Consider the following 56,969-nt stretch of genomic DNA (forward strand, 5'->3'; position numbering starts at 1 on the left):
CTCCGGTTTAAAACGTAAAGGATGTCCCCGGTTTCTACCCGAGCAAGCCCGCTCCCACAGGGGGAACGCATTCCCAATGTGGGAGCGGGCTTGCTCGCGAAGGACGCGACGCGGTTTAGCGTCGAACCTGCTTCAATGTTTCGGCAATGAGAAACGCCAATTCCAGCGACTGATCCGCATTCATCCGTGGATCGCAATGGGTGTGATACCGATCCGACAATCCGTCTTCAGTAATCGGCCGCGCCCCACCAATGCACTCGGTGACGTTCTGCCCGGTCATTTCGATGTGGATACCGCCGGCATAGGTGCCTTCCGCTTCGTGGACCTGGAAGAACTGCTTCACTTCGCCGAGGATCTGCGCAAAGTCGCGGGTCTTGTAGCCACTACTGGCCTTGATCGTGTTGCCGTGCATCGGGTCGGAACTCCACAGCACTTTCTTGCCTTCACGCTCCACGGCGCGAATCAGTTGCGGCAAGTGATCGCCGACCTTGTTCGCACCCATCCGCGCAATCAGGTTCAAGCGACCCGGATCGTTGTCCGGGTTGAGCACGTCGATCAGGCGAATCAAATCCTCAGGATTCATGCTCGGGCCGACTTTGACGCCGATCGGGTTGTTCACCCCGCGCAGGAACTCGACATGCGCGCCATCGAGCTGACGGGTGCGGTCGCCGATCCACAGCATGTGGGCCGAGCAGTCGTAGTAGTCGTTGGTCAGGCTGTCGCGACGCACGAAGGCTTCTTCGTAATTCAGCAGCAGCGCTTCGTGGGCGGTGAAGAAACTGGTTTCGCGCAGTTGCGGCGAGCTGTCCATGCCGCAGGCGCGCATAAAGGCCAAAGTTTCATCGATGCGATCGGCCAGGTGGCTGTACTTCTCGGCCAGGGCCGAGTTGGCGATGAAGTCCAGGTTCCACTTATGCACTTGATGCAGGTCGGCAAAACCGCCCTGGGCGAAGGCGCGCAACAGGTTCAGGGTGGCGGTGGACTGGTGATAGGACTGCAGCAGGCGTTCCGGGTCCGGCACGCGGCTTTTTTCGTCGAAACCGATGCCGTTGACGATATCGCCACGGTAGGCGGGCAAGGTCACGCCGTCGATGGTTTCGTCGTTGGCCGAGCGGGGTTTGGCAAATTGCCCGGCCATGCGCCCGACCTTGACCACCGGGCAACCGGCAGCGAAGGTCATGACGATGGCCATTTGCAGCAGCACTTTAAAGGTGTCGCGGATTTTCGCGGCGGAGAACTCGGCGAAGCTTTCGGCGCAGTCGCCGCCCTGCAACAGAAACGCGCGGCCCTGGGTCACTTCGGCAAACTGACGGCGCAATTCCCGGGCCTCACCGGCAAACACCAGCGGCGGATAGCTGGCCAGGGTTTGCTCGACATGCGCCAGATGCGCGGCGTCGGGGTAGCGGGGTTGTTGCTGGATCGGCAAGGCACGCCAGCTGTCAGGGCTCCAGGGTTGGCTCATCACGGTCTCTAGTGTTTACGCACGGGCGCTCATGTTATCAGCAATTAGTGCGTGACCTGTTCCCGTCGCTTCGCGGACAATCGCGCCTTTGCCGCTTTATGTTGCGGCGTGTCGCGTTGCTGGTTGCCCAAGAAGGCCCGGCAACAATCAGGAGACGAAATGACTGAGGAGCGCGTCGAGCATCTGCTCGCCGAGGTACAGGATGAATTCGGCGTGATTCGCGTGCTGGAAGTGGCCGATTACCGTTTTCTCGAATTCGGCGATGCCATCGAGCAAAGCTGCGTGTTCACTGCCGACCCGAGCTGGCTGGAGTACGACTACACCCGGGCCATGCTGATCGGCGCGTTGTGCCATGAACAGCCGGACAGCGCGCTGTTCCTAGGCCTCGGCGCCGGTACGCTGACCCAGGCCTGCCTCAAATTCCTGCCGTTGGAAGACGTCGAAGCCATCGAGCTGCGTCCCGACGTTCCGCGCCTGGCCATCGAATACCTGGGGCTGGATGACGATCCCCGGCTGTATATCCGCGTCGGCGATGCCCTGGAATTGCTGGAAACGACTGAACCGGCGGACCTGATTTTCGTCGACCTCTATACCGATGTCGGGCCGGGTGTCGGGCATCTGGCGTGGGGGTTTCTGGAAAACTGTCAGAAGCGCTTGAATCCGGGAGGCTGGCTGGTGATTAACCAGTGGGCCACCGATGATGGCAAACCGTTGGGGGCGGCGCTGTTTCGCGGGCTCTATCACCGGCATTACTGGGAACTGCCGGTGAAGGAGGGCAACGTGATCATGATCGTGCCGTCGGAGCTGGATCAGGAGCTGGACATGGACGGCTTGATCGCCCGGGCCGAAGGGCTGGCGCCGCGGTTGGGGTATTCGTTGTTGTCGTTGATCAAGGCGATTCGGCCGGCGACTTGATGCGGTGTCTGTGATGGCCCCTTCGCGAGCAAGCCCGCTCCCACATTGGACCTGTGGCAATCACAATATTGTGATTCAACCCGTTCAACCTGTGGGAGCGGGCTTGCTCGCGAAGAGGCCCTGTCTGCCAATACATCCCTTAAAGCCCTTTGAATACACCGGGTCGTTTCTCGATCATCGACCGCACACCTTCCTTGGCATCCTCGCTGTTTAGCAATTTCTTCACCATCGCCGGCAACCCCTGCGCCGCCGCGGTTTCTCCTTCATAGCGTGCCTGCCTGGCCGACATCAATGTAGCCTGCACCCCCAGCGGTGCCTGCCGGGCAATGCGTTCCGCCAGTTCAATCGCCCGGGGCAGCAAATCTTCACTGGCCATGACTTCCTGCACCAATCCCAGGTGCAACGCGTCATGGGCATCGAATTCATCGCCGGTCAGCAGCCAGCGCATGGCGTTGCCCCAGCCGGCCACTTGATGCAGGCGCAGGGTGGCGCCGCCGAACGGGAAGATTCCGCGCTGCACCTCCATCTGGGCAAATCGGGTGTTGCTGGCGCACAGGTTGATGTCTGCGGCGAGCATCAGCTCGATGCCAATGGTCAGGCAATAACCTTGCGCGGCGACGATCACTGGTTTGCTGACCCTTGGCCCGGCGAACACGCCCCACGGATCACAGCCGCCGGGCGGTGCTTGCCAGCCTTCGGCGAGGGCAGCGCTGGCGTTGACCAGGTCGAGGCCGGCGGTGAAATGCTCGCCATGGCCAAACACCACCGCCACCCGCGCCTCGCTGTCGGCTTCGAATTCGCCGTAGGCCAGGCTCAGCTCATTGAGCAGATCGAGGTCAAAGGCGTTGCGTTTGGCGACCCGGTCCAGGCCGAGTAGCAACACATGACCACGCCGCTCACGGCTGACACGACTGGAAACGGTCTGATTCATGGGCATTTCCTCGGGCGGGAAGAGGGTGCCAGACCGAAGGTCCGCGTCACCAGGGTGAACCGTTTTAGCGCCATCGCCAGCAGGGCCGGGCCTTTGAAAAATAGACCGTTGCACGATTATCCGCAAAGCCTGTGACACAACGGTATATACGTCAGTTTTCCGACAAATAATGCTCCCTTTTTGGGCGAATTCCGGTATAGTGCGCGCCGGCCTTTAACCGGGCCGCGTTTAGGTAGCGCAATTCCCCGAAGTCAGCTTCGGCTGCACGTCCGCACAGCGGACTCTTCCTTGACGAATCTTTTTCATTCATTCGTTTTCGCAAATCCCCGCCGACAAAGCAGCCAGGGCGACTCTTGAGTCTTACACGGCATGCGCAGCTTTGGAGCATGGGTCTTTGCGGATGCACTTAGAGGCAGACCCATGACCCAGGAAACCGGCGGCTTCGCCGCTTTTAATCTTAATCCGAATATTCTTGCAGCCGTCATCGCGACCGGCTACGAAGAACCTTCGGCTATTCAGCAGCAATCGATCCCGATCATCATGGCCGGCCACGACATGATTGGCCAGGCGCAAACCGGTACGGGTAAAACCGCCGCGTTCGCTCTGCCAATCCTGCATCGCATCGATCCTGCTAAGCGCGAGCCGCAAGCCCTGATCCTGGCGCCAACCCGTGAGTTGGCGCTGCAAGTAGCAACCGCTTTCGAAACCTACGCCAAGCAAATGCCGGGCGTTACCGTTGTGGCCGTTTACGGCGGCGCCCCGATGGGCCCACAACTGAAAGCAATCCGTAATGGCGCACAGATTGTTGTCGCCACTCCGGGCCGTCTGTGCGACCACCTGCGTCGTGACGAAAAAGTCCTGTCGACCGTGAACCACCTGGTTCTGGACGAAGCGGACGAAATGCTCAAACTGGGTTTCATGGACGACCTCGAAGTTATCTTCAAGGCCTTGCCTCCGACCCGTCAGACCGTATTGTTCTCGGCGACCCTGCCGCAGTCGATCCGCGCTATCGCCGAGCGTCACCTGCGTGATCCGCAGCACGTGAAGATCCAGACCAAGACTCAGACCGTTACCGCGATCGAACAGGCTCACCTGTTGGTTCACGCTGACCAGAAGACCTCGGCTGTATTGAGCTTGCTGGAAGTCGAAGACTTCGACGCCCTGATCATGTTCGTGCGCACCAAGCAAGCGACCCTGGACCTGGCCAGTGCCCTGGAAGCCAAAGGCTACAAAGCCGCTGCGCTGAACGGTGACATTGCTCAGAACCAACGTGAGCGCGTGATCGAATCCCTCAAGGATGGCCGTCTGGACATCGTTGTGGCGACCGACGTTGCCGCCCGTGGCCTGGACGTTCCGCGCATCACTCACGTGTTCAACGTTGACATGCCGTACGACCCGGAATCCTACGTTCACCGTATCGGCCGTACTGGCCGTGCCGGTCGCGAAGGTCGTGCACTGTTGCTGGTGACTCCACGTGAGCGCCGCATGCTGCAAGTGATCGAGCGTGTAACCGGTCAAAAGGTTGCCGAAGTTCGCCTGCCGGACGCCCAAGCTGTTCTTGATGCCCGCATCAAGAAACTGACCAACAGCCTGTCGCCACTGGTTGCTGATGCCGAATCGACTCACGGTGATCTGCTCGATCGCCTGACCGCTGACATCGGTTGCACCCCGCGTGCCCTGGCCGCTGCGCTGCTGCGCAAGGCCACTAACGCTCAGGCGCTGACCCTGGCTGCGATCGAGAAAGAACGTCCATTGGTGCCGAACAACGCACCGCGTGGCGATCGTCCAGAGCGTACCGGTGATCGTCCGGACCGTGGTGATCGTGAGCGTCGTGCTCCGGTTCCATTGGCCGAAGGCCGTGCTCGCTGCCGTACCGCGCTGGGTGCGCGTGATGGCATCGCTGCCAAGAACCTGCTGGGCGCCATCCTCAACGAAGGTGGCCTGGCTCGCGAAGCAATCGGTCGCATCCAGGTGCGTGACAGCTTCAGCCTCGTCGAGCTGCCGGAAGATGGTCTGGAAAAACTCCTGACCAAACTGAAGGACACTCGCGTTGCTGGCAAGCAGTTGAAGCTGCGTCGCTACCGCGAAGATTAATCCGCTCCCGGGCTGATTGATCGAACATAAAAAATCCCCGACTGGTTCGGGGATTTTTTTTGCCTGCTGTTTGGGCCTGGTCTGAAGACCGCGTCGCCTTCATTCGCGAGCAAGCCCGCTCCCACAGGGGAACGCATTCCAATGTGGGAGCGGGCTTGCTCGCGAAGGGCGCGACTCGGTCTATCTGTCAGCCGAAACGGTAAATATCCATGCCCAGCGCCCCCATGGTGAATCCCTGGTGCGCAATCCCGAACTCACCCCCAGCCCCGCGAGCAAAGAACAACGGCAGCAAATGCTCATCGCTCGGATGGTTGCGCACTGCGTTCGGTGCCTGCTGGCGATAATCATGCAGTGCGGCTTCATCGTTGGCCGCAAGTTTTTCAATCATCCAGTCGCGGAACGCCTTGGCCCATGGTTCGACGCTCTCCGGGCCGGCATGCCAGTCAAGTTCGCGCAGGTTGTGGGTAATGCTGCCGGAGCCGATCAGCAACACGCCATGCTCGCGCAGGCTGGCCAGGGCATGGCCGACACGGGTTTGCAGGGCCGGGCCGCCACGGGTTGGCAGTGAGACTTGCACCACTGGAATATCCGCCTGTGGGTACATTAATGACAACGGCACCCAAACCCCGTGGTCGAACGGACGCTTTGCATCGATGCGCGCCGGCAGTTCACTGGCTTTCAACAACTCGACAACCTCTGCCGCCAGTTGCGGATCGCCCGGCGCCGGGTACTGCACTTCGAACAGCGCCTTCGGGAAGCCGCCGAAGTCATGCCAGGTTTCAGGCTGCGGGTTACCGCTGACCAGCAGCTCATTGCTTTCCCAGTGCGCAGATACAATCACGATGGCTTTGGGCTTCGGCATTTCGGCGGCCAGGCGCGCCAGGGCGGGACCGCTGGCACCCGGTTCCAGTGCCAACATCGGCGAACCATGGGATATGTACAGGCTGGGGAACATGAAAGAGCTCCTGAGGGGTAAGATGGCGTCATCTTCAGTCAGATCATTGATCTAAATCTAATATAAGTTTTAGGGTCTTTTGATCGAATTTTCGGGATTAATTATGCAGCCGGAGTTTTGGCACAAGCGGTGGACGTCGAATCAGATCGGCTTTCACCTGCCGGAAGTGAATCCATATCTGCAACGGTACTGGCCGCAACTGGGCCTGGAAGAGGGGGCGCGTGTACTGGTGCCGCTCTGTGGGAAAAGCCTGGACCTGCTGTGGCTGGCCAAATGCGGCCACGAGGTATTGGGCGTCGAGCTGTCGGAAAAAGCCGTGGAGGACTTTTTCCACGAGCACCAGTTTGACCCGGACGTCAGCGATCAAGGGCCTTTCACCGTCTATCGGGCCGGTTCAATCGAGATCTGGTGCGGTGATTTCTTCGCCCTGACCGCCGGCGACGTCGCCGATTGCAGCGCGCTGTACGACCGCGCGGCATTGATCGCCTTGCCACCTAAGATGCGCGAGCAATACGCCGAGCATCTGAAGCGGATCTTGCCAAAGGATTCTCTGGGTGTGTTGATTACCCTGGATTACGACCAGGCGCAGATGGAAGGGCCACCGTTTGCCGTGTTGGATGACGAAGTGCAGCGGCTTTTCGGAGCTACCTGGGAATTGAAAATTCTGGAAGACCAGGATGTTCTGGGTGAGAGCTGGAAGTTTGTCGAGAGCGGCGTGACACGGCTTGAAGAGCGGGTGTATCGGGTTTTCAGCTGATAGATCTGCGGTGGTTGTGCCGGCCTCTTCGCGAGCAAGCCCGCTCCCACATTGGATCTGTGTCGATCACAAAATTGTGAATCAACTCGATCACCTGTGGGAGCGGGCTTGCTCGCGAAGAGGCCCTGAAGAACACAGCATCAATCAGAAGACAAAAAAAAGGCCCGCATTCTCTGCGGGCCTTTTCATTTGGTGCGGTTAATACGAAGCCAATCAGCCCCGACGACGCAACGCGTCAATACGTTCTTCCAGCGGCGGGTGGCTCATGAACATGCGGGCGAACCCCTGTTTGATGCCACCGTTGATGCCAAAGGCGTTCAACGTGTCCGGCATGTGCACCGGCAGCCCCTGTTCAGCCCGCAGGCGTTGCAGGGCGCCGATCATCGCGCCCGTACCGGCCAGGCGGGCACCGGCTTCGTCAGCGCGGAACTCGCGTTTACGCGAGAACCACATCACGATCGAGCTGGCGAGAATGCCCAGTACCAGTTCGGCGAAGATGGTCGCCACGTAGTAGGCGATGCCCTGGCCTTCTTCGTTCTTGAAGATCACCTTGTCGACAAAGTTGCCGATGATCCGTGCGAAGAACATGACAAAGGTGTTCACCACGCCCTGGATCAGCGCCAGCGTAACCATGTCGCCATTGGCCACGTGGCCGATCTCGTGGGCCAGCACGGCTTTGACTTCATCCGGCGAGAACCGCTCGAGCAAACCCTGGCTGACCGCGACCAGTGCGTCGTTCTTGTTCCAGCCCGTCGCAAAGGCATTGGCCTCGTAGGCCGGGAAAATCCCGACTTCGGGCATCTTGATCCCGGCTTCCCGGGACAGTTGCTCGACGGTTTGCAGCAGCCATTGCTCGTGACGGGTGCGCGGCTGGCTGATGATTTGGGTGCTGGTGCTCATCTTCGCCATCCACTTGGAGATGAACAGCGAGAACAGCGAGCCGGCGAAACCAAAGACCGCACAGAAAATCAGCAGCTGATTGAGGTTGAGATCAACCCCGTTGGCCGCCATGAACCCGTTGAAGCCGAAAAGGCTCAGGGTGATGCTGGCAATCAGCACGACCGCCAGGTTAGTGGCCAAAAACAGCAGGATGCGCATCATGGTTGTAGAAATCTCCTCATGCTAAAGATGTAGCGTACTGCGGGGTATATAAGGTGCTGCACCGTGCTATTCAACCGGGTGACTATTTCAAACTGTGTCCTACGGCAACAGTTTAGCTGCGTGCAGGGCATTTCCTACGGTGAGGCAGGAAGGGTTTGTCAGTCGAAGGCCTGCGCAGCCCCCGTCTTTATTAGGCGCGAGCTCAAAACCGCGCATCAGGCGGCGATGGCGGCAAGGGCAATGGGCAAGGTGCAGAGATGTGTTGCTGAATCAATCAGCGTGCGACCCGGATTGGCGTCGCACGCTGACCCCAGGCTTACTGGCGGTAAGTCTTGAGGAAGTTGCCGATCCGGCCGATGGCCTGATCCAGCTCATCGACCCGGGGCAGGGTGACGACGCGGAAGTGGTCAGGCCACGGCCAGTTGAACGCCGTGCCTTGCACCACCAGCAGCTTTTCGGACAGCAGCAGGTCGAGCACGAACTTCTCGTCGTTGTGGATCGGGCAGACCTTCGGGTCGATGCGCGGGAACGCATACAGCGCGCCCATCGGCTTGACGCAACTCACGCCCGGGATGTCGTTGAGCAATTCCCAGGTGCGGTTGCGTTGTTCCAGCAAACGACCTTGCGGCAGCACCAGGTCATTGATGCTCTGATAGCCGCCGAGGGCGGTCTGGATCGCATGCTGGCTCGGGACGTTGGCACACAGGCGCATGTTGGCCAGCATGTCGATGCCTTCGATGTAGCTCTGGGCATGGTGTTTCGGCCCGGATATGGCGATCCAGCCGGAACGGAAACCGGCCACGCGGTAGGACTTGGACAGACCGTTGAAGGTCAGGCACAGCAAGTCCGGCGCCAGGGAGGCGGTGCAGATGTGTACGGCGTCGTCGTAGAGAATCTTGTCGTAGATTTCGTCGGAGAACACCACCAGGTTGTGCGAGCGGGCCAGTTCGAGCATGCCCAGCAACACTTCCCTGGAATACACCGCACCGGTCGGGTTATTCGGGTTGATGATCACCAGGGCCTTGGTGTTCGGGGTGATTTTGGCCTTGATGTCGGCCAGGTCCGGGAACCAGTCGGCGCCTTCATCGCACAGGTAATGCACCGGGTTGCCGCCGGCCAGGCTGACCGCGGCGGTCCACAGCGGATAGTCGGGCGCCGGCACCAGCACTTCGTCGCCGTTGTTGAGCAGGGCCTGCATCGACATCACGATCAGCTCGGAAACGCCGTTGCCCAGATAGATGTCCTCGATGCCGACGCCTTCGACCTGCTTCTGCTGGTAATACTGCATCACCGCTTTGCGGGCGCTGAACAGGCCCTTGGAATCGCTGTAGCCCTGGGCGGTCGGCAGGTTGCGGATCACGTCCTGGAGGATTTCATCCGGCGCTTCGAAACCAAAGGGCGCCGGGTTGCCGATGTTCAGCTTGAGGATGCGATGGCCTTCCTCTTCCAGGCGTTTGGCGTGCTTGAGCACTGGGCCGCGAATGTCGTAGCAGACGTTGGCGAGCTTGTTCGATTTGCTGACCTGCATGGCGATGTGTTCCCGAAAATGAACGATCCAGGCGGCGTGTGAACTACCGTACTGGGAATCCTGCGTATTCACCCAGGCCCGGAGCCTGGGATGGCGACACTCATAATCCGTTTGAATGCGCGGGGTCTGGCTGCCAGACTGGCGTTTGACGAGGCGCAATCATACGTGCCGCCCGATCCGTGGAAAAGGTACAGATCGGGCTTTTTCAGCTGCTGAGGTGTGACGATGGAAAAGTTGGATAAAACCCTGGAAGAATGGCGGGCGATGCTCGATCCAGAGCAGTACAACGTTTGCCGCCTCAAGGGCACCGAACGCCCATTCTCCGGCAAGTACAACGACACCAAGACTGACGGCGTTTACCACTGCGTCTGCTGCAACGAGCCGTTGTTCGATTCCAAGACCAAGTTTGATTCCGGCTGTGGCTGGCCGAGCTTCTATGCGCCGATCGGCGAGAGTGCGATGGTCGAGATCCGTGACGTCAGCCACGGCATGATCCGCACCGAAGTGGTCTGCGCCAAGTGCGACGCGCACCTTGGCCATGTATTCCCGGACGGCCCGCAACCGACCGGTTTGCGTTATTGCATCAACTCGGTGTGCCTGGACCTGGTTCCCCGCACATAACGCGCCCCCCTGTAGGAGCGAAGCTTGCTCGCGAAGGCGTCTTAACGTTCAACAACGATGTTGACTGACCCGACGCTTTCGCGAGCAAGCTTCGCTCCTACAGGGATTGGCGGGTGTTTTATTGATTTATTAAATTGCACACAATTCAATTGCTCGCTATGTTCAGTGCTCGTTCCTTCATTCCGAGCCCGCAACCATGAGCGACAACCTGCTGAGCATCCCGGTCACCACCATCAAAGGTGAACAGAAAACCCTGTCCGACTTCGCCGGCAAGGCCGTGCTGGTGGTCAACACCGCGAGCAAATGCGGTTTCACCCCTCAGTACAAAGGCCTCGAAGAACTGTGGCAGACCTACAAGGATCAAGGCCTGGTGGTGCTTGGCTTTCCCTGCAACCAGTTCGGCAAGCAAGAGCCGGGCAATGAAGGGGCGATTTCCGAGTTCTGCGAGTTGAACTACGGTGTCAGCTTCCCGCTGTTCAAGAAGATCGACGTCAACGGTTCCGACGCTCATCCGCTGTTCGTGCAATTGAAACAACGCGCACCGGGCCTGCTCGGCTCCCAAGGCATCAAGTGGAACTTCACCAAGTTCCTGATCGGCAAGGACGGCCAGTTGGTCAAGCGCTTCGCCCCGGCCACCAAGCCGCAGGACCTGAGCGCCGAGATCGAAGCCCTGCTGAAATGAACAGCCTGTCCGCCGATTCCCTGAAGCTCGACAGCCAGTTGTGTTTCAAGCTGTATGCCGCTTCCCGGGCGGTGATTCGTGGCTACAAGCCGATGCTCGATCAGCTCGGCCTGACGTACCCGCAATACCTGGCGATGCTGGTGTTGTGGGAATGGCAGGAAGCGGCGCCGGAGCAACCGACGGTCAAGGCCCTGGGCGAACGGTTGGCGCTGGATTCCGGCACGCTGACGCCGTTGCTCAAGCGCCTTGAGCAGTTGCAATTGGTCCAGCGCCAGCGTTCGGCCCGGGATGAGCGTGAGGTGCACTTGAGCCTGACGCCAGCCGGCAAAGAACTGCGCGAGCAGGTCGGGCCACTCAAGGCGCGCCTGCTCTGCGACAGTGGCGTTGACCTCAATCGCCTGAATCAACTGCGCGAGGGTCTCGATCAGTTGTTGGGGCAGATCAAAGCACTGTCGTAGTCGGTATCCACAAGTCGAGCAGGGCGGCCAATTCTTCCCGGCGGAAGGGTTTGGCCAGGTAGTCGCTCATGCCTGCCGCACGGCAACGTTCCCGTTCTTCGGACATGGCGTTGGCGGTCAGGGCGACAATCGGCAACTGCGGCCAGCGTCCGCTGCGGCGGATGTGCCGACTGGCCTCGTAGCCGTCCATCACTGGCATGTTGCAGTCCATCAGTACCAGATCGAACTCACTCAGCTCCAGTTGATCCAGGGCTTCCGCGCCGTGGGCGGCGACGATCACCTCGCAGCCGAGTTTGCCGAGCATGCCCTTGGCCACCAATTGGTTGACCGGATTGTCCTCCACCAGCAACACCCGGCCACGACGCTGAGGGGTGAGGGCGTCGAGGCGGGCGTCGTTGATCGTGGTGGTTTCCGGCTGCAACACCCGACGCAGGGTCTGGTACAACGCATTGCGGGCCAGTGGCCGCGCCTGTTGCTGTAAGGGCGCCAGGGCCGCGGCTTCTTCGCTGGGCATGAAACTGCCATAAGCCGTCACCAACAGAATCGGCGCTGTCAGCGTAGGACGCAGGCCGAACAGACATTCCGGGCAGTCGGTGATCAACACATCCGGTTCCAGGCCTAGCAAAGAGTCCTCGATGGAACGCTGCTGATAGTCGAGCCCCCATAACGGCAGCAGACCTTTCAATAGCTCCGCCAGACCGCTGCTGGCCGCCGTGATCGCGATGACCTTGCCTTGCAACGGCGCGGGCGCAATAGCGCGGGTGTGGCACGGCAGCGGCAGGTCAGCGCAAAACTGGCTGCCGAACCCGGCTTCAGAACTGATCGTCAGCCGTCCTTGCATGGCCTCGCACAAGTTATAGGTCAGGGCCAGGCCCAGCCCGGTGCCGCCGAATTGCCGGGTGATGCCGGCACCGGCCTGGGTGAAGGGCTGGAAGATCTTGACCTGGGCGTCCTGGGCAATGCCGATACCGGTATCGCAGACCTCGATGCGCACGCCATCCTCAAACGTGGACAGCCGCACATCGACCCGCCCGAAACGGGTGAATTTGAGCGCGTTGGACAGCAAGTTGCTGACAATCTGCCGGACCCGGGTCGGGTCGCCCAGCACCAGGGCCGGAAATTGCGGATCGATCAGGCAGGCCAGTTCAACGCTGGGGGCGGCGTTCTGTGACAGCAGGTTGGCGGTGTCCTCGATCAGCGAGCCCAGGTCGAATGGAATGTGTTCGAGTTCCAGTTGCCCGGCATCGAATTTCGACAGGTCGAGAATATCGTTGAGCAGTTCCACCAGCACTTTGCCCGAGTCATGGGCAATGGACAGTTGTTGCTGTTGTTCGGCATTCAGTGGGCCGTCGAGGGACAGCGCGATCATCCCCAGCAAACCGTTGAGCGGTGTGCGGATTTCATGGCTCATGTTGGCCAGGAACGCCGAGCGCGCTTCGGCCATGTCCAGTGCAGTCCGGCGGGCAACTTCCAGTTCCTCGTTGGATTGGCTGAGCCGGGTGTTGATCGCCTTGAGTTCGGCGGTGCGGGCCGAGACGATGTTTTCCAGTTGCCCGAGGTAGTCAGTCAGGCGATTTTCCGCGTTGCGCCGTTGCTGGATTTCGGTGGCGATGTTTTCGAACTGTTGATTGGCGACTTTGACCAGCACGCCGATTTCATCGTGTTCATGCCCCGCCGGGTATTCCAGCCACGTCGGTTCCGCGCTGCGCGGATCACGGCCGCTGAGTTCGCGGATGACCCGCACCAACGGCTTGGTCAGCATCACGTAAAACAGCGCCAGGAGGATGCCAGTGAGGATCAGGCTGCGGGCGAAACCGTTGAGCAGCGTCACCTCGGCCCGGCGCAGGAAACGGCTGCCGAAGGCATAGGTGTCGACTTCCAGTTGCAAGGTGCCCAGGGATTCGTCGGGCAAGTGGTCAAGGAACAGGCGATCTTCGAACTGCCGGTTGGCGCCGAACAGGAAGTCGCTGATCACCCGATAGCCGTCTTGCTGGCCCTTGCGTTTGACGCTGGCTAGCACCGTATTGTTGTTGTCGGTCAGTCGTGCGCTGATGATCGCCGGCGAACGCAACAGGCCCATGGTCAGTTCCTGGGCGAGCTCGGCGTCGATGTTGTAGGCAATGCGGGAGGCCGGGTTATGGCTGATTTCCAGCAAAGACAGTATTTCGCGGTTGATGGAGGCGTCTTCGCTGGCATAATCGATGCCTATTTGCACCAGACTGAGCAAGGTGCCCAGTATGAAACCGACCAGCACAGTGAGCCGGGCCTGCTTGTATGACAGCCGGTGGGTGAACTTGATATCCATGGGGTGTTGAACCACTTCCGTTTCCCTTCGCTGCTCAAGCATAGTCGATCATGCATGGATACCGATGTTCCCGCATCCAGCATTTGCAAGGGCTGGCGGGTGGTTGAATGCTGTGTTTAGTTGCTGTATCGCCATCATTACTGTGAAACGTGCCCGAGGAGAAGACGTGGATTCCCGATTGAATGCTTTTCTTGAACGCGCCGATGCCGTTCTGGCCCGTATCGAACCCCTGCTGCCGGCCCCTCGGCAAACGATCGACTGGACCCATTGCCTGGCCGCGCGCTGGCAGCGCGAGGGCCGCAGCGGTTTTCTGTTGCCGCTGCAAGTCAGCCTTGAGACGCGCCTGACCGACCTGATCGGTGTCGACCGCCAGGTTGAGCAACTGGGGCGCAATACCCAGCAATTCATCGACGGTATGCCGGCCAACCACGCGCTGCTCTGGGGTTCCCGTGGCACCGGTAAATCGTCTCTGGTGCGCGCATTGCTGGCCGAACATCACGAGGCTGGCTTGCGCTTGATCGAGATCGAACGCGATCACCTGGCGGACTTGCCGCGGATCGTCGAACAGATCGCCAGGTTGTCCCAACGCTTTGTGCTGTTCTGCGATGACCTGTCGTTCGAGTCGGGCGAAGGTGATTACCGCGTGTTGAAAAGCGTGCTCGACGGCTCCCTGGAACAGGCGCCGGACAACGTTCTGCTGTACGCCACCTCCAACCGCCGTCACTTGGTGCCGGAGAAGGAAAGCGATAACGAAAACTGGAAGCGGGTCGATGGCGAGCTGCATCCGAGCGAAGCGGTGGAAGACAAGATCGCGTTGTCGGATCGATTCGGTTTGTGGCTGTCGTTTTATCCGTTTACTCAAGAACACTTCCTTAATGTCGTCGAACACTGGATCGGGCAACTGGCGGACAAGGCCGGCCTGGCCTGGCAGCGCGACGAAGAACTGGACATCCTGGCAGTCCGTTGGGCCACTGGCCGGGGTAATCGCAATGGTCGTTGTGCCTATCAATTTGCACGGTATTGGGTAGGTCTCAAGTTGTTGGAGCATAAGGCATGATCGATTTACAAAAGAGCGGCCAGGGCCTCGAAGGCTACGGCATGTTGTGGGCACAGCTGGAATCCTTGCTGGCGGACGAGCGGGATTTCATCGCCAACGCCGCGCAGTTTTCCGCGTTTCTGTTCAACCAGCTCGATGACCTGAACTGGGCTGGTTTCTACCTCAATCGCAACGAAGAACTGGTGCTTGGCCCGTTCCAGGGCCAGATCGCCTGTGTACGGATTCCATTCGGTCGCGGCGTGTGCGGCGCGGCGGCGGCCACCTTGCAGACTCAGTTGGTCGAGGATGTGCATGCATTCCCCGGACACATTGCCTGCGACAGCGCGTCGAACAGCGAGCTGGTGGTGCCGCTGGTCAAGGATGGCCGACTGATCGGCGTGCTGGACCTGGACAGCCCGAAACTGGCGCGCTTCACCGTTGAAGACCAGGCGGGCATCGAGCAACTGGCGGCGATTTTCCTGCGTCTGACGGATTGCTGATCATCCTTTCAAAGCTTCCTGTCAGGTGAAATGCATTCCTGTGGGAGCGGGCTTGCTCGCGAAGGCGGTGTGTCAGTCGCCATGTGTGTTAACTGATACACCGCCTTCGCGAGCAAGCCCGCTCCCACAAGGGATTTTCGGCGTTAGCGTAAGCCTGCCTTGGCCAGCAAACTCGCCGGGTCCACGGCATCGATCTGTTTCGGGTCGAGGAACTGCTCGGCGTACTGCCGGTAAACCTGTTCGTTGATAAACAGTCCGAACAACTCAGGGTCGATGTGGGCGTCGCGGCACATCGTCGCCATGATGCCCAGCGCTTCGCTCAAGGACTTGGCTTTCTTGTACGGGCGATCAGCCGCGGTCAGCGCTTCGAAAATGTCGGCAATCGCCATCATCCGCGCCGGCAGGCTCATGTCTTCGCGCTTCAACTGTTTGGGATAACCGGTGCCGTCCATTTTTTCGTGGTGGCCGCCGGCGATTTCCGCGACGTTGTTGAGGTGGCCGGGGAAGGGCAGGTGGCTGAGCATCAGGATCGTCTGCACCATGTGGTGGTTGATGATGTAGCGCTCTTCGCGGGTCAGGGTGCCTCGGGCAATGCTCAGGTTGTAGAGCTCGCCGCGATTGTATTTGTAGTGCGGCACATCGAGCTTGAAGCCCCAGGGATTGTCCGCCGGGATCAGTTCGCCTTCGGCGCGTTCCAGCAGGTGCTCGGTTTTGTCCGCCAGCAGCGGTTCACTGACCGGCAGCGTCGGCGCCGGGGTACGGGCCTGGCGACGGTTTTCTTCCCAGGACACCCCCAGTCGGTCATCCAGGGTTCGGGTCCAGGTGCGTTGGGCGATCAGGTTCAGACGCTTGAGATCGGCCTCGGCCATCGCCTCGCCGCCCAGGTTGCAGCGGGCAATGAAGGTGAAGTCATCGTCCAGGCCGGCGAGGGTGGCGTTGCGCAATTCGGCCAGGTGTTGCTCGTCACCACCCAGGGCGATGGCCTGCCAGTAATTGATCCAGGCATCGCGTTTGAGCACTTCGAAACGGGTGCGGATTTCGTGTATGCGGTCGTTCAGGGTTTCCAGTTTGGTGGCTTTATCCACCACATATTCGGGGGTCGTGACCTTGCCGCAATCGTGCAGCCAGGCCGCAATGTGCAAGGCTTCCCACTCATCTTCGGTGGGGTGGTAACCGCTGAACGCCGGGGCTTGGCTGGCAGCCGCCGCCTGGGCCAGCATCAGGGTCAGGGCCGGTACACGTTGGCAATGGCCGCCGGTGTAGGGGCTTTTGGCGTCGATGGCGCCGGCCAGCAGTTGAATGAACGAGTCCAGCAGTTGTTTTTGCTTGGCTTGCAGACGCTGGCTTTCGATACTCACCGCTGCCGCGCCAGACACCGCTTGCAAGAACGCGATGCGATCCGGCCGCAGTTTTTCCAGATCACTTTGACTGCCACTGTCGGTCAGCAGCAGGATCAGCAGGCCCACGGTTTCGTTGTGCCGATTGCGCAGGCGAATGCCGATCAGATGCACCCTCGGGCTTTCCATCGCGAGCAAGACTTTCTGCAAATCCCCCGCCTGTTCGTAGCCCAGATTGGCCACCACATTGTCGGCATTCGCCAATTGTTGCAGCCATGACGGGTTGTGTGGGTGTTGCAGTTCGTGGCCTCGAACGTCGAACGAAGAAAATGGCTGGGACGTGCCGTTGATGACCAGCCCTTGGGGCTCGATGCGATCACCGTCACTCTCGCGCAGGTAGATCAGGCCGGCCTGGGCCTGGGCGATTTTCACGGTTTCGAACAGTACCCGTTGCAGCAAGGGCGCGAAGCGGGTTTCGGCGCACAGGCTGTCGGTGATTTGGAAAAAGCTGCCGAGGGTGTCCTTCATCCGCGCCATCGACACGCTCAACTGATCGACTTCCAAAACGGGCGAGCGGCGGCTGACGGGGAAGTTGAAATCGAAACTGCGAATCGCGTCGGCCTCATTCACCAGGGCGCGCAAGGGTTTGACCAGGATGCGCGACGTCAACCAACCCATCGGCAGGCACAGCAGCAACGTGGCCAGGGTAATCAACGCTCCTTGCCAGCGCATGCGATAGGCATCGACCAGCAATTCGTCTTCGGGCACCAGCAGTGCCATTTGCAATCCCTCGGGGCCACCCTCCTGCATATGGCTGCGGGCGACGATCCATTGGCGGCCGGCGACGTCCAGGCGATTGCCCGTGGGTGCATGGTTGAGCAGGACGCCGAGGGCTGGACTGAGGTCGGCGACTTTGCTCAAACGGGCGGTCTGGTCGTCGATGATCAGCTTGCTGCTGTCCGGATAGGCCACGGCATTGCCTTGGGCATCGAACAGGACGATCTCGGTACTCGGGGTGACGACATGTTTGGCCAGGGTCGCCGACAGTTCGGCCAGGGTCAGGTCGGCGCCCATCACTGCGCCGTCGCCGCTGCGCCGGGCCAGGGTGGTGCCGACGTTATGGGTGGAGAAGAAAATGTAGGGTTCGGTGGTGATCTGGTCCACATCCGCCCGGGCACTGGTAAACCAGGCGCGGGTCCGTGGGTCGTAGGTTTCGTCGGTCATGGCCTGGCGGCTGATGAGGTTCAGGGCCTGGTCGTAGAACAAGGATTGGGAAACGAGCTGATCGCCGCTGCCATGGCGTTCAATGCTCCAGACCTGATAGGCCGCCGCGTCCGGGGCCTTGAGCAATGTCTTGAGGGCGTTATCGCGCAGCGGGCGAACCATGAAGAAATCGCCATTGCCGTAGCCCAGGTACAGCGAGGCCAGATTGGGGTTGTCCTTGAGTGACTGGCTGAACGGTTTGAGCAACGCCAGGCGCTGCTCAAGTGCCGGGGCCTGGGTAGCCGGGCTGTCGGCGAGCAGGCTCAACAGATGGCGAATCGGTTCATAGGTGGACTGCAGGTCCAGGCGTACATCCTGCTCGATGCGATTGAACAGCTTTTCACTGCTCGAAAGGATGATCTGCGTGGTTTGGTGGTAGTTGAAAATGCCCAGCACCACGCCGGTCAGCAACAGCAGGAAGGTGAACATGACGCTGATATGGACGTGCAGGGGAAACCGGCGTTGATCCTGGCGCAGTGGGCTGGGCATTACGTGTCTCTCCATAGTGGTAAACGCACTGCTCAGCGTCCAAGCATAGTTAAGGCTCCGCCGTTTTGCTGTTGGCATTGAGGTCTATCTGATGCGCGAATGCGCGCTCCAGTTCGAGCATGGCCTGGTCCATGGCGTGGATGCATCTGGCGACTTCATCGGCGCACGCCGCGTCGTGGCAGGCGAGTTCCAGACTCTCGCAGCATTCGATCAATCGGGAGGCCTGGGCGATGCGGGCCGCGCCTTTGATTTTGTGTGCAACATCGAGCAGCGCCTGGCGAGTTTCGAACCCGGACTCTTGTTCGAAGAGTGCCAGCAATTCCCGACGATCCAGTCGGTTGCTGCTCAGCAGTTCGGCCAACAGTCGCTGGGCCATCGCCGGATTGCCCCCCGTCAGCAGGTCGAGGCCTTGCAGGTTGAACGGCTGTTCACGGACCGTCGGCTGGATGCCTTCGACCCACTGACTCAACGCCGTCAGGCTGAGGGGTTTGAACAGGCAGTCGTTCATCCCGGCCTGCTTGCAGCGTTGCACTTCTTCCGGCTGCGCGTTGGCGGTAAAGCCCAGGACGGTACAGGGCGGGCGCTGCTCCTGCTGCTCCTGCTGGCGGATGGCGCGGGCCAGGTCGTAGCCATTCATGATCGGCATGTTGCAATCGACCACCACCAGATCAAATGGCTCATGCTTCCAGATGGCCAGCCCCGCCTGGCCATCGTCGGCCCCGGTAAACCGGTGCCCGAGGTATTCCAGTTGCTGGCACATGAGCAAGCGGTTGGCGGGATGATCGTCGACCACCAGGACGTTCAAGGGCGCGCGGGCGATCTTGAGGCACGGCTCGACCGGGTCCTGCAACTGCTCCGGCGGCAGGGTCGGCAGGTCCAGCGAAACGCTGACCTGGGTGCCAACCCCCGGCTGACTGCTCAGTTGCAGGCTGCCGCCCATGGTTTCGCACAAATGGCGACTGATCACCAGGCCAAGCCCGGCACCGCCCCTGGCCAACTGCCCGGTGTTGTCGGCCTGGGCGAAGGGTTCGAACAAGCGTCGCTGATCCTGTTCGCTGATACCGACCCCGCTGTCCCGGACCTGCACATGCATTCGCGTATGGCCTGCTTCGTCGCCCGGCAGCAGATCGACGATGATTCGCACCTCGCCCTCTTGCGTAAACTTGATGGCGTTGCTGACCAGATTGGACAGCACTTGCTTGAAACGCAGGGGGTCGAGGATGACATCGACGGGCGGCCGGGGAGGGTTGAACGCCAGCAGCAGGCGCAGGTTTTTCTGCCGGGCCAGGCCATCGAAAATCCGCACCACCGAGGCGACGATTTCACCGGGGTTGACCCGCTCCGGGCTCAGGCTCAGGCGCCCGGATTCGATGCGGGCGATGTCGAGGATGTCGCCGATCAGCTCCAGCAAATCCTTGGCCGAGCGGTACGCGGTTTCAATGGACGAGCGATGTTGATGATCCTGGTCCATGCGTCTGAGGGTCAGCTCCAGCATGCCGATCACCGCGTTCATCGGCGTGCGGATTTCGTGGCTCATGGTCGCCAGGAACGTACTTTTGGCCCGGTTGGCTTCATCGGCCTGTTCTTTGGCGGCCCGCAGCTTGTCGAACAGTTGCCGCCGTTCACTGATGTCGATCCAGCCGCCGATGATGCCCTGCACTTCACCGCTCGAATCCCGGTAGGGCAGGATCCAGTGATAGATCGTCAGTCGGCGGCCGCCGATGTGCAGTGGCCGGTCAAGGATCAGCGGTGTGCCCTCGGCCACCACCCGTTGATAGTCCGCCTGGTATTCCCGGGCTTCGAAGGCATTGTTCATCTTGCCGTGCATGACGCTTTTGCCGATGACCTCTTCGCGTTTGGCCTGAAATGCTTCCAGATAACTGTCGTTGCAGCTTTGCAGCAGTCCCTCGCGGTCTCGGACATAGATCGGATGCGGCGTGCCATTGACCAGTGAACGCATGAATTCGAACTGGTCGTTCAGGGCGCGCTCGGCGGCCTTGCGCTGGTTGATCTGGCGTCGCATCCAGGCATTCCAGGCCATGGAAATCAGCAGCAACACGCTGGCACCGGCGACGATCTGATAGAACACGCGATGAAAGTTGTTCCAGGTTTTTTCCGAAGCCGCCGAGTAGCCGCGCCAGCGGCTGTTGATCACGCCCAGTTCTTCCGGGGCAATGCTCAGCAGCGCCTTGTCGAGGATCGAACTCAGCTCCGTGGCACCCCGCGCCGTGGCCAGGGAGAACAATGCCTGCTGGGTGCCGATGGTGGTGCTGATTTGCAGTTTGTGTTCGAAGATCCGCGAGGAAATAAAGTAGTTGGCGATCACCAGTGAGTTGACCGCGCCCTCCACCTGACCTTCGGCGAGCAATTCCACGGCGTGAAAGGTGTCTGGCGTTTCAATCAGGTGGATGCGGGGAAACGTGCTGCGCAGGTAGTCCACCAGTGGATTGCCCTGGGCGATGGCCAGGCGTTTGCCTTCCAGTTGCGGAAGGTTGGTCGCACTGTCGGCGGATTTTCGCGTCAGCAAAACAAAGGAGTTTTCCAGGTAGGGCCGGCTGAAATTCAGTTGGGCCTCGCGCTGGGGGCTGGGGAGCAGGGCCGCGATCAGGTCGGCCTGATTGGCTTTGACCTGGGCGATCATCTGGTCATCGCCACGGCTGCGCTGAATGTCGAAGCGCAGGCCGGTGCGCAGACGGATCAGCTCAAGGAGGTCGGCGGTGACGCCGCGAAAATTGCCGTCGCTGTCGAAAAACGTCAGCGGCGCAAACGCCTCGTTGACCACCACCCGTACCACCGGGTGTTGCGCCAGCCAACGCTGCTCGCGGTCGGTCAGTTGCAGCTTGTGATCGGTGAGGAGAATGTCGCTGCCGGCACTCCAGCGCTTGGCGATGTTTTCCCGCTCGCTGGTGGGGATGCTGTTGAGTATCGCGTTGACGATCTGCAGCAACTGCGGGTTGTCCTTGTGTACCGCGAAACTGAAACCATGGGCTTCATGTTTACCGAAATTGGCCATGCGGATGTTGTTCAGGTAACCCTTGTTGATCATGTAGTGAGTGGAAATGGTGTCGCCGAGAAACACGTCAGCCTGGTCGAAGGCCACGGCGTTGATTGCATTTTGATAGGAGGGGTAATCAACGATGAGCGCTTTGGGGTACAGCGCCTTCACCTCGTCCAGTGGCAGATAGTGATAGACCATGCTCAGGCGCAGGCCAGCGAGGCCATCGCTCAGTGAGCGGGTTTCTCCCTCCCGCGTCACCAGCACCGGTTGATCCACGGCATAGGGCGCTGAAAGGACGATGCCGGTGTTCTGTGCTTCGAAGCTGTTGGACGTACCAAGCAGGTCGATAGCACCGGTTTCCAGCGCTTCGATGGCGCCCTGGCGGGTGGCGAAACGCTTGACCCTGACCGGCAGGCCCATGGCCTGGCCGAGGATCCCGGCATAGTCGGCGGTGAAGCCTTCATAGTCATGGCCACTGACGGTCATGTCAAAAGGCGGGTAGTCCGGGGCGGAAGTACCGAGTATCAATTCGCGTTTGTTGTAGGCCCATTGCCGTTGTGATTTATCCAGTTGGACTTCCAGGTGTCCGACTGTTGCGCGACTGAGCAGGGAATAGTTCTCGACGGCGGTATGTGCCGCAGACGCTGAAGTGCTCAGGCATAAACCTGCGGCCAATAGTATTAGATAGTCCTTTATGCGACTGCGCATCCTGTGCCTCACACTAATGCGTTACGTTTTGCCATCTCGATGAGTGCTACCAGGGATTTGGCCTTGAGCTTCTGCATGAGTCGCTTCTTGTAAGTGCTGACAGTCTTGTTGCTCAGGAACATGCCTTTGGCAATTTCCTTGTTGGTACGTCCCTGGGCGAAAAGTTGCAGCACCATCAGTTCCCGGTCGTTGACGGTCTTGAACAGTTCAAGTTCTGCATAACGCTCGTCATCCGGGCGCACGGGGTTGAGGGCCTGGCTGGGAAAGTAGTTGTAGCCCGACAATACAGCCTTGATGGCGCTGACCAGTTCACTGAGGTCTTCCTGTTTGCACACATACCCCGAGGCGCCGGATTGCATGCAGCGGATGCCGAACAGGGTCGGGCATTGAGCCGTCAGCACCAGGGTTTTCAGCGGTGTGCTCATGGCATTGAAACGAGCGAGAACTTCCAGACCATCGAGTTTGGGAATACTGATGTCGAGAATGATCAGGTCGGGCATGCATTCACGGACCATCTGCATGGCATCAACCCCATTATCGGTTTCGCCTACGACCTTATAACCCTCATGCTCCAGCAGCATCCGCACAGCGAGGCGGATGACAGGGTGATCGTCGACAATAAAAACGGAGTTCATAATCAAGTCCCATACGTACGCGAATAAAGCGCGCACCTTAGCTCAGTTAATTGAGAGGGCGCATGGACGGACGGGGCTGTAGCAGCGATATAGGACTATTCCTACAAATGAAAAAGAATGGGGCTACGTATCAACTGGGTTTTGAATAAGGAAAGGTGAAAGTTCTGATCAGGTAATCAGAAAGTTATGATGTTCGTGGTAAAAATTACACACTGTACTGGGTGGTGCTTCGCCAATGTCGAAAGAGGGTGATTTCCGGGGCATTGCGAAGACCAGCCAGTAACTGATGTCTGACTGTTTCAGTGGTTTTATGCAGTCGCTTCTTCTTTGTAGAACGCGTAGTCGGTGTAACCCACTTCGGTGCCGCCGAAGAAGGTCGGACGGTCGTAAGCGTTCAGCGCAAGGTTGTGGCGCAGGCGTTCCGGCAAGTCCGGGTTGGCGATGAAGTGGCGACCGAAGGCGACCAGATCCGCATCACCCGCTTGAAGAATGGCTTCTGCGTTTTCACCGTTGAAGCCACCGGCAGCGATGATCACGCCTTTGTAGTGCTTGCGAATCAACTGGGCTGCTACGGGGGCAGGGTTGGCATTTTCGTCCTCGATGTTGCCCAGGATGCGCGGCTCGATCAGGTGCAGATAAGCCAGGTTCAGCGGTGCCAGTTGCTGCGCTACATAGCTGAACAGGCCTTCCGGATCGCTGTCGCCCATGTCACCCCATGTGCCGCTTGGGCCGATGCGTACGGCAACGCGTTCATTACCCCAGACCGAAATCAGCGCGTTGGTTACTTCCAGCAGGAAGCGTGCGCGGTTTTCGAACGAGCCGCCGTAGATATCGGTGCGCTTGTTGCTGTTGTCCTGCAGGAACTGGTCGACCAGATAACCATTGGCGCCATGCAGTTCCACGCCATCAAATCCGGCTTTCACGCCGCGTTCGGCAGCGGTGCGGAAGTTTTCGACCTGCGCTGCGATCTCTTCGAGGGTCAGGGCGCGGTTCGGGGTATTGGGGACCCAGCCTTCGGTGGTGTAAGCGACGCCGCCGTGCAGGATTTCCGAGGGGCCGACCGGGATGCTGTTTTCAGGCTGCACGTCGACATTGGATTGGCGACCCGCATGGTAAAGCTGCAGGAAGATCTTGCCGCCTTTGGCGTGCACGGCATCGGTGACGTGTTTCCAGCCAGCGATCTGGCTGTCGTCGAACAGGCCCGGAGCACCGAGATAGCCATTGCCGTTGGGGGCGGCGATGGTGGCTTCACCGATCAGAAAACCACCTTCGGAGGTGCGTTGGGCGTAGTACTCGGCCATCAAGGTGCCAGGACGAGCGCCTTGTTCGGCACGCATGCGAGTCAGGGGTGCCAATACAACGCGGTGGGCGAAGGTGAATGGGCCGACTTTAACGGGGGAGTGAAGTTTGGACATGGTTGCCTCGGTCTGAAATGAACAGGGAAGAGCCTTTGAATATCTGCCCGGGTCGAAAGCCGTGTGGACTGTCGGGTTGGGGGGGTGGAGCCAGTAAATGCGATTTCACCGGGGGGATAAATGGGCCGTGTTTCCCAACACTTCGGACGTTTTGGCTGTAATGCCGGTGTCCAGGTGTAGCGCGTGCTCGATGCGGTCAAGCCGAAGTGCGGCTGAATTGACCCGCTGTGATGGGTCCATGTAAAGCAGTCGGCACGACGCCTGTCGGTCGTCAAACCCACATTCCTGTCACATGTCTGATTGATGCAATTTCAAGGGCTACCGCTCGGTGCCTGAAATGCTGGATGTCCAAAATGGCGCTGAAATGCGCGCCGATGTTTCCATTGACGGTGCCACCTGAAGCAGTAGCCGGGGCACGACGAGCCAATTGAATCAGCCGGTCAGAAGCATCCGACACGGCTGATCCAGGTTTTTACCCGTGGACCGAGCGCCCGGTCATTTCCTGGGCCATCTCACTGGCGTAGCTGTCGGTCATGCCGGCGATGAAATCGATCATGCGCAGGAACGAGGTGTGCAGCGGGCCATTGGGGTCGGGTGCGTTGTTGCCCAGCAGGTCGAGTACTCGACGGCTCTTGAAGCTCGGCGTACGGCCGTTATGCTGTTCCAGCGCTGCGCCGCAGAAGGCGTTGAGCAGGATTTCCAACGTGGTGTAGGCGCCGATTTCATGCAGCGTCTTGCGCTTGTCCTGGAAGATTTTTTTGCGCGCCATGTCCTTGGCATTCAGCACGCAGCGCTTGGCCGGGCCGTGCATGTGTTCCACCAGATCGCCGGGCAGCGTGCCGGCGAGCAATGCGTCCTGCTGCTCGACAAAGGCGCGGGCGGCGGCGTTGGTCAGGTGTTCGATGGCCTTGCCGCGCAGGATCGCCAGTTTGCGTCGGCGCGAATCCTGGGGGCCGAGCAGGCGATAGGTTTCCGGAATATCGTCGCCCACCAGGTCCAGCAGCAGGGACTCGACTTCGGCGTATTCCAGCAGATCCATCTCCAGGCCATCTTCGAGATCGATCAGCGCGTAGCAGATGTCGTCGGCGGCTTCCATCAGGTACACCAGCGGATGGCGCGCCCAGCGCTGCTCTTCCAGTTGCGGCAGGCCGAGTTTGTGCGCGATCTGCTCCAGCAGTGGCAGTTCGCTCTGGTAGCAGCCGAACTTGTGCTTTTTGTAGCCCAGGGAATCGGCGTGCTTGGCGGTCCAGGGATATTTAAGGTACGTGCCGAGTGTGGCGTAGGTCAGCCGCGTGCCGCCGTCGAACTGGTGGTATTCCAGCTGTGTGAGCACGCGAAAACCCTGGGCGTTGCCTTCGAAGTTGAGGAAATCATTGCGTTCGACCTCGCTCATCGCATCCAGCCAGCCACGTCCGGCGGCTTGCTGGAACCAGTGGCGGATCGCGTCTTCGCCGGAATGACCGAACGGTGGATTGCCAATGTCATGGGCCAGGCAAGCCGATTGCACCACCATCCCCAGATCGCTCGGTTCGCACCAGTCGGGCAGGGCGCTGCGGATGGTTTCACCGACGCGCATGCCCAGGGAGCGGCCCACGCAACTGACTTCCAGCGAGTGGGTCAGGCGCGTGTGGATGTGATCGTTGCTGGACACCGGATGCACCTGGGTCTTGCGCCCCAGGCGGCGGAACGCTCCGGAGAAAATAATGCGGTCGTGATCTTTGTGGAAAGGGCTGCGGCCGAGTTCTTCCGGGCTGTGCACAGGCTTTCCAAGGCGTTCGCGGGTAAGCAGGGTTTGCCAATCCAAGGCTGGTTCTCTCCGTCAAGTGACTGATGGGCCCAGTGTCCTGTCTCGCCTCAGTGCCTGCAAGCAGAACTACAATCCGGCGGCGTCGATATCAATGAGCAGCAGGCGTTCACCGTTGTCGAAAAACTGTCCCGCCGTCAGGCAATACTGGTTGCTGGTGGCGTCGCGGTAGGTGTTGGAGAGGGTCAGCCGACGCTCATCCCAGCCCTCGGCCAGCAGGTGATAGAAATAAGGGCGCCATGACCAGTTGTGGCCCAGGTAGCGGTTGTCCGCCTCCCAGCCGTTATTGCGCCACTCCAGGTTGGGAGTCAGTTGCGTGCCGTGGCGGTCGCATTGGTAGAAACGCAACAGCCAGGGAAACGCATCCAGTTGCGGCAACGCGCTGATCGGCGCACGGGCCTGGGCCCAGTGTTGCAGGATCGCCATCAGTTCGGTGAGTTGGCGGCGCATGACCATCAGTTGCCCGCGTTCAATCAGCTTGCGCTGGACGTAGCGTTGGCGCAGTTGCGCGAACTGTTCGACAAAGGCATCGGTGGCGAAGAAATCGGTTTGCGCCCGGGCGAACAGAAACCCTTGTACGTAGCGGGAACCGCACTCCAGGGCGAAATTCAGCTGGGCTTCGGTTTCCACCCCTTCGGCGATGATCCAGCACCCGGTTTTCTCGGCCATCAGCGCCAGGGCCTTGACCACCTCACTGCTCGGCCCACCCAGGGCGGCGGCCTGAAACAGGCGCATGTCGAGCTTGAGAATGTCCGGTTGCAGGGCCAGCACACGATCAAGTTGCGAGTAACCGGCACCGAAGTCATCGATGGCGATCCGTGCGCCGGCCTGGCGATAGCGCGCTACCACTTCGGCCAGGCGTTGGCTGTCGCCGCCCAGTTCGGTGATCTCGAAGACGATGCGTTGCGGATCGACACCATGCCGGGCCAGTTGCTTGAGGCTCGGCAGGGCTTGATCCGGGCGCAAGCGGCTGATCCAGCGCGGCGACATGTTCAGGCTCAGAAACCAATCCGCGGGGGCTTCGTGCAGACGGCTCAGGGCGTTGTCGCGAATCTGGCGGTCGAGGCGGCGCAGGGCGATGGCGGGGGTGCGCAGGTCGGCGAACAGCGGCCCCACGGAGGTCAATTGACCGTCGGCCTGACGCAGGCGACCCAAGGCTTCAACGCCCGCGATACGCCCGGTGGCGGTATCGATGAACGGCTGAAAGCAGGCGAGCGGTTGCCCGTCGATCACGAGGCCTCCTTAGTAAGGTCTTGTTTTTGGATAGACCTGGCGCGGGGTAGGCACGCAGGATGGAACCTCTCGATAAAGAGGTTCATCCCGGCGGTGTTGCAAGAATGCAGCCAGATAATGACTGTCGAATATTTACGGTTTGCGCCCGGAGCCTTGCATCACCAGTTTGATCAGCGGCCCCAGACTGGTGCCGAGCTGAACCAGGCGGGTGACACTGCTGACCCCACCGCTTTTCGCACCTTTGCCGGTGAGGAAACCGAGCAGGGTGACGACCGCCACGCCCCAGAGCGGGGCGTGTTTGATGCCGAAACCGTCTTGCAGGTTTTGCGTCATCCCGCGCACCCGTTGCAGGGGTTGCAGCAGTTGCCGGGACTCCTGGCGGATTTCCTGGCGGTGCATTTCCATGCGCAGGCGGATCAACGCTTTACGCATTTCCGTGCGCGAACTGTTGTGAGGCAGTTGTGGCAGGCTCATGGCAGCAGGCGCTCCCGGTCGTTGGCCAATTCTTCCAAAGTACCGTGGAAGGGCGAGGACTCATCGAACACGGCCGCTTTGAGCCGCATCCCGCAAAAAATCGCGGCCAGGGTGTAGAACACGCACAGCCCGATGATCGCGGCCAGGCGATAGGTGTCCCAGAACAGGATCATCACCAGCGTCGACAACCCCACCAGCAGCAGCAAGGCAAACACCAGCGCCAGGCCTGCGAACAGCAACAGGCTGACGGTGCGGGCTTTCTGTTCCTGCAATTCGATGCCGAACAACTCGACATGGCTGTGCAGCAACCCTAGAAATGCCGCACCCAGCCGCCGCGAGGAAGCGCTTGTGCCCGTCGCGGACGGGCCGGATTCGCCGATAGACATATCAGCGCCGCGTGGCCAGCAGGCCAATCAGGAAGCCCACGCCGGCGGCGATCCCGACCGATTGCCATGGGTTGGCCTGGACGTAGTCTTCGGTGGCGGTGACGGCTGCCTGGCCGCGCTGGCGCAGGGAGTCTTCAGTCAGTTTCAAGGTTTCCCGGGCACGCAGCAGGCTGTCGTGGATCTGGTCACGCAATTCATCAGCCTGATCGCCGGCGATGGATTTGGTGTGTTCCAGCAACCGTTCGGTGTCGCTGACCAGGGTTTGAAAATCGGTCATCAGGATTTCTTGAGCAGTCTTTGCCTTGATGCTGGCCATGGGTAAATCTCCGTAAGTGGCTTCTGATGCGTTCGAGTATGAGCCTTGGGCGAAGGTTCAGTACAAATGACTGGTACAACTTTTGCTATGTCGTGGTGCGTCAGCCTGCGCCGTTGCGCTGTTGCTGGGCATGATTTGAGCAAAACCATAACTCAAATAATCGAAACCCGCGCAAAGGTCACGACCTTGTGCGCCAAAGCGGTTCATTGGAATCAATGCGTTGATCCCTACAGGCCGCAACTTGGTGCATGGTTTGACTGCGCGAACTGCTTTGGTGCTTTTTTAGCCTTCAGGTCTGCCAACCCCATGGAAAATCTGCAAAGCGCTGTGGACAGTCTGGTCCACAGCTCCAATACGTTGTTCATTTTGATCGGTGCCGTCATGGTGTTGGCCATGCACGCCGGTTTTGCGTTTCTGGAAGTCGGCACGGTCCGGCAAAAGAACCAAGTCAATGCCTTGTCGAAGATCCTCAGCGACTTCGCCATTTCGACTCTGGCCTATTTCTTTATAGGCTACTGGATTTCCTACGGCGTCACTTTCATGCAACCGGCGGCGGTGATTAACGCCGATCACGGTTACGCGCTGGTGAAGTTCTTCTTTCTGCTGACCTTCGCGGCGGCGATCCCGGCGATCATTTCCGGCGGCATAGCCGAACGTGCACGCTTCGTTCCGCAGTTGTGCGCGACCGCATTGATCGTGGCGTTCATCTACCCGTTTTTTGAGGGCATGATCTGGAACGGCAACTTCGGTGTGCAGGCCTGGTTGCTGGAGCGTTTTGGCGCCAGTTTCCATGACTTCGCCGGCTCCGTGGTAGTCCACGCCATGGGCGGCTGGCTGGCGTTGGCGGCGGTGCTGTTGCTGGGGCCCCGGAACGGACGTTATCGCGATGGTCGGCTGGTGGCGTTCGCGCCGTCGAGCATTCCGTTCCTGGCCCTGGGGTCGTGGATTCTGATTGTCGGTTGGTTCGGCTTCAACGTCATGAGCGCGCAGACGTTGCAGGGCGTCAGCGGTTTGGTGGCGGTGAATTCGCTGATGGCCATGGTCGGTGGCACCGTTGCGGCGTTGATCGTCGGGCGCAACGACCCCGGCTTCCTGCATAACGGCCCGCTGGCCGGACTGGTGGCGATCTGCGCCGGTTCCGACCTGATGCACCCGGTGGGCGCGTTGGTGACCGGTGCGATCGCCGGGGCATTGTTCGTCTGGTGCTTTACCGCCGCTCAAGGCAAATGGCGCATCGATGATGTACTGGGTGTCTGGCCACTGCATGGTTTGTGCGGTGCCTGGGGCGGGATCGCCTGCGGCATTTTCGGCCAGACGGCCCTCGGTGGACTGGGTGGCGTAAGCCTGATCAGCCAGTTGATCGGCACCTCGCTGGGCGTGGTCGTGGCGCTGGCCGGCGGTTTTGCCGTGTACGGCACGATCAAGGCCTTCCATGGTTTGCGCCTGAGTCAGGAAGAGGAGTATTACGGCGCGGACTTGTCGGTGCACAAGATCGGCGCCGTGAGCCAGGACTAATTTTCTTCATCTGCAGCCCCGGGATAAAACTTGTGCAGCAGGCGGTAGCGGTCATGCCGGACTCGGTCGACCCGCTCCTGCACCTGATGCGCAGGTAATCCCAGCATGATCAGTGCGTGGGAGGCGAGCATCAGGCTCGACTCCAGCAACTCCGGCACCACTTCGTTGGCGCCGGCGGCTTTCAATTCGGCCCACTGACTGTCATCCCGGGTGCGCACCAGGATCGGCACGTCGGGGTTGTAGCGTCGAGCCTCCTTGAGAATCAGCAGCGCGATATCGGTCTGGTCCACCGCGATCACCAGCAACCGCGCACGCTCCAGTCCGACAGCGACCAGCAACTCGCCGCGCCGTGAGTCGCCGTAATGGACACTGCTCTCACCGACCGCCGCTTCCTGAACTCGCACGGGGTCGTTGTCCAGGGCGATGTAAGGTTGCTGCGCGTTGTGCAGGAAGCGGCCAATGGATTGCCCCACGCGTCCATAACCGCAAATCACCACATGGCCATGCAACCCGGCGTTGAGCGCGCTGATTTCTTCGAGTTTGGCTTCTTCGTTGGGTTTGCGGTGCAGGCGCGCGGCAATCCGTGGCGCGGCTCGCAACAACAGCGGCGTGACCAGCATCGAACAGAACGTCGCCGCCAACAGCAGGCCGCCGAGGTCGGCAGGCATCAATTCGTGTTGCTGCATCTGCGCCATCAAGGCAAAGCAGAACTCGCCGCCCTGGGCCAATGCCAGGCCGCTGCGCCAGGCAGTTTCGCTGTCGCTGCCGCGCCATTTGACCAGCAGGGCCACCACGCTGCCCTTGATCAGCAGCAACCCGAGGGTCAGGCCGAGAATGAGCACGCCGTGGCTGGCAAACAGTTGCAAGTCGATCAGCATGCCAATGCTGACGAAAAACAGCCCGAGCAGGATGTCGCGGAACGGGCGGATGTCGGCCTCGATCTGATGCCGGTAATGGCTTTCCCCCAACAGCATGCCGGCCAGGAACGCGCCGAGGGCGGGGGAGAGGCCGAGGAGGTGGGTCAGCCAGGCGGTGAGCAGCACAATCACCAGCGCCAGCAGCACGAACAGTTCCGCGGAACGGGACGCGGCGACTTCCTGGAACAGCCGGGGCAGCAACCAGCGACTGGCCAGCAGCAGGCCGACGAACAACAGCGCGGTCTTGGCCAGGGTCAGGGGCAGCGCCCAATACCAGGCTTGTTCGCTGCTGCCGGCGAACACCGGCACCAGGGTCAGCAATAACACCGCCACCACGTCCTGGAACAGCAATACGCCGATGGCATTCTGGCCGTGGCTGCTGAATATCTCACCCAGGCTGCCCAATTCCTTGCTGACAATCGCCGTGGATGACAACGCGAGACCGGCACCGAGCAACAAGGCCGGGGTGACCGACATGCCGAACAGCATCAGCAAGATCCCCAACAGCAGCCCGGAAATCAGCACTTGCAGGCTGCCAAGTCCGAACACCACCCGGCGCAGCGCGAGCATTTTCGACAGGGAAAACTCCAGCCCCAGGGAGAACAGCAAAAACACCACGCCCAATTCGGCGAGGTCCGGCAGTTCGTCGCTCTCGTTCACCCAACCGAATGCCGTCGGCCCAACCATCAGCCCCACGCACAGGTAGCCCAGTACCGGCGGCAAGCGCAGGCGGCGGAACAGGGCAATCACCACCAGGGAGGAGGCGAGGATGATCAACAGGTTGGCAAACACTGGATACTCCGGTCACGGGGTCGGGCAACCCAAGCGTAGAGGCAAAAAAAGACCAGAGCATCACGCATGCGGGATTCAAGGCAAATGATATGCATCAGGAAATTGCCGAAACTTTTTGAATTTTACTGGAGGGTGCCTGCAGGGCTTGTGCTCACTGGCTCCGCGGCGATGGTCGGCCTAGAATGGACCCTTACTTAAACGGGTCTGTGTGTCATGCCTCCTGAATGTCAGCTGTTCGGCACCCTGGGTTGCCATCTGTGTGAACTTGCCGAAGACGAACTGATGCCGCTGGTCGAGCACGGTTTGATGGTGGAATTGGTCGATATCGGGGAGAACGACGCCTGGGTCGATGAATACGGCTTGCGTATCCCGGTGTTGCGGCGCCTGGATACCGGTGCCGAACTCGACTGGCCTTTTGATGCTGATCAGGTCGTGGCGTTCTTGCTTTAAGCCCTCCCACCCGTAGCGGTGGTGTGTTCGTCCATTGGCGAAAAACAGGTTATTCGGTTACTGTATGTTCATACAGTTATTCGGATTGCCTGCCGCGTGTCCTTTCTCATCGGATTTGGCCAGGTGATCCCGCTAGTCAGAGGGATGAACCGTGGTCAATGTCGAACAATTGAAGAACAGCGTAAACCGGATGTCGATCGACGTGGTGCGCGAGGCGGTGGCCGAACTGCGCCTGGATGGCCTGGTCACCGAGGGCAAAACCCCCTTCAACAAGCTGCACTTCAACACCTGTTTCGCCGAAATCGAAGCCTTGTTCCAGCGCGCCGGGTATCACCGGCAACTGGATGTCGTGGGTTACCAGGGTTTGATGTACGCGCTTTACGACCCGGGCCGCTGGGAAGCGGTGGATGTGCTGCGCTGGCTCAAGGAATTCACCGAAGCGGCGGCGCGGACGGCGTGAGGATTCTCTGCTAGGTTCGATCCGGTCAGTGCTGGATAATGCCGACCTGCATTAAGGGTTAGAGCTTTCGTATGTCCACTTCGTCGTTTTCCGCTGCACACAGCCAGGCCAGCACCCTCTATTTGCCACCGGGCCAGTGGCTGACCGTGCTTGACTGCCTGTGCGGGCACTTCCGCGCCATCGGACGTGAGCAATGGCTGGACCGGATCGCTCGTGGCCGCGTCCTCGACGGCCAAGGCCTGCCGATCACGGTGGATCTGCCGTACAAGGAAGGCCTGCGGATTCACTATTTCCGTGAAGTGCCGGACGAAAAACCGATTCCCGTGACTGAGACCATCCTGTACGCCGACGAGCATCTGGTGGTGGCGGACAAGCCGCACTTCCTGCCGGTGACGCCCGCTGGCGAGTACGTGGAGCAGACCCTGCTGCGGCGGCTGATCCACCGATTGGATAACCCGCATCTGGTGCCATTGCATCGCATCGACCGGCATACCGCGGGGCTGGTGCTGTTTTCCGCCAACCCACAGACGCGTTCGGCGTATCAGTCGCTGTTTCCGACGCGGCAAATCGAAAAGTGCTACGAGGCCATTGCCCGGGCGTTGCCGGAGTTGTCCTTTCCGTTGGTGCATAAAAGCCGGCTGGTGGACGGTGAGCCGTTCTTTCGCATGCAGGAAGGGCCGGGCGTCAGCAACACCGAGACGGCGGTCGAGGTCAGGGAGAAAAACGGCGACCTCTGGCGTTACGGGCTCTACCCGGTGACCGGCAAGAAGCACCAGTTGCGGGTGCACATGACTGCGCTGGGTGCCAGCATCTGCAACGATCCGTTCTATCCTGAAGTGCTCAAGGATGCCGAGGATGACTACGCCAATCCCTTGAAGCTGCTGGCCCAGGGGCTGCGCTTTGTCGACCCGGTGACCGGTCAGGAGCGAATCTTCGAGAGCGCCATCACCTTGCAGTGGTGATCCCACGACATTTTTCTGCGCCCACGAAAAAGCCCGCTTGATAGCGGGCTTTTCTGTATCCGGTTGACGCCGTAAAGATTACAACTCTTTAACGGTACGTACCTGATCCTTGTTGATGCGCGTGTGCTTGCCATCCAGCTGTTCGAACTCGTAGAAACCCGACTCTTCATCGTATTTCGGCTGGTCGACGGCCTGGATTTCCCGACCGTCATTCAAGGTGATCACTGTTGGCGACGAGCAACCGGCGAGGGTCGCAAGGCCCAGTGCGAGCATGAAAGTGGCGAGGGTCCGTTGAGTCATGAGTGTGTCTCCGAATATGAATACTTTTAGTTACTGAGCTTGTAGACGTATGCAACGCGCGCAAGTTCCTTCTCGTGTCAGTCTGACACACTGTGGTGTGCACTTAACAGTTCCGGCGTGTTCAGGTTGGCCAGGCGAGGGTCATTGTCCGGGCATTGCAGGGCGGTGGCGCCCAGGTGGCGCATGATTCTGCCCGGGCTGCGCTCCCCCTCGTTCCACGCGTTTTCGAACGCATGTGAAAGGGCGACAGGGATAACGCACAGCAACGGTTCCCAATGATCGCCGTGACGCAGCATCAAGGGTTTGTCCGGATGCTCTGCGGCGGTTTCGCGCATGTCATGCAGCAGGGTGGCGTCGATACGCGGCACATCGCAGGGCAGCACCAGCAAATGGGCATGACGCGCGGCCTTCAAACCGGCGCGAATACCGGCCAGTGGGCCGGGGAAATCGGCGTGATCGTCAACCACCAGTTGGTCGGCGTAAGGCGCGTATTTTTCCTGGTTGCGGTTGCAGGAGATGATCAAGTCATCGCTCAGGGCGCGGGTCTTGCGGTGCAGGTGGGCAATCAGCGGTTCGCCGTGCCACTCGATCATCCCCTTGTCCTGGCCACCCATGCGCTGGCCGCGACCACCGGCCAGGAGCAGAATTGAACAGGTCGGCAACGATGTATCGGACGTCATGGCAGCTCTCCATGGGGGCGGCGAAAAATTGAGGCGCTGTGATATAACACCGGGCTGTTTCCCCTACAACTGGACGAGCCTATGAAAGCCAAGGCTGATGTACCTTTCGCGCCGCTCAACATCGCGGTGCTGACTGTCAGCGATACCCGTACCCTGGAAACCGACACCTCCGGCCAGGTCTTTGTCGACCGCCTGAGCGCGGCCGGGCATAACCTGGCGGCGCGGGTGCTGCTTAAAGATGACCTCTACAAAATTCGTGCGCAAGTCGCTACCTGGATTGCCGACGAGGTGGTGCAGGTGGTGCTGATCACGGGCGGCACTGGCTTTACCGGCCGCGACAGCACGCCGGAAGCGGTGAGTTGCCTGCTGGATAAGCAGGTCGATGGTTTCGGCGAGTTGTTCCGGCAAATATCCGTGGCGGATATCGGCACCTCGACCGTGCAGTCCCGCGCACTGGCCGGTTTGGCCAATGGCACGCTGGTCTGCTGCTTGCCGGGTTCGACCAATGCCGTGCGCACCGGTTGGGACGGCATTCTCGCCGAGCAACTGGATTCGCGGCACCGCCCGTGCAATTTCGTCCCTCATCTGAAACAGGCGGCACCCTGTGAATCCCGCGGGTAAGCCCGGCAAGACCGGCAGCCTGATGCCGGTCGAGGTGGCACTGGCGCGCTTGCTGGAAATGGCCGAGGCCGCACCGATCCGTGAACGTGAGCGCTTGCCGTTGGCGCAGGTTCAGGGGCGTGTGCTGGCCGATGACCTGATCTCGACCCTGGACCTGCCGCCGTGGCCCAACAGCGCCATGGACGGTTACGCCTTGCGCGTGGCCGACTGGACTGGCGAGCCACTGGTGGTCAGCCAGAAGATTTTCGCTGGCCAGGCCCCGCAGCCCTTGCAGCCAGGGACCTGTGCGCGAATCTTCACCGGCGCTCCGGTGCCCGAGGGTGCCGACTGCGTCGAGATGCAGGAAAACGCGGTGGTCCAGGCAGACGAGCGCGTGGTGTTCACCGAAGCCATGACCCCGGGCCAGAACATTCGCCCCCAGGGCCAGGAAACCACGGTCGGTGAGTTGGTCCTGTCGGCCGGCACGCGTCTGGGCCCCATCGAGCAAGGGCTGGCCGCCTCACTGGGCTGTGCTGAACTGGATGTGGTGCGCAAGGTTCGTGTGGCGGTTTTGTCCACCGGCGATGAACTGATTGAACCCGGTCAGGCGTTGGGGCCTGGGCAGATCTACAACAGCAATCGCGTATTGCTGTGCAGTTGGTTGCAACGCCTGGGCTGCGAGGTGATCGATGCCGGCATCCTGGCGGATGATCTGGCGGTGACTCGCGCTCGCCTGAGCGAACTGGCGGATGTTGACCTGATTTTGTCCACGGGCGGTGTCTCGGTGGGCGAGGCTGATTTCCTGGGCATTGCCTTGCGCGAAGAGGGCGAGCTGTCACTGTGGAAGCTCGCCATCAAACCCGGCAAGCCACTGACGTTCGGGCATTTCCGTGGCGTGCCGGTGATTGGTTTGCCCGGTAATCCGGCATCGACGCTGGTGACCTTTGCTTTGCTGGCGCGGCCTTACCTGTTGCGCCGTCAGGGTGTTCAGGAGGTTGAACCGTTGAAGTTCCAGGTGCCGGCCGGTTTTATCTGGCCCAAGGCTGGCAATCGACGGGAGTACCTGCGTGGACGCCTCGAGAACGGTCGGGCAACCCTCTACAGGAATCAGAGCTCGGGCGTACTACGCAGCGCTGCCTGGGCCGAAGGCCTGGTGGAGGTGCTGGAAGACCGCACGCTGGTCGAGGGTAATTTCGTCCATTTCATCCCGTTGAGTGAAGTCCTGGGCTGATGCTTGCCGACGCAGGCTCGGTCGAACCGGGCCTGCTCTTACCATGCGGTTTAGTGGGACAGGAGCGTCACGACCTGCTCAAACCGGCTGTTGGCGATCCAGCCCAGCACCCCAAGCACCACTGCGGTTGCGCCGGTCGAGTAGGCCAGGCGGTGCTTGATGGCTTTGACGTCACCGCGCACTTCATCCATGTCCCTGCGGATGTATTTGAGGTGTGTCTCCAGTTCCACGACGCGAGGTTCCATATCAACTTCTCCAGTGGGTTTTGCGCTGTTTTTGAATTCAGCCTGATGAGCCCTTAAGGCGCTTGCATTCATTGCGTGCACATCCTTGTGTGTTTGTAGTTTGATGACTGAGACCGCAGGCCCCCAAGGTGTACCAATCACCAAGCTCGGTCAATTGGGCCGATTCCTCATATTTCGTAAGAAAAAATACCGCTCTGTAGGACCCTGTGCGTCGGGACCCTGAATTAATTCAAGTTTTCCTGACTTTTTTGCCTGCCTGTGAGGTCAACATCTCCCATACGGATTCCAATGATGGGAGTGATCGCAATGGGTGAGCGCAAGGCGCTGTTGATTCTGCATGGCAAGCAGGCACTCAACGAGGAGGTCCGCGCGGCCGTTGAAGGCAAGCGCAAGCAGGGCTGGGAACTGGCCGTCCGGTTGACCTGGGAGGCCGGCGATGCGCGGCGTCTGGTGGGTGAAGCGCTGGCGGCGGGTTACCGACAGGTGATTGCCGGTGGCGGTGACGGCACCTTGCGCGATATCGCCGAAGCCATGGCGGAGCATTCGAACGAGGCCAGTCTGGTGCTGCTGCCCTTGGGCACCGCCAATGATTTCGCCCGTGCCGCCGGCATTCCCCTGGAGCCTGCTCAAGCCCTGGAGTTGCTGGACAGCGCCCCGAGCGCCATCGATTTGGGCACCGTCGGCGGACAGGTTTTCCTCAATATGGCCACCGGCGGGTTTGGCAGTAATGTCACGGCCAATACCTCGGAGGACCTGAAAAAGGTCCTCGGCGGCGCGGCATATCTGTTCACCGGTTTATCGCGCTTCAGCGAATTGCATGCCGCTTATGGCGAGTTGCAGGGGCCGGGCTTTCACTGGCGTGGCGAGCTGCTGGCGCTGGGGATCGGCAATGGTCGACAGGCCGGTGGCGGGCGTGTGTTGTGCCCGGAGGCGCTGGTGGACGATGGGTTGCTGGATATCAGTATTCTGCCGGCACCACAGGAGGTGGTGGGCACGTTGAAAAACCTGCTGAGCGAAGGTTTCGGCATCGACAACATGTTCGTGCGCGCCCGTTTGCCGTGGGTCGAGATCAAGGTGTCCGAAGGCTTGCACATCAACCTTGATGGCGAGCCATTGGAGGGCGACGACTTGCGATTCGAGGCGCGCCCGGCGGCGTTGAAGGTGCACTTGCCGGCAGATTCACCGCTGTTGGGCGCATCAGCGGCTCTTAATCGTCCAGGCTGATGATTTGCTCGCGCACGGCAAATAACACCAGGCCCGCCACGTCGTAGATCTGCAAGCGCTTCATGATCTGCGAGCGGTGGGTTTCGACGGTCTTGATGCTCAGGCCCAGGCCATTGGCGATTTCCCGGGTGGATTTGCCGCGCACGATCAGCCGCAGGATTTCCAGCTGCCGTGCCGTCAGGTTGTGGGAGTCCGGAATGGGGGCCTGGTTTTTCTGGGTGCGGGTTAGCGCCTGGTTGATTACCGTGTGGGCGATGGCCGGGCTCAGGTAGCGCTCGTTGTTGCGCAGCGCGTCCAGTGCGTGTTCGAGTTCGGTGGCCGTGGTGTCCTTGAGCAGGTAGCCATGGGCACCGGATTCCAGGGCCTGCATGATCAGCGCCGGGTCGGTGTGCATCGACAGGATCAGCACTTTGCTTTGCGGGCGAACCCTTTTGAGACGCTGCAAGGCTTCGAGGCCGCCGGTTTCCTTCATGGAAATATCCAGCAGGACGATGTCCGGAGACAGTTGCTCGACCATTTCCAGCAGTTGCGAGCCGTCATTGGCCTCGCCAACGACTGCGTAGCCGGGAATATCCAGTACCAGGGCGCGCACGCCTGCCCGGATAAGCGAGTGGTCATCCACCAGAAGTAAGTTACAAGTCAACGCATAACCTTATTCGTACTGGCCCTTTCGAGCGCGCGGGGCGCCCAGGGGAAAAGTGCTTCGATTTGAGTGCCTTTGCCCGGCTCGCTGGTCACGCTCAAGGTCCCGCCCAATTGCTCGATCCGCTCCGACATTCCGGCCATGCCCCGTTGCCCCTCGCGCCCGGGGTTGGCCGCAGGCGCAAAGCCCAGGCCGTCGTCGCTGATCAGCAAGGTCAGGCCCTGCGGCAGGCGTTGCACGCGCACCAGCAGATTCCTGGCTTCGGCGTGGCGCAAGATATTGGTCACCGCTTCCTGGGTAATGCGGAAGGCCGCCACCGCCATTTCCTCCGGAATACCGGTCAGGCGCTGGTGACATTCCAGGCTCCAGTGCACCGAGGTGTTGGCCAGGGTCTTGAGCAAATGCGCGCGCAGGCTGGCTTCCAGGCCAAGGCTGGTCAACTGCCGGGGATTGAGGATGGCCGAGACATCGCGCACCTTGGCCAGGGTTTCTTCCAGGGTGTCGCACAGTACCGAGCACTGGCCCTGCAGGTCTTCGGGCAAGCGGCGCTTGAGCCATTCACTTTGCAGTTTGGCCGCGGTCAGCAATTGGCCGATGTCGTCGTGCAACTCACGGCTGAGCCGGTGGCGTTCGTTTTCCTGCACTTGCAAAAGCCGGTCGGCCAGTTCCTGAGGCTGGAACTTGATCGATTTGCGCGACAGCCGATGCCCGACCCAGACACACGCCAGTGCCGCCAGGTTGAGCAGCAGCAGGCTCGTCGGCAGACGAGTCGACAGGCCATAGACCAGCAGGCTCCCCAACGCGGAACAGGTGCACAGCAACAGCGTAAACCGGCGCGCGTTTTCTCGGGAGGGTGGCCACGTGGTGATTGACTTGAGGCTGGCGTACATAGCAGATGGAGCCAATGGATGTTCGCTGCGGGTAGACCCGTCATGGCGGCTGACGGGGCTCTGTCTGAAAAAAGGTTGGGTCAATCTTCGACTTCAACGGGGCAAATCAGGTGATGGAATCCAGCCCTGAAGTTTAGCCGTCGAGAATCGCGGTGCCATTAATTGAAGTCAACTAACGGCCGGCATAATACCACTTAACATACCGTTGGTCGCGTTCGGTATATATGTCCAAACAGTCAGGAATTGGCTGAATTGGACGTTGGTTCCATAATGGAAAAGTTTGTTTTTCAGGGTGCAAAGATAGTAGAGGTGCCTGGTTTATTTTTAAAGTCAGGCATTACCTGAGCCCAAGACAGAACGTCCGTGCTCGACAAGAATAAATATGACTAATGAGCTGTCGTGGACAGATATGAAATATTCAATTGCGACATTGCGCGTATAAGTTATTGATTCGGGTGGAGCAATAAGAACACCAGGCGACACATAGTTGCCTGGCAAAATCAGGCTTGCCGTTCCGAGAACGTCACCAGGGTAAGCGGTTTGGCATGGACGGGTGGCTGAAAGCGGCTCTGACCAACCTGAAAGGCAAAGGCTTCGATCAGCGACATCTGCTCGCTGTCATCCAGGCTCAACTGGCCGGTTTTCGGATCGATGAGTTCGAGTTGCCAGGCCATCAGCGTAAAGCAGTCTTTTAACGCATCCAGTGCCTGGTTGTGCAGGGCCATGTGATGTTGGGCATGGTTCAACAGCCCATGAATATGCAACGAAAACTCCGAAACCGCTTCCAGCCCCAAGACATCGGCCTTGTTCGCCAGCTTGAGCAACGTGCTGAGCATGCAATCAATGGCGTCCGTATCATTGCTGATCAGTTGCAAATGGCAGAGGCATTCTTCGGATTTGGCCAGGAGTGATTCGGCCTCGACGAGGAATTCGAGAAGCCCTTGAGTCCCCTCTTTATGGTCGTTCGGCATGCTTATCTCCACAACGTCATGTCAGATGAGGGAATGTCGTGTGTGTCGATGATCACGCGTTTTCGCGCAAGCACACCCCGGCCCGCTGTTGCGTGCGCTGGAGAATTCGAGAGGGTGGAGGGCCACTGACCTGCGATCGCACACAAAAGCCTGACTCCGTTCATGCAATGAGAATGGCGTCACATTAATGGCTATTGGATATTGCGAATATCAGGTTGGGCCTGATTGTTACTAGGGGAATCCCTTACACAGGGGAACCTAACGTGCAAACCGAGGTCGCGCGACAGGGAATGAAGCAGATGAAAATCACGGGGCCAGTAAAGCATGATGTTAATGTGACATCAATGCCTGAGCATGGCATTTTGTCTGGGGGTCAAGGTCCGGCAATAACAGCCGATAACCCTCTTTAGTGAATTCATCAGAACAAGCCCAGGAGTCATTGATGGCCGGCATTCTCGACACGGTAGACCAACGCACGCAACTGGTGGGTGAGAATCGCCTGGAAATTCTCATGTTCCGGCTGGCCGGGCGGCAATTGTTCGCGATCAACGTATTTAAAGTTCAAGAAGTTCTGCAACTGCCGAAACTGACCTTGATGCCACAGCGCCATCCGTTCGTTTGCGGCGTGGTCAACCTACGTGGCCAGACGCTGCCGGTGATTGACCTGTCCCAGGCCATCGGCATGCGCCCCCTGGTGCCAAGCCCTACCAGCACCATCATCGTCACCGAGTACAACCGTTCGGTGCAGGCGTTCCTGGTCGGCGGCGTGGACCGCATCGTCAACATGAACTGGGAAGCCATCCTGCCGCCGCCGACCAGCGCCGGTCGCCAGCATTACCTGACGGCCATCAGCAAGGTCGATGACCAGTTGGTGGAAATCATCGACGTGGAAAAAGTCCTCGCCGAAATCGTCCCGTACAACGCCAAGGTGTCCAAGGACAAACTCGATGATCCGGTGCTGGAACGTGCCCGTGGCCGTGAAGTGCTGCTGGTGGATGACTCGAACGTGGCGCTCTCGCAATTGCGCGACACCCTTGGCCAGTTGGGCGTGAAGATGCACATCGCCAGCGACGGCCTCAAGGCACTGAACATGCTCAAGGCCTGGGCCGATACCGGTGTGGTCATGACCGACAAGTTGCTGATGATCTTCACCGACGCCGAAATGCCGGAAATGGATGGCTATCGCCTGACCACCGAAATCCGTAACGACCCGCGCCTGCGTGGCCTCTACGTGGTCTTGCACACCTCGCTGTCCGGCAGTTTCAACGACTCGATGGTGAAGAAGGTAGGTTGCGACAACTTCCTCTCCAAGTTCCAGCCGGACAAACTCGTCGACGTGGTGCGCCAGCGTCTGATGCTCGACGAAGTGCCGGCCTAAGGCTGCACACAGTCCATCTGTGGGAGCGGGCTTGCTCGCGAATGCGGTAGAGCAATCGACATCAATGTTGAATGTTAAGCCGCCTTCGCGAGCAAGCTCGCTCCCACATTTTTTTGCCTTTGATTCAGCGATCAAGCTCGTATAGGGTGGCGTTTTTAACCTCCAGGGAGCTGGCCATGCTGCGTCTGAGCGCGCTTTATCGTTATCCGTTGAAATCCGGCAAGGGCGAGACCCTGCAACAGGTCAGCCTCGACAAGTTGGGCCTGGACGGTGATCGACGCTGGATGCTCGTGGACGAGGCCAGCGGGCGCTTCCTGACCCAGCGTGCAGTGGCGCAGATGAGCCAGTTGTCGGCGCTGTGGAACGCTGACGGTGGCTTGACCCTCAGCGCACCAGGCCGTTCACCCATCGATATCGCCTTGCCCGGCAGCGATGCTGAACTGCGCGGCGTGACCATTTGGCGCGACACCTTGCGTGTGCCCGATGCCGGTGACGCGGCAGGGGCGTGGGTCAGCGAGTTCATCGGCAAGCCGACGCGATTGGTGCAGGTGCCGCTGGATCGCGCGCGCACCACACAGGCCGGTTACGGCAAGGACGATGATCAGGTGGCATTCGCCGACGGCTTTCCGCTGTTGCTGATTGGCCAGGCATCCCTGGATGACCTGTCGAACAAGGTCGGGCGACCGTTGGAGATGCTGCGATTCCGGCCGAATCTGGTGATCGAGGGCAGTGCGGCCTACGCCGAGGATGGCTGGAAACGCATCCGTATCGGCGATGTCGAGTTCCGGGTGGTCAAGTCGTGCTCGCGTTGCATTCTGACGACGATCGACCCGAGGACTGGGGAGCGCAGCAATGATCGCGAGCCGTTGGCCACGTTGCAGAAATATCGCGCCGAAGCGGATGGTGCGATGTTCGGCCAGAACCTGGTCAACGACAGCACCGGTCGACTGGAAGTCGGCCTGCCGGTGACGATTCTCGAATAACAGCCCTTTGAAATGAAAATGCCCGTGTCCAAGGACACGGGCATTTTTTTGTCGCTGTGAAAACCCAGGGGTTTAGCCGCGGTATTCGCACAGGTAAGCGGTGTCGACGGCCACTTTCAGTTGGAACTTGCTGTTGGCAGGCACGTTGAACTGGCTGCCGGCGGCGAAGGTTTCCCAGTCGGTGCTGTCGGGCAGCTTGACGGTCAGGGCGCCGGTCACCACGTGCATGATTTCACGCTGGCTGGTGCCGAATTCGTAGTCGCCCGGGGCCATGACGCCAATGGTCGCCGGACCTTCAGGGGTGCCGAAAGCGATCGACTTGACGGTGCCGTCGAAGTACTCGTTGACTTTAAACATGGGCGATTCCTCGAAAAAAGGGCTTAAAAGGGCCGGCCAGTATGCACAAGGCCCTTGGCGCCGTCACCTCTCCTGGATGGGCAGGACCAGCGGTAACAACCGCGCGGTATTGCGTGCGTCTTCCAGCGCCCGATGCTGCTGGCCAGTGAACTGCATGCCCGCCAGTTGCAATGCACCATTGAGCCCCAACGGGCGCTCCAGCCGCCGCGACTTGGCAAAACGCTGCTTGAGATTCATGTGCGCCACCTGGCTCAAGAAGCTGTCGAGTTGCAGGCGCTGCCATTCCTGGACCAATTGCTGGCGGTCGTAATCGCCCCAACTGACCCAGCCTTCCAACTGCGAATGGTACGGAGCCAACCAGCGCTCGAATGCTCCCCAGACCTCGACCAGTGATTGCGCCGTATCGATATTGGCCTGGGTGATGTGGGTCAGTTCGCGGCAAAACGGCGTCAGCAGAGGCCGGCGCGTCGGGCGTACGAAGCGCTGGAATTGATCCAGCTCTCGACCTTTTCGGTCCACCAGAGTGGCACCGATTTCGATGATTTCCATTTCCGTGACTGGCCAGCCGCCCTCATCGGTGGTGGCTTCCAGATCAATGACCAACCAGTGAGGCATCGCAGGTTTCCTGGTATCCGCGTCCTGATAGGGCTTGAGCGTAGCCAAACCCGGCGGATCCGCCTAGCGCCTTATTCGACCTCCAACAAAATCTGACGATTTTTGACCTGATCGCCGACCCTGACCTGCAAGCGTTTGAGCACACCGTCGATACCGGACTTGAGCGGATGCTCCATTTTCATGGCCTCCAGCACCACCAATAGCTGACCCTTGCTGACGGCGCTGCCCTCGCTGACCAAAACATCGACGATGGCGCCATCCATCGGTGCCTTGAGTGTGCCGGAACTGACGCTGGCCTGACTGCTGACCGGCAGTTGCGTGCGATCTTCCAGGCGCAGACTGCCGGGACGAGTGAACAACCAGACGTGCTGGCCCTCGAGGCGATAGGCGTGACGCTGGCGCAGGCCGTCTATTTCCAGGGTGGCCTGGCGTCCGTCGCAGGCGATGATCTTCAGCGCCAGGGTCCGTTCGCCGACCTCTAGCCGGTACGGCTCCTCGGCTACCGCCTTCAGTCCCACGGTCCAGTCCTTGTCCTCCACGCCAAGACGATAGTGCAGCGGCACGCTGGCGTTATTGCGCCAACCCGCCAGTGGGGCGGGGTGTTGTTTTGCGCCGGCGTGATAGAGCAACGCGGCGGCGATGGCCAGTTCTTCGGCACTCGGTATGTGGGGATTCAGGCAGGGATGGTCGGCGAAATGTGTCGGGATAAAACCGGTGCTGAATTCTGCGCTGATAAATTGCGGATGTTGCAACAGGCTGGCGAGCAGGCGTTGATTGCTTTGCATCCCCAGCAGCACGCTGTCCTGCACCGCCCGCAGCAACTTGCGCCGGGCTTCTTCGCGGGTGGCGCCGTGGGCGATGAGCTTGCCGAGCATCGGGTCATAGAAGGGGCTGACATGCTGGCCTTCGATCAGGCCATGGTCGATGCGCACGCCACTGTGCAATGCCGGCTCCCAGGCGTCGATCCGCCCGGTTTGCGGCAGGAAACCCTGGGCCGGATCCTCGGCATACAGGCGCACCTCCATGGCATGGCCGTTGAGTTGCACCTGCTCCTGACGCAGCGGCAGCGGCTGGCCTTCGGCGACGTGCAGTTGCCACGCCACCAGGTCCAGGCCGGTGATCAGTTCGGTCACCGGGTGCTCCACTTGCAGGCGGGTGTTCATCTCCAGAAAGTAAAATTGTCCGCGAGCATCCAGCAGGAATTCCACGGTGCCGGCGCCGACATAGTTCACCGCTCGCCCGGCCTTGAGTGCCGCTTCGCCCATGGCCTGGCGCAGGTCGGCGGTCATGACGGGGCAGGGCGCTTCCTCGATGATTTTCTGGTGGCGACGCTGGATCGAACAGTCGCGCTCGCCAAGGTAAATCAGGTTGCCGTGTTGGTCGCCGAACACTTGCACTTCGACATGCCGTGGATCGATCAACGCCTGTTCGAGAATCAGTTCATCGCTGCCAAACCCGTTCAGGGCTTCGGAGCGGGCGGTGCGCAGTTGCTCCAGCAGATCACTGGCGTCGTGGACCAGGCGCATGCCGCGCCCGCCACCGCCGGCGCTGGCCTTGATCATCAGTGGATAGCCGATGCGTGCGGCTTCGCGGCTCAGGGTCGCGTCGTCTTGTTCGGCACCTTGATAGCCTTGGATGCAGGGCACACCTGCGTCGAGCATGGCCAGTTTCGACAGGCGTTTGCTGCCCATCAGTTCGATGGCTTCGGGGCTGGGGCCGATAAAGGTGATATTCGCTTGTTGGCAGGCGAGGGCGAACCCGGTGTTTTCCGAGAGAAAGCCGTAGCCCGGGTGGATCGCATCGGCACCGGTGCGGCGGGCGGCGTCGATGATGGCCGGGATGTTCAGGTATGACTGCTGTACCGGGGCCGGGCCGATGTTCACGGCTTCGTCGGCCATGTGCACATGCAGGGCGTCGGCATCGGCGTCGCTGAACACCGCGACCGTGCGATAGCCCAGGGCCTGGGCGGTGCGCTGGATGCGGCAGGCGATTTCACCGCGGTTGGCGATCAGGATTTTGCTGAATCCGGGCATGGGTCTTTCCCTTGGTGTTTGCGGTGAATTTAAGGGCCTCTTCGCGAGCAAGCCCGATCCCATAGGGGAATGCATTCCAATTGTGGGAGCGGGCTTGCTCGCGAAGCTTTTAGGAGGCCCACCCCGGTTTCCGTTTTTGCACAAAAGCCATGGTCCCCTCGACCCCTTCCGCCCCGGTCACCGCTTCGCTGAACCACTGCGCCGCTTGATCCAGCAACGCATCGGCCGGTTCCCCGGCACTGGCCAGCAGCAGTTTTTTCGTCAGCGCATTCGCCCCCGGCGCACAGCACAGCACATGGGCCAACACTTCTTCGAGGCGTTCGGCCAGGGCTTGCGGGTCGTGCTCGACAAAATGCACCAGGCCCAAACGTTTGGCCTGGGTGCCGTCGAACCGCGCCGCCGTCAGGGCCAGTCTTCGCGCCTGGGTCAGGCCGATGCGCTGTACCACGAAGGGGGCGATCTGCGCCGGCAACAGGCCGAGGCTGGTTTCCGGCAACCCGAATTGCGCCTGGTGATCGGCCAGGGCAACGTCGCTGACGCAAGCCAGGCCCAGGCCACCGCCCAGCACCGCGCCTTGCAGCACCGTGATCACCACTTGCGGCGCGTGTTGCACTTCTTGCAGCAAAGCGCCGAACGACCGGTTCAAGTCGCGATAAGCCTCCGTGCCTTGGGCGCGGGCGTTGGCCATGTCCTTGATGTCGCCACCGGCGCAGAAATGCCCGCCGGCACCGCCAATGACCAAGGCCCGAACGGCGTGGTCATCGCGCACCGTCGCCAGCACTTCACGCAGTTCGGCAACCATCTGCAAGCTCATGGCGTTGCGGTTTTCCGGGCGGTTGAGGGTGATGTGCAGCACGCCGTTGTGCAGTTCGAGCAACAGCGTCTGGCAAACCGGCAGGCTGTTCATTTCTTTTTCCCCGGCAGGGTGCCCATGAGTTTGCAGATGATCCCCAGCATGATTTCGTCGGCGCCGCCGCCAATCGATACCAGCCGCACATCGCGATAGGCCCGGGCGACCGGGTTGTCCCACATGAAACCCATGCCGCCCCAATATTGCAGGCAACTGTCGCTGACTTCCCGGCCCAGGCGTCCGGCCTTGAGTTTGGCCATCGACGCCAGGCGCGTGACGTCCTGGCCTTTGATGTATTGCTCGGTGGCCTGATAGACCAGCGCCCGCAGGCATTCGATTTCGGTTTGCAGTTCGGCCAGGCGAAAGTGAATCACCTGGTTGTCGATCAGCGCATTGCCGAAGGTCTTGCGTTCCTTGCAGTACTCGATGGTGCTGTCGATGCAGTATTCCAGGCCCTTGATCATGTTTGCCGCACCGAACAGGCGCTCCTCCTGGAACTGCAGCATCTGCATCATGAACCCCGCGCCTTCATGGCCGATGCGGTTGCGTTGCGGCACGCGCACGTTGTCGAAAAACACCTGGGCGGTTTCCGAACTGCGCATGCCGAGCTTGTCCAGGTGCGAACTCAGGCTGATACCGGGCGTGTTCATCGGCACCATGATCAGCGATTTGTTGATGTGCGGTTTGTCGTCCGAGGTGTTAGCGAGCAGGCAGATGAAATCGGCGCTCGGCGAGTTGGTGATCCACATCTTGCTGCCGTTGATCACGTAGTCATCGCCGTCCTTGCGGGCGGTGGTTTTCAACCCGGCGACATCGGAACCGGCGCCGACTTCCGAGACGCCGATACAGCCGACTTGCTCACCGGTGATCGCCGGGCGCAGGAATTCTTCACGCAATTCATCGGAGCCGAAGCGGGCGAGGGCCGGGGTGCACATGTCGGTCTGCACGCCGATGGACATCGGAATCCCGCCGCAATGAATCGTGCCGAACTCTTCGGCGGCGACGATCGAATAGCTGTAGTCCAGGCCCATGCCGCCGAACTTCTCCGGCTTGGAAATCCCCAGCAAACCGAGGTCGCCGGCCTTGCGAAAAATGCCGTGAATCGGGAAGCGTCCGGCCTTTTCCCATTCCTCGACGTGCGGGTTGATCTCATGATCGACAAATTGGCGGACGGTGCGGCGCAGTGCTTCGTGTTCCTGGGTGAAGATCATTTTTATTGTTCTCCTGAACGCCCTTAGAAGCGGGCTACACCAAAACTGTTGGCTTGCAGTGGCCGAACCTCGGCCTCGTGGCAAATATCCAGTAAGTAACCGAGCAACGTCCGGGTATCCCGTGGATCGATCAGCCCGTCGTCCCACAAACTGGCGCTGCCGTAGAGCGCAGTGGACTGGCTGTCGAGTTTCTGCGCGGTAACCTGCTCCAGCATGTCGAGCATTTTCGGGTCCGGCACCAGGCCGTCCTTGAGCTGTTTGGCCTCTGTGACGATGCGCAACACCTTGCCGGCCTGGGCGCCACCCATCACGGCGGTGCGGCTGTTGGGCCAGGCGAAGATGAAGCGCGGATCCAGACCCCGGCCGCACATCGCGTAGTTGCCGGCCCCATAGGAACCGCCGACGACGATGGTCAGTTTTGGCACTCGGGCGTTGGCCACCGCTTGAATCATCTTCGCGCCGTGCTTGATCACACCGTGCTGCTCCGATTCGGTGCCGACCATAAATCCCGTGGTGTTGTGGAAAAACAGCAGCGGCGTCTGGCTCTGGTCGCACAGCTGAATAAACTGCGCTGCCTTGCTCGCGCCCTTGGGCGTGATCGGGCCGTTGTTGCCGATAAAACCGCAGGCGCGACCCTGGATTTTCAGGTGGCCGCAGATCGTCTGCTGATCGAACTCACCCTTGAATTCAAGGAAGTTCGAAGCGTCGGCAATCCGGGCGATGATTTCCCGCACGTCGTAGGGTTTTTTCGGGTCATCCGGGATCAACCCCAGCAGTTCATCGATGGGGTAGAGCGGTTCCTTCCATTGTGGTTCGGGTAGCCAGGGCAACGGCTCGTTCCATGACAGCAGGCTGACAATCTCGCGCACCAGGCGTACGCCGTCGGCATCGTTTTCCGCCAGGTATTCGGCGGTGCCGGCGGTTTGCGCGTGCATTTCGGCGCCACCCAGTTCTTCATCGGTGGCGACTTCCCCGGTGGCGGCTTTTAGCAGCGGCGGGCCGGCAAGAAACAGCTTGGCCTTGCCGCGCACCACCACCACGTAATCCGACAACCCCGGCTGGTAGGCGCCGCCGGCGGTGGCCGAGCCATGCACCACGGTGATCTGCGGCAAGCCCATGGCCGACATCCGCGCCTGATTGGCAAAGCTGCGCGCGCCTTCGATGAAAATCTCGGCCGCGTAATTGAGGTTGGCGCCACCGCTTTCGGCGAGGGTGATCACCGGCAGTTTGTTTTCCATGGCGATCTGTTGCAGGCGCAGGGACTTTTTCAGACCGCTGGGGGAGATGGTCCCGCCCTTGATCGCGCTGTTGTTCGCTACCACCAGCACCCGCGCTCCGGACACGTAGCCGATGCCGGCAATCAACCCGCCGCCGGCCGAACTGCCGTCCTTGTCATCGTGCAGCTTGTAGCCGGCCAGGCTCGCCAGTTCGAGAAACGGTGCGCCGGGGTCGAGCAGCAGGTTGAGGCGTTCACGGGGCAGCAACTGGCCGCGTTTGTCGAACTTGGCCTTGGCCTCCAAAGCCTTGTTCAGCAGGTTCTGTTCGAGCTGGCGGATATGCTCGATGCCGACCAGCATCGCCGCACGGTTTTGCGCGAACTGTTCGCTGAAAGGGTCGATCTGGGACTCGATCACCGGCATGGCTTATTCCTTATCCTTGAGGACATCGGGCAAGTAGGCACGATGAAAGCCGTTATACGATTCACTGTTCTGCGCCTTGTGAATCGGCCACGCCCGACCACCCAGGCTCGCGGCCCCGTCGATGCGCAAGGTGCTGCCGCTGACAAACGCCGCCGCCGGGCTGAGCAGGAACACAATCGCCGCGCTGACTTCCGACTCAGTGCCGATACGCTTGAGCGGTACATGTTCGCGCAGGGTCGGAATCACAGCCTTGAATGCACCTTCGTAAGTGTCCATGCCGCTGGAAGCGATCCAGCCCGGTGCCACGGCGTTGACCCGCACCCCGGCGTAACCCCATTCAAACGCGGCGGTTTTGGTCAGGTTGTCCATGCCCGAACGCGCCGCCCCTGAATGGCCCATGCCGGGCATGCCGCCCCACATGTCGGCGAGCATGTTGACGATGCTCCCGCCGTGCTTGCTCATGGACTGGTTGAACACTTCCCGGGCCATCAGGAAACCGCCCACAAGATTGGTGCGCATCACGGTTTCGAAACCTTTCTGATTGATCGAGGCCAATGGCGACGGGAACTGCCCGCCGGCATTGTTCACCAGACCATGGATCGGGCCGTGCAGGCGGATGAACTCGCTGACCAGGTGCTTGACCGCTTCTTCCTCTCGAATATCGCAGGTCTTCCAGTCAGCCTTGCCGCCGTCCTCGACAATCTCCAGGGCGACGTTTTTCAGTTTGTCGGCGTTGCGCCCCACCAGCAGCACATGGGCGCCGAGGGCTGCCAGTTCATGAGCGGTGCAACGGCCGATACCGCTGCCGCCGCCGGTGACGATGATGGTTTGACCAGCAAACAAATCGGCTTTGAAAATCGAATCGTAAGCCATGGCAGCGATCCTCTAGTTGACCTGGTCGGCGATGCGCTGGGGCACCGGAATCTGGATCTCCAGCAGTTGCTGGGCGAAGGCCTTGCCTTGCGGGTCGATCCGCAGGCTGGCCACGCCGCCACCGCCAAGGGCGTTTTCCAGCAGGAAGTTCAAGCTGTGGGTGCCGGGCAAATACCAGCGCTCGACACGGCCGCGAACCGGGTCAAGCACGTGGCTCATCCAGTCGACGATCACCTCCGGCGTCAGCGCTTCGGCGATCCACGGCAGGAACTGCGGCTCCCGCGCCATGACCCCGATGTTGCTGTGATTGCCCTTGTCGCCGGAGCGCGCCACCGCGAGTTTGATCAGAGCCACGCTGGCATCGGCCCGCTCGGCGGGTTTGGGTGGATCGAACGGCACGGGCAAATCAGCGGGGTCGAGTGCATCGAGGGTGGGCAGGGTGCAGGGATGACGCTGGCCGTTCAGCTCAATTTCCAGCGTGCAGGTGGTTTTGTCGATCAGGAACGAGAACAGCCGGATCAGCGGATACACCGTCGGCCGGCCGCCGACGATCCCGGTCAGCCCCGGCGCCATGCCGGTGGCGGCCTGGGCGATTTCCCGGGAGAACACGATCAACGCCTGTTTGCTCGGGTGGCGCACCGCGAGTTTGATCACCACCTCGCGGCTGTCCTGGCGCTGGCCGTGGGGACCGTAGGTGGCCTCGCTGCCGAGCAGTTCGATGTTCACTTCGCTGTAGGGTGCCCAGCCGCGCTGGCTGAAGATTTCCGAGGTCTTGTTGATGATCGCTTCGCTGACGCGCCGGGCCTTGTCCACCGCGTCGATGCCGGTGATCAGGCAACTGGCGGTGCAGCGGAAACCGTCGGGGTAAGTGGCGCTGACCTTGTACTGATCGGTCGGCGGCAAGCCTTTGGCGCCGTGGACCTGCACCGCATGCTTACCCTGTTGCTGAAGTTTGACCTGGCTGAAATCGCAGACCACATCCGGCAGCAAATAGGCCCGGGGGTCGCCGATTTCATAAAGCATCTGCTCGCCGACTGTCAGGGGCGTGACCAGTCCGCCGGAGCCTTCGGGTTTGCTGACGATGAACTGACTGTCGGCGCTGACTTCGACGATGGGAAAACCGATGTGCTCGTAGTCGGGCACCTCGCGCCAATCGGTGAAATTGCCGCCGGTGCACTGGGCGCCACATTCGATGATGTGCCCGGCCAGCGCGGCCTGGGCCAGTTTGTCATAGTCCTGCCACGACCAGCCGAACTCGTGCACCAGCGCGGCGCTGACCACGGCGCTGTCGACCACCCGCCCGGTGATCACGATGTCCGCTCCCAGGCGCAGGGCTTCGACGATGCCCGGCGCGCCGAGATAAGCATTGGTGGACACGCATATCGGCGGCAAGGGCGTGCCGCTGAACATTTCGTGGAGGCCCTGGCTGGCGAGTTGTTTGAACTGCGGTTGCAGGTCATCCCCCAGCAACACGGCAATCTTCAGCGCCACCCCGGCCTTGTCGCACGCCGCTTGCAGGGCAGTGGCGCAGGCGTGCGGGTTGACGCCGCCGGCGTTGCTGATGACGCGGATCTTCTGTTCGGCGAGTTGTGGCAGCAGGGGACTGAGGACTTCGATGAAGTCGCTGGCGTAGCCGGCCTGGGGATCTTTCATCCGGGCGCCGGCCATGATCGACATTGTGATCTCGGCCAGGTAATCGAACACCAGATAGTCCAGGTGCCCGCCCTGCACCAACTGCGCGGCGGCGGTGCAGGTGTCGCCCCAGAAGGCACTGGCGCAACCGATGCGGATTGTTTTTGGCACAGTCAACTCCATGCTCAGCTCCGACAGAAGTGCCCCGAGACTACCAAGCAAGCGCTTGGTTTGTAAACGCCTGAAATATCTTCGCCCCAAGCGCTTGCTTGGTCGCCCCGGCCAGCTTAAATTGCCCGCGCAACCCCGTTGTTTTGGCGGCGAGCGGCGCATTTGATTGATCGACTGTAGGAGAGAACGGGTGGACGAGCAAAAAGCCCTGAGGGTGATGCGCGAATTGGTCGATAACGGCCAATTGACCGACCCGGACAGTGCCCGTGGCAAACTGCTGCAAGTGGCGGCTCACTTGTTCCGCAACAAAGGCTATGAACGCACCACCGTGCGCGACCTGGCCGGCGCGGTGGGCATTCAGTCGGGCAGTATTTTTCATCACTTCAAAAGCAAGGACGAGATCCTGCGCGCCGTGATGGAAGAAACCATCCGTTACAACACCGCATTGATGCGCGCCGCGCTGACCGAGGCTGGTAGCGTGCGCGAACGGGTGCTGGCGCTGATCCGCTGCGAATTGCAGTCGATCATGGGCGGCAGCGGCGAAGCAATGGCGGTGCTGGTCTACGAATGGCGTTCGCTGTCTGATGACGGGCAAGTCAAGGTGCTGGCCCTGCGGGACATCTATGAAGACATCTGGTTGAAGGTGCTGGGTGAGGCCAAGGAGGCCGGTTTTATCCGCGGTGATGTATTTATTACCCGGCGTTTCCTCACGGGTGCCTTGTCCTGGACCACCACCTGGTTTCGCGCTGGCGGCAGCATGAGCCTTGAGCAATTGGCCGAAGAGGCGTTGATTCTGGTGCTTGAAGAGAAGTCGTGAAGCGCCTATCTGGACAAGAAACTGGCTAAGTAGGCGAAACCGCCTAGCTTGAATGCATTGATGCGTATTTTTTCGGGGAGTGGGTTGTTTTGATGTCTTCGCCAAGTTGGACGGTCTCGCGGCTTTTGCTGGCGGCGCTTGCGGTGCTATGGGTGTTGCCGTCCCAGGCGGCGCAACAGGTTCGGGTCGGTGCCGCGCATTTCCCGCCTTACACGGTGCGCCCCGAGTCCGGCGCCGACACCGGTCTGTTGCCGCAATTGGTCGAAGCGCTGAATCAATTGCAAACCGATTACGAATTCGTGCTGGTGCCCACTTCGATCCCGCGCCGTTTCGGTGATTTCAAGCAAGGCCGGGTGGACATGGCGATCTTCGAGAACCCGGACTGGGGTTGGAAGGAAATTCCCCACACCACCGTCGACATGGGCCTGGAAGACGCCGAGATTTTTGTCGCCCAACGCAAACCCGACCGCCAGCAAAGCTACTTTGCCGATCTCGCGGGCAAGCGCCTGGCCCTGTTCAGTGGCTACCACTACGAATTCGCCAACTTCAACGCCGACCCGAAATTCCTCGCGCAGAATTTCAACGCCACGTTGACCTATTCCCATGACAGCAACTTGCTGATGGTGCTGCGTGACCGTGCGGACATTGCCCTGGTCACGCGCTCCTACTTGAGCGATTACCTGCTGCGCAACGAGAAAGTCGCCGATGAGCTGCTGGTGTCCCAGCGCATCGATCAGGTCTACCACCACTACGCACTGCTCAGCCCCGCCGCGCCGATCAGTGGCCCGGCGTTCAGCAAGTTGCTGCAAGGTTTGCGCGACAACGGCCAGATGCTGAAGATTTTCGAGCCGTACAAGATCGCCGTGGTGCCAGTGCCCAAGCCCTGAACACCTGCCGCAGTTCGCGGATTTAACCCCTTCGCTTAAATTTCCTGGCCCGGCTCACGTCACATCGTTGAACTGTCGACGATTACTGTGAGCCCGACCCATGTCCAATCTGAATGACCTGACTGCCCTGGCCTTGCCGTCAGGGCGCAGTCTTGTAGCCGATGAAACCGAAAGCCGCCTGAGCCTCAGCCTCGAAGGGCAGCCGCTGATCCGTTTGCGCCTGAGCCGCGAGCCGCAGTTGCATATCGAGGTCGAGGAGCGCTTCGGCCTGCCCGCCGGTCAGGCGTTCTGGGCGGCTTGCTATTGGCTGTTTGCCCGCGACCCCGCCTGCCAGCGCCTGACCTGGCGCCTGGGCGAGGCGCCCACCGAAGCCTTGCTCAGCGGTTTGTTGATCCCGACCGAAACCGTCGGCGAGTACCGCTGCGAACGCACGCTGTTCTGGCAATTGCCGCAACCGTGGCTGGGGACGTCGCTGACCGGCAGCTATCCGCAGCAAATGGTCATCAGCGCTGGCAAGCGTCATCCGTTGCGCCCGGCCAAACCGCGCGGCGAAGTCTATCGCCGTTTCGATGCGCGCCTCGGTGCGTGGGTGTCCTTGCGTACGGTGGAAATCGAACAGGATTTGCCGCGCTTCAATCGCTGGCAGAACAGCCCCCGGGTCGCCAGTTTCTGGCAGGAGGAGGGCAGTCTCGAGAAGCATCGGGAATACCTGAGCAAACTCGACACCGATCCGCACACCCTGACCCTGATCGGTTGCTTCGATGATCAGCCGTTTGCGTACTTTGAGGCGTATTGGGCCAAGGAAGATCGCATCGCGCCGTTCTACGACGCCGGCGATTACGACCGTGGCATTCATATGCTGGTGGGCGAAGAGGCGCATCGCGGCCCGCACAAAGTCGCGAGCTGGCTGTCGGCGCTGGTGCATTACCTGTTCCTGGATGATCCGCGCACCCAACGCGTGGTTGCCGAGCCTCGCGCCGACAACGCGAAGATGATCGGGCACATGCACAACCAGTGTTTTCACTGCGAAAAAGAGTTCGACTTCCCGCACAAGCGCGCGGCGTTGATGGTGTTGGGGCGGGAGCGGTTTTTTGATCGGTGCAAATTGGCTTGATGGGGTATGACTCAAGGTTTGCATCGATCTTGAGTCAGCCTTCGCGGGCAAGCCTCGCTCCTACAGGTTTTGCGCCATCCCTGCCATTGTGGTTCGACGCTAAACCTGTAGGAGCGAGGCTTGCCCGCGAAGCTCTTAGCGCCGAGCGAAGGTATCCGCCCGACTGCCCGACACCTTGCGGCAGTGCACCAACGCATCGCGAATCATGAAGTTCACCAGGGTCGGCGAGACGCCGAGTTCCTTGGCGATGTCCTTTTGCGGCACGCCGTGCAGGCGGTACATCTCGAAGGCGTAGCGCGTGCGGCTGGGCAGCTCGGTCAGCGCGTCGGCGATGTGTTCCAGGGTCGAGAAGTTGATGTGCGAGGTTTCCGGCGATGCGCCCTGGATCACCACGTTAAGACCTTCTTCTTCCGGACCCGAATACTTCTGCTCCAGTGCCTGTTTGCGGTAGTGATCGATTGCCAGGTTGCGCACGATCTGGAACAGGTAGCTGAGCTGAGCCTTGAATGAAGAGGTGATCTGCGGCGCCGATTGCAGCCGGAAGAACGCATCTTGCACCACGTCCTCAGCCCGCGACCGGCAGCCAGTAATGCGGGCTGCAATTTTGACCAGAATCAGTCGGTTGTCGACAAAGGCCTGAAGTAGCGGTGAATCGCACCTGCTTGTGGATACTTGTTCCGTCATGGAAATCACCTTGCTGCAAATAGGGTTGCGGGACGACGAAGGGTTCGCAGCCGTCCTACACATCGAACGACAAATTATGTTGAATGATAATGATTGTCAATTGAGAAAGAGAATTAATGCGCCACAAAAGTGCAGAGTGCGAACTGCGACACGCTGTCGCGCCCGTCCCTGTTGGGGTTGAAGCCTGCGGACTAATTATTTCAAGACATCAATCGTTCTCATTGGTGAATGGTTCCGGACACGCTCCGGCCATAACCGCATTCCCAAGCCTTGCGCGGTCGGCGAAGACCGCGCCCTGCACGCCATTTGAATGAGCGTGACGTACGAAAACCGATTCCAACTTGCAAGCCGAATTCAGGCAGGAAACCTCATGACCGACGCGTTCGAACTCCCCAGCACACTGGTCCAAGCCCTCCAGCGCCGTGCGGCCCTGACGCCGGATCGAGTGGCTTTGCGTTTTCTCGCCGAAACCGCGGATCAGACGGTGGTGCTCAGTTATCGCGAACTGGATCAGCGCGCACGAACCATCGCTGGGGCGTTGCAGGCTCAGGCCGGCTTCGGTGATCGCGCAGTGTTGCTGTTTCCCAGCGGCCCGGATTACGTCGCGGCGTTCTTTGGTTGCCTGTATGCGGGCGTGATCGCGGTGCCGGCTTACCCGCCGGAATCGACCAAGCGTCACCACCAGGAACGCTTGCTGTCGATCATCAGCGACGCCGAACCACGTCTGTTGCTGACCAGCGCCGGCCTGCGCGACGCCTTGCAGCAAATCCAAGGCGCACCGCCGTTGCTGTGTGTCGATACCCTCGACCACTCGATGGCCGAGCATTGGGTCTTGCCGAACCTTGAACACGACCACATCGCCTTCCTGCAATACACCTCCGGCTCCACCGCGTTGCCCAAAGGCGTGCAAGTCAGCCACGGCAACCTGGTGGCCAATGAGCTGCTGATCCGTCACGGCTTCGGCATCGACCTGAACCCGGACGACGTGATCGTCAGCTGGTTGCCGCTGTACCACGACATGGGCCTGATCGGCGGTCTGTTGCAGCCGATTTTCAGCGGTGTGCCGTGTGTGTTGATGTCGCCGGCGTATTTCCTTGGCCGGCCGTTGCGCTGGCTCGAAGCGATCAGCGAATACGGCGGCACCATCAGCGGCGGGCCGGACTTCGCTTATCGACTGTGCAGCGAAAGGGTCAGTGAATCGGCGCTGGAACGCCTCGACTTGAGCGGCTGGCGCGTGGCGTATTCCGGCTCCGAGCCGATTCGCCTCGACACCCTCGAACGTTTCGCCGAAAAGTTCGCAAGCTGCGGCTTTACCCCGGACAGTTTCATGGCGTCTTACGGTCTGGCGGAAGCCACGCTGTTCGTCGCCGGCACGCCTCGTGGCCAAGGCATCGGCAATCTGAAAGTGAACGACCAGGCCCTGGCGCAAAACCGCGCCGAA

Annotated in this window: 52 protein-coding genes (1 of these 52 running past the window's edge); 21 read left to right on the plus strand and 31 right to left on the minus strand. The window is 60.4% G+C overall.

All coding sequences use genetic code 11. The features are described from left to right. Nucleotides 1-115 precede the first annotated feature (115 nt). The gene (locus BK665_RS26225) at nt 116-1,462 is read right to left on the minus strand and encodes a class II 3-deoxy-7-phosphoheptulonate synthase (RefSeq protein WP_123409446.1); all 1,347 of its coding nucleotides are present in this window, start codon (nt 1,460-1,462) and stop codon (nt 116-118) included. A gap of 159 nt (nt 1,463-1,621) precedes the next feature. Between BK665_RS26225 and BK665_RS26230 the strand changes: the two genes are divergently transcribed. Further along, nucleotides 1,622-2,377: a spermidine synthase gene (locus tag BK665_RS26230; RefSeq protein WP_123409447.1), complete on the plus strand. Its 756-nt coding sequence runs from the start codon at nt 1,622-1,624 to the stop codon at nt 2,375-2,377. Between the two features lie 139 nt (nt 2,378-2,516). On the opposite strand, the gene BK665_RS26235 is transcribed toward BK665_RS26230, so the two are convergent. Further along, the gene (locus BK665_RS26235; protein WP_123409448.1) at nt 2,517-3,308 is read right to left on the minus strand and encodes a crotonase/enoyl-CoA hydratase family protein; all 792 of its coding nucleotides are present in this window, start codon (nt 3,306-3,308) and stop codon (nt 2,517-2,519) included. Between the two features lie 420 nt (nt 3,309-3,728). Here BK665_RS26235 and BK665_RS26245 point away from each other — a divergent pair, with 420 nt between their 5' ends. Then, the gene (locus BK665_RS26245) at nt 3,729-5,402 is read left to right on the plus strand and encodes a DEAD/DEAH box helicase (protein ID WP_054052043.1); all 1,674 of its coding nucleotides are present in this window, start codon (nt 3,729-3,731) and stop codon (nt 5,400-5,402) included. Between the two features lie 187 nt (nt 5,403-5,589). On the opposite strand, the gene BK665_RS26255 is transcribed toward BK665_RS26245, so the two are convergent. Next, the gene (locus BK665_RS26255; protein WP_123409450.1) at nt 5,590-6,357 is read right to left on the minus strand and encodes a DODA-type extradiol aromatic ring-opening family dioxygenase; all 768 of its coding nucleotides are present in this window, start codon (nt 6,355-6,357) and stop codon (nt 5,590-5,592) included. Between the two features lie 103 nt (nt 6,358-6,460). On the opposite strand from BK665_RS26255, the gene BK665_RS26260 reads away from it, so the two are divergent. Continuing rightward, nucleotides 6,461-7,114, plus strand: a complete 654-nt coding sequence (locus BK665_RS26260) for a thiopurine S-methyltransferase (RefSeq protein ID WP_123409451.1) — start codon at nt 6,461-6,463, stop codon at nt 7,112-7,114. 213 nt (nt 7,115-7,327) lie between these two features. Here the strand turns inward: BK665_RS26260 and htpX are convergent, their stop codons facing one another. Together htpX and BK665_RS26270 are read right to left on the minus strand one after the other, a co-directional pair. Next, nucleotides 7,328-8,215, minus strand: a complete 888-nt coding sequence (gene htpX / locus BK665_RS26265) for a protease HtpX (RefSeq protein WP_123409452.1) — start codon at nt 8,213-8,215, stop codon at nt 7,328-7,330. A gap of 316 nt (nt 8,216-8,531) precedes the next feature. Next, complete coding sequence (locus BK665_RS26270) at nt 8,532-9,743, minus strand: pyridoxal phosphate-dependent aminotransferase (protein ID WP_123409453.1); 1,212 nt, start codon at nt 9,741-9,743, stop codon at nt 8,532-8,534. Nucleotides 9,744-9,968: 225 nt separating this feature from the next. On the opposite strand from BK665_RS26270, the gene msrB reads away from it, so the two are divergent. The 3 genes from msrB (at nt 9,969) to BK665_RS26285 (ending at nt 11,504) form a co-directional block, all read left to right on the plus strand. After that, nucleotides 9,969-10,364, plus strand: coding sequence for a peptide-methionine (R)-S-oxide reductase MsrB (msrB, locus tag BK665_RS26275; RefSeq protein ID WP_123409454.1), 396 nt, complete (start codon nt 9,969-9,971; stop codon nt 10,362-10,364). A gap of 196 nt (nt 10,365-10,560) precedes the next feature. After that, nucleotides 10,561-11,046 carry a glutathione peroxidase gene (locus BK665_RS26280; protein WP_123409455.1) on the plus strand — a complete coding sequence of 162 codons (486 nt, stop codon included), beginning with the start codon at nt 10,561-10,563 and terminating at the stop codon, nt 11,044-11,046. Next, on the plus strand, nt 11,043-11,504 hold the full coding sequence (locus BK665_RS26285) for a MarR family winged helix-turn-helix transcriptional regulator (protein WP_123409456.1): 462 nt from the start codon (nt 11,043-11,045) through the stop codon (nt 11,502-11,504). The genes BK665_RS26280 and BK665_RS26285 overlap by 4 nt, the downstream gene beginning before the upstream one ends. Here BK665_RS26285 and BK665_RS26290 read toward each other — a convergent pair. Next, a complete protein-coding gene (locus BK665_RS26290) occupies nt 11,488-13,809 on the minus strand; it encodes a hybrid sensor histidine kinase/response regulator (RefSeq protein WP_123409457.1) in 2,322 nt (773 codons plus the stop codon). The two genes, BK665_RS26285 and BK665_RS26290, sit on opposite strands and share 17 nt — an antisense overlap. Before the next feature lie 166 nt (nt 13,810-13,975). On the opposite strand from BK665_RS26290, the gene BK665_RS26295 reads away from it, so the two are divergent. Beyond that, nucleotides 13,976-14,866, plus strand: coding sequence for an ATP-binding protein (locus BK665_RS26295; protein ID WP_123409458.1), 891 nt, complete (start codon nt 13,976-13,978; stop codon nt 14,864-14,866). After that, a complete protein-coding gene (gene msrC / locus BK665_RS26300; protein ID WP_074878818.1) occupies nt 14,863-15,345 on the plus strand; it encodes a free L-methionine (R)-S-oxide reductase MsrC in 483 nt (160 codons plus the stop codon). Before BK665_RS26295 ends, msrC begins: the two co-directional genes overlap by 4 nt. A gap of 143 nt (nt 15,346-15,488) precedes the next feature. Here msrC and BK665_RS26310 read toward each other — a convergent pair whose 3' ends face one another. The 9 genes from BK665_RS26310 to BK665_RS26350 all read right to left on the minus strand — a co-directional run bounded on the left by BK665_RS26310 (nt 15,489) and on the right by BK665_RS26350 (nt 28,403). Next, the gene (locus tag BK665_RS26310; protein WP_123409459.1) at nt 15,489-18,434 is read right to left on the minus strand and encodes an HD domain-containing phosphohydrolase; all 2,946 of its coding nucleotides are present in this window, start codon (nt 18,432-18,434) and stop codon (nt 15,489-15,491) included. A 49-nt stretch (nt 18,435-18,483) separates the two neighbouring features. Next, nucleotides 18,484-22,140, minus strand: coding sequence for a transporter substrate-binding domain-containing protein (locus BK665_RS26315; protein ID WP_123409460.1), 3,657 nt, complete (start codon nt 22,138-22,140; stop codon nt 18,484-18,486). 8 nt (nt 22,141-22,148) lie between these two features. Then, nucleotides 22,149-22,775: a response regulator transcription factor gene (locus BK665_RS26320; RefSeq protein ID WP_123409461.1), complete on the minus strand. Its 627-nt coding sequence runs from the start codon at nt 22,773-22,775 to the stop codon at nt 22,149-22,151. Between the two features lie 308 nt (nt 22,776-23,083). Next, on the minus strand, nt 23,084-24,190 hold the full coding sequence (locus BK665_RS26325) for an alkene reductase (protein WP_123409462.1): 1,107 nt from the start codon (nt 24,188-24,190) through the stop codon (nt 23,084-23,086). A 472-nt stretch (nt 24,191-24,662) separates the two neighbouring features. Further along, nucleotides 24,663-25,994, minus strand: coding sequence for a deoxyguanosinetriphosphate triphosphohydrolase (locus tag BK665_RS26330; RefSeq protein ID WP_123409463.1), 1,332 nt, complete (start codon nt 25,992-25,994; stop codon nt 24,663-24,665). 69 nt (nt 25,995-26,063) lie between these two features. Further along, complete coding sequence (locus BK665_RS26335) at nt 26,064-27,227, minus strand: EAL domain-containing protein (RefSeq protein WP_123409464.1); 1,164 nt, start codon at nt 27,225-27,227, stop codon at nt 26,064-26,066. A gap of 132 nt (nt 27,228-27,359) precedes the next feature. Continuing rightward, nucleotides 27,360-27,701 carry a hypothetical protein gene (locus tag BK665_RS26340; RefSeq protein ID WP_123409465.1) on the minus strand — a complete coding sequence of 114 codons (342 nt, stop codon included), beginning with the start codon at nt 27,699-27,701 and terminating at the stop codon, nt 27,360-27,362. Further along, nucleotides 27,698-28,087 (minus strand): phage holin family protein, encoded by a 390-nt coding sequence (locus BK665_RS26345; RefSeq protein ID WP_054052077.1) that lies wholly within the window; start codon nt 28,085-28,087, stop codon nt 27,698-27,700. The genes BK665_RS26340 and BK665_RS26345 overlap by 4 nt, the downstream gene beginning before the upstream one ends. Nucleotide 28,088: 1 nt before the next feature. After that, nucleotides 28,089-28,403 carry an ElaB/YgaM/YqjD family protein gene (locus BK665_RS26350; protein ID WP_123409466.1) on the minus strand — a complete coding sequence of 105 codons (315 nt, stop codon included), beginning with the start codon at nt 28,401-28,403 and terminating at the stop codon, nt 28,089-28,091. Between the two features lie 306 nt (nt 28,404-28,709). On the opposite strand from BK665_RS26350, the gene BK665_RS26355 reads away from it, so the two are divergent. Continuing rightward, nucleotides 28,710-29,918: an ammonium transporter gene (locus tag BK665_RS26355; protein WP_123409467.1), complete on the plus strand. Its 1,209-nt coding sequence runs from the start codon at nt 28,710-28,712 to the stop codon at nt 29,916-29,918. Here BK665_RS26355 and BK665_RS26360 read toward each other — a convergent pair. Then, a complete protein-coding gene (locus tag BK665_RS26360; protein WP_123409468.1) occupies nt 29,915-31,627 on the minus strand; it encodes a cation:proton antiporter in 1,713 nt (570 codons plus the stop codon). The genes BK665_RS26355 and BK665_RS26360 overlap by 4 nt on opposite strands. 213 nt (nt 31,628-31,840) lie before the next feature. Between BK665_RS26360 and BK665_RS26365 the strand changes: the two genes are divergently transcribed. The 3 genes from BK665_RS26365 (at nt 31,841) to BK665_RS26375 (ending at nt 33,499) form a co-directional block, all read left to right on the plus strand. After that, nucleotides 31,841-32,077 (plus strand): glutaredoxin family protein, encoded by a 237-nt coding sequence (locus BK665_RS26365; protein WP_123409469.1) that lies wholly within the window; start codon nt 31,841-31,843, stop codon nt 32,075-32,077. Nucleotides 32,078-32,228: 151 nt separating this feature from the next. Then, on the plus strand, nt 32,229-32,537 hold the full coding sequence (locus BK665_RS26370) for a transcriptional regulator (protein WP_123409470.1): 309 nt from the start codon (nt 32,229-32,231) through the stop codon (nt 32,535-32,537). Nucleotides 32,538-32,608: 71 nt separating this feature from the next. Continuing rightward, nucleotides 32,609-33,499 (plus strand): pseudouridine synthase, encoded by an 891-nt coding sequence (locus BK665_RS26375; protein ID WP_123409471.1) that lies wholly within the window; start codon nt 32,609-32,611, stop codon nt 33,497-33,499. 78 nt (nt 33,500-33,577) lie between these two features. On the opposite strand, the gene BK665_RS26380 is transcribed toward BK665_RS26375, so the two are convergent. Continuing rightward, on the minus strand, nt 33,578-33,799 hold the full coding sequence (locus BK665_RS26380) for a YgdI/YgdR family lipoprotein (protein WP_123409472.1): 222 nt from the start codon (nt 33,797-33,799) through the stop codon (nt 33,578-33,580). 77 nt (nt 33,800-33,876) lie between these two features. Further along, the gene (mobA, locus tag BK665_RS26385; RefSeq protein WP_123409473.1) at nt 33,877-34,479 is read right to left on the minus strand and encodes a molybdenum cofactor guanylyltransferase MobA; all 603 of its coding nucleotides are present in this window, start codon (nt 34,477-34,479) and stop codon (nt 33,877-33,879) included. Between the two features lie 81 nt (nt 34,480-34,560). Here mobA and moaB point away from each other — a divergent pair, with 81 nt between their 5' ends. Together moaB and BK665_RS26395 are read left to right on the plus strand one after the other, a co-directional pair. Further along, nucleotides 34,561-35,100 (plus strand): molybdenum cofactor biosynthesis protein B, encoded by a 540-nt coding sequence (gene moaB / locus BK665_RS26390; protein ID WP_123409474.1) that lies wholly within the window; start codon nt 34,561-34,563, stop codon nt 35,098-35,100. 22 nt (nt 35,101-35,122) lie between these two features. After that, entirely contained in the window at nt 35,123-36,310 is a 1,188-nt protein-coding gene (locus tag BK665_RS26395; RefSeq protein ID WP_185076653.1) for a molybdopterin molybdotransferase MoeA, read from the plus strand. Between the two features lie 50 nt (nt 36,311-36,360). On the opposite strand, the gene BK665_RS26400 is transcribed toward BK665_RS26395, so the two are convergent. Beyond that, the gene (locus BK665_RS26400) at nt 36,361-36,627 is read right to left on the minus strand and encodes a hypothetical protein (RefSeq protein ID WP_259699661.1); all 267 of its coding nucleotides are present in this window, start codon (nt 36,625-36,627) and stop codon (nt 36,361-36,363) included. A 234-nt stretch (nt 36,628-36,861) separates the two neighbouring features. Between BK665_RS26400 and yegS the strand changes: the two genes are divergently transcribed. Beyond that, entirely contained in the window at nt 36,862-37,779 is a 918-nt protein-coding gene (gene yegS / locus BK665_RS26405) for a lipid kinase YegS (protein ID WP_123409477.1), read from the plus strand. Here the strand turns inward: yegS and BK665_RS26410 are convergent. From BK665_RS26410 to BK665_RS26420, 3 genes are all read right to left on the minus strand, one after another. Further along, nucleotides 37,763-38,422, minus strand: coding sequence for a response regulator (locus tag BK665_RS26410; protein ID WP_123409478.1), 660 nt, complete (start codon nt 38,420-38,422; stop codon nt 37,763-37,765). The two genes, yegS and BK665_RS26410, sit on opposite strands and share 17 nt — an antisense overlap. Beyond that, nucleotides 38,419-39,312: a sensor histidine kinase gene (locus tag BK665_RS26415; protein WP_123409479.1), complete on the minus strand. Its 894-nt coding sequence runs from the start codon at nt 39,310-39,312 to the stop codon at nt 38,419-38,421. Before BK665_RS26415 ends, BK665_RS26410 begins: the two co-directional genes overlap by 4 nt. A gap of 500 nt (nt 39,313-39,812) precedes the next feature. Beyond that, complete coding sequence (locus tag BK665_RS26420) at nt 39,813-40,283, minus strand: hypothetical protein (RefSeq protein ID WP_123409480.1); 471 nt, start codon at nt 40,281-40,283, stop codon at nt 39,813-39,815. Nucleotides 40,284-40,725: 442 nt separating this feature from the next. Here BK665_RS26420 and BK665_RS26425 point away from each other — a divergent pair, with 442 nt between their 5' ends. Further along, complete coding sequence (locus tag BK665_RS26425; protein WP_054052105.1) at nt 40,726-41,661, plus strand: chemotaxis protein CheV; 936 nt, start codon at nt 40,726-40,728, stop codon at nt 41,659-41,661. A 176-nt stretch (nt 41,662-41,837) separates the two neighbouring features. Further along, complete coding sequence (locus BK665_RS26430) at nt 41,838-42,644, plus strand: MOSC domain-containing protein (protein WP_123409481.1); 807 nt, start codon at nt 41,838-41,840, stop codon at nt 42,642-42,644. A 72-nt stretch (nt 42,645-42,716) separates the two neighbouring features. Here the strand turns inward: BK665_RS26430 and ppnP are convergent, their stop codons facing one another. The 8 genes from ppnP to BK665_RS26470 all read right to left on the minus strand — a co-directional run bounded on the left by ppnP (nt 42,717) and on the right by BK665_RS26470 (nt 52,026). Next, on the minus strand, nt 42,717-43,001 hold the full coding sequence (gene ppnP / locus BK665_RS26435; RefSeq protein ID WP_123409482.1) for a pyrimidine/purine nucleoside phosphorylase: 285 nt from the start codon (nt 42,999-43,001) through the stop codon (nt 42,717-42,719). Between the two features lie 63 nt (nt 43,002-43,064). Next, nucleotides 43,065-43,616, minus strand: coding sequence for a 3'-5' exonuclease (locus BK665_RS26440; protein ID WP_123409483.1), 552 nt, complete (start codon nt 43,614-43,616; stop codon nt 43,065-43,067). A gap of 71 nt (nt 43,617-43,687) precedes the next feature. Next, nucleotides 43,688-45,649 (minus strand): acetyl/propionyl/methylcrotonyl-CoA carboxylase subunit alpha, encoded by a 1,962-nt coding sequence (locus BK665_RS26445; protein ID WP_123409484.1) that lies wholly within the window; start codon nt 45,647-45,649, stop codon nt 43,688-43,690. A gap of 109 nt (nt 45,650-45,758) precedes the next feature. Beyond that, on the minus strand, nt 45,759-46,556 hold the full coding sequence (locus BK665_RS26450; protein WP_123409485.1) for an enoyl-CoA hydratase/isomerase family protein: 798 nt from the start codon (nt 46,554-46,556) through the stop codon (nt 45,759-45,761). Further along, nucleotides 46,553-47,710, minus strand: coding sequence for a citronellyl-CoA dehydrogenase (gene atuD / locus BK665_RS26455; RefSeq protein WP_123409486.1), 1,158 nt, complete (start codon nt 47,708-47,710; stop codon nt 46,553-46,555). Before atuD ends, BK665_RS26450 begins: the two co-directional genes overlap by 4 nt. Before the next feature lie 23 nt (nt 47,711-47,733). Continuing rightward, the gene (gene atuC / locus BK665_RS26460; RefSeq protein ID WP_123409487.1) at nt 47,734-49,350 is read right to left on the minus strand and encodes a geranyl-CoA carboxylase subunit beta; all 1,617 of its coding nucleotides are present in this window, start codon (nt 49,348-49,350) and stop codon (nt 47,734-47,736) included. 3 nt (nt 49,351-49,353) lie between these two features. Further along, the gene (locus BK665_RS26465; RefSeq protein ID WP_123409488.1) at nt 49,354-50,223 is read right to left on the minus strand and encodes an SDR family oxidoreductase; all 870 of its coding nucleotides are present in this window, start codon (nt 50,221-50,223) and stop codon (nt 49,354-49,356) included. A gap of 12 nt (nt 50,224-50,235) precedes the next feature. Next, a complete protein-coding gene (locus BK665_RS26470) occupies nt 50,236-52,026 on the minus strand; it encodes an acyclic terpene utilization AtuA family protein (protein ID WP_185076649.1) in 1,791 nt (596 codons plus the stop codon). A gap of 190 nt (nt 52,027-52,216) precedes the next feature. On the opposite strand from BK665_RS26470, the gene BK665_RS26475 reads away from it, so the two are divergent. The 3 genes from BK665_RS26475 (at nt 52,217) to BK665_RS26485 (ending at nt 54,844) form a co-directional block, all read left to right on the plus strand. Beyond that, nucleotides 52,217-52,843 (plus strand): TetR/AcrR family transcriptional regulator, encoded by a 627-nt coding sequence (locus BK665_RS26475; RefSeq protein WP_123409490.1) that lies wholly within the window; start codon nt 52,217-52,219, stop codon nt 52,841-52,843. A 92-nt stretch (nt 52,844-52,935) separates the two neighbouring features. Further along, entirely contained in the window at nt 52,936-53,730 is a 795-nt protein-coding gene (locus BK665_RS26480) for a substrate-binding periplasmic protein (protein ID WP_185076651.1), read from the plus strand. 100 nt (nt 53,731-53,830) lie between these two features. After that, nucleotides 53,831-54,844: a GNAT family N-acetyltransferase gene (locus BK665_RS26485; RefSeq protein WP_123409492.1), complete on the plus strand. Its 1,014-nt coding sequence runs from the start codon at nt 53,831-53,833 to the stop codon at nt 54,842-54,844. A 135-nt stretch (nt 54,845-54,979) separates the two neighbouring features. Here BK665_RS26485 and BK665_RS26490 read toward each other — a convergent pair whose 3' ends face one another. Continuing rightward, on the minus strand, nt 54,980-55,528 hold the full coding sequence (locus BK665_RS26490; protein ID WP_054614033.1) for an RNA polymerase factor sigma-70: 549 nt from the start codon (nt 55,526-55,528) through the stop codon (nt 54,980-54,982). A 370-nt stretch (nt 55,529-55,898) separates the two neighbouring features. On the opposite strand from BK665_RS26490, the gene BK665_RS26495 reads away from it, so the two are divergent. Beyond that, a protein-coding gene (locus BK665_RS26495; protein WP_123409493.1) for a non-ribosomal peptide synthetase crosses the window boundary here: on the plus strand, nt 55,899-56,969 show its start. 11,913 nt of this gene lie beyond the right edge of the window; the window shows 1,071 of its 12,984 coding nt (coding positions 1-1,071); it begins with the start codon at nt 55,899-55,901; the stop codon falls past the right edge of the window.

The organism is Pseudomonas frederiksbergensis, assembly GCF_003732665.1.
In the GTDB taxonomy this organism is placed as follows: domain Bacteria; phylum Pseudomonadota; class Gammaproteobacteria; order Pseudomonadales; family Pseudomonadaceae; genus Aquipseudomonas; species Aquipseudomonas frederiksbergensis_G.

Excerpts from the sequence above, each read along its gene's own strand:
- BK665_RS26225 (WP_123409446.1), bottom strand. The coding sequence starts at position 1,462 with ATGAGCCAACCCTGGAGCCCTGACAGCTGGCGTGCCTTGCCGATCCAG.
- BK665_RS26230 (WP_123409447.1), top strand. The coding sequence starts at position 1,622 with ATGACTGAGGAGCGCGTCGAGCATCTGCTCGCCGAGGTACAGGATGAA.
- BK665_RS26235 (WP_123409448.1), bottom strand. The coding sequence starts at position 3,308 with ATGAATCAGACCGTTTCCAGTCGTGTCAGCCGTGAGCGGCGTGGTCAT.
- BK665_RS26245 (WP_054052043.1), top strand. The coding sequence starts at position 3,729 with ATGACCCAGGAAACCGGCGGCTTCGCCGCTTTTAATCTTAATCCGAAT.
- BK665_RS26255 (WP_123409450.1), bottom strand. The coding sequence starts at position 6,357 with ATGTTCCCCAGCCTGTACATATCCCATGGTTCGCCGATGTTGGCACTG.
- BK665_RS26260 (WP_123409451.1), top strand. The coding sequence starts at position 6,461 with ATGCAGCCGGAGTTTTGGCACAAGCGGTGGACGTCGAATCAGATCGGC.
- htpX (WP_123409452.1), bottom strand. The coding sequence starts at position 8,215 with ATGATGCGCATCCTGCTGTTTTTGGCCACTAACCTGGCGGTCGTGCTG.
- BK665_RS26270 (WP_123409453.1), bottom strand. The coding sequence starts at position 9,743 with ATGCAGGTCAGCAAATCGAACAAGCTCGCCAACGTCTGCTACGACATT.
- msrB (WP_123409454.1), top strand. The coding sequence starts at position 9,969 with ATGGAAAAGTTGGATAAAACCCTGGAAGAATGGCGGGCGATGCTCGAT.
- BK665_RS26280 (WP_123409455.1), top strand. The coding sequence starts at position 10,561 with ATGAGCGACAACCTGCTGAGCATCCCGGTCACCACCATCAAAGGTGAA.
- BK665_RS26285 (WP_123409456.1), top strand. The coding sequence starts at position 11,043 with ATGAACAGCCTGTCCGCCGATTCCCTGAAGCTCGACAGCCAGTTGTGT.
- BK665_RS26290 (WP_123409457.1), bottom strand. The coding sequence starts at position 13,809 with ATGGATATCAAGTTCACCCACCGGCTGTCATACAAGCAGGCCCGGCTC.
- msrC (WP_074878818.1), top strand. The coding sequence starts at position 14,863 with ATGATCGATTTACAAAAGAGCGGCCAGGGCCTCGAAGGCTACGGCATG.
- BK665_RS26310 (WP_123409459.1), bottom strand. The coding sequence starts at position 18,434 with ATGCCCAGCCCACTGCGCCAGGATCAACGCCGGTTTCCCCTGCACGTC.
- BK665_RS26315 (WP_123409460.1), bottom strand. The coding sequence starts at position 22,140 with ATGCGCAGTCGCATAAAGGACTATCTAATACTATTGGCCGCAGGTTTA.
- BK665_RS26320 (WP_123409461.1), bottom strand. The coding sequence starts at position 22,775 with ATGAACTCCGTTTTTATTGTCGACGATCACCCTGTCATCCGCCTCGCT.
- BK665_RS26325 (WP_123409462.1), bottom strand. The coding sequence starts at position 24,190 with ATGTCCAAACTTCACTCCCCCGTTAAAGTCGGCCCATTCACCTTCGCC.
- BK665_RS26340 (WP_123409465.1), bottom strand. The coding sequence starts at position 27,701 with ATGAGCCTGCCACAACTGCCTCACAACAGTTCGCGCACGGAAATGCGT.
- BK665_RS26345 (WP_054052077.1), bottom strand. The coding sequence starts at position 28,087 with ATGTCTATCGGCGAATCCGGCCCGTCCGCGACGGGCACAAGCGCTTCC.
- BK665_RS26350 (WP_123409466.1), bottom strand. The coding sequence starts at position 28,403 with ATGGCCAGCATCAAGGCAAAGACTGCTCAAGAAATCCTGATGACCGAT.
- BK665_RS26355 (WP_123409467.1), top strand. The coding sequence starts at position 28,710 with ATGGAAAATCTGCAAAGCGCTGTGGACAGTCTGGTCCACAGCTCCAAT.
- BK665_RS26365 (WP_123409469.1), top strand. The coding sequence starts at position 31,841 with ATGCCTCCTGAATGTCAGCTGTTCGGCACCCTGGGTTGCCATCTGTGT.
- BK665_RS26375 (WP_123409471.1), top strand. The coding sequence starts at position 32,609 with ATGTCCACTTCGTCGTTTTCCGCTGCACACAGCCAGGCCAGCACCCTC.
- BK665_RS26380 (WP_123409472.1), bottom strand. The coding sequence starts at position 33,799 with ATGACTCAACGGACCCTCGCCACTTTCATGCTCGCACTGGGCCTTGCG.
- mobA (WP_123409473.1), bottom strand. The coding sequence starts at position 34,479 with ATGACGTCCGATACATCGTTGCCGACCTGTTCAATTCTGCTCCTGGCC.
- moaB (WP_123409474.1), top strand. The coding sequence starts at position 34,561 with ATGAAAGCCAAGGCTGATGTACCTTTCGCGCCGCTCAACATCGCGGTG.
- BK665_RS26395 (WP_185076653.1), top strand. The coding sequence starts at position 35,123 with ATGCCGGTCGAGGTGGCACTGGCGCGCTTGCTGGAAATGGCCGAGGCC.
- BK665_RS26400 (WP_259699661.1), bottom strand. The coding sequence starts at position 36,627 with ATGAATGCAAGCGCCTTAAGGGCTCATCAGGCTGAATTCAAAAACAGC.
- yegS (WP_123409477.1), top strand. The coding sequence starts at position 36,862 with ATGGGTGAGCGCAAGGCGCTGTTGATTCTGCATGGCAAGCAGGCACTC.
- BK665_RS26415 (WP_123409479.1), bottom strand. The coding sequence starts at position 39,312 with ATGTACGCCAGCCTCAAGTCAATCACCACGTGGCCACCCTCCCGAGAA.
- BK665_RS26420 (WP_123409480.1), bottom strand. The coding sequence starts at position 40,283 with ATGCCGAACGACCATAAAGAGGGGACTCAAGGGCTTCTCGAATTCCTC.
- BK665_RS26425 (WP_054052105.1), top strand. The coding sequence starts at position 40,726 with ATGGCCGGCATTCTCGACACGGTAGACCAACGCACGCAACTGGTGGGT.
- BK665_RS26430 (WP_123409481.1), top strand. The coding sequence starts at position 41,838 with ATGCTGCGTCTGAGCGCGCTTTATCGTTATCCGTTGAAATCCGGCAAG.
- ppnP (WP_123409482.1), bottom strand. The coding sequence starts at position 43,001 with ATGTTTAAAGTCAACGAGTACTTCGACGGCACCGTCAAGTCGATCGCT.
- BK665_RS26440 (WP_123409483.1), bottom strand. The coding sequence starts at position 43,616 with ATGCCTCACTGGTTGGTCATTGATCTGGAAGCCACCACCGATGAGGGC.
- BK665_RS26445 (WP_123409484.1), bottom strand. The coding sequence starts at position 45,649 with ATGCCCGGATTCAGCAAAATCCTGATCGCCAACCGCGGTGAAATCGCC.
- BK665_RS26450 (WP_123409485.1), bottom strand. The coding sequence starts at position 46,556 with ATGAACAGCCTGCCGGTTTGCCAGACGCTGTTGCTCGAACTGCACAAC.
- atuD (WP_123409486.1), bottom strand. The coding sequence starts at position 47,710 with ATGATCTTCACCCAGGAACACGAAGCACTGCGCCGCACCGTCCGCCAA.
- atuC (WP_123409487.1), bottom strand. The coding sequence starts at position 49,350 with ATGCCGGTGATCGAGTCCCAGATCGACCCTTTCAGCGAACAGTTCGCG.
- BK665_RS26465 (WP_123409488.1), bottom strand. The coding sequence starts at position 50,223 with ATGGCTTACGATTCGATTTTCAAAGCCGATTTGTTTGCTGGTCAAACC.
- BK665_RS26480 (WP_185076651.1), top strand. The coding sequence starts at position 52,936 with ATGTCTTCGCCAAGTTGGACGGTCTCGCGGCTTTTGCTGGCGGCGCTT.
- BK665_RS26485 (WP_123409492.1), top strand. The coding sequence starts at position 53,831 with ATGTCCAATCTGAATGACCTGACTGCCCTGGCCTTGCCGTCAGGGCGC.
- BK665_RS26490 (WP_054614033.1), bottom strand. The coding sequence starts at position 55,528 with ATGACGGAACAAGTATCCACAAGCAGGTGCGATTCACCGCTACTTCAG.